The sequence below is a fragment of the Allorhizobium sp. NPDC080224 genome, from assembly GCF_050281005.1.
Taxonomy (GTDB): Bacteria; Pseudomonadota; Alphaproteobacteria; order Rhizobiales; family Rhizobiaceae; genus Allorhizobium.
In genome coordinates this window covers 113,967-156,728 of record NZ_JBNNWJ010000004.1, presented here as the reverse complement: position 1 = coordinate 156,728, position 42,762 = coordinate 113,967, and the positions used below count along the sequence as shown (strand labels likewise).

Here is a 42,762-nt window from a genome sequence, read left to right as displayed (position 1 = left end):
GGATCTTGTCTGAACCAGTCCGGCGGGCCCTGCGGCGCCGCCCTCTCGTTCGGTGAAGCGGCTTATACGGCCACTCCCGCAAACCGTCAACAGCCATTTGTCAAAAAACTGTCGTTTTTTTCAAGTGGCTGATTTTGCATCGAAAAAATCTGGGGCGTTCTACAAGCCTCCGAAATCCCCGCAATTGCGCGCTGCACTCGGCGGCGTTCGTTGCGCCTCTTATAGGGGAACTCTAGCCCGCGGTTAGAAGGCCCGCTTTTCGCTTTACCCTTTGGTGATCAGCAGCAGCACCACGAACATGGTCGGCACGGCGGCAAGCGCTGGCAGGATGATCGCTGGATAACCGAATGCAATGATGGCGAGCAGCCAGAGCAAGAGCAGATTGACCACGAACAGGACCTTGGCGCTCGTCGGTCCGTAGATCGCTTCCCTCAGCATCCAGTCAAACAGCGGCACGCGGTAAATCATCTCAGCCATGTCGAAACCTCCTGACGTTTGTGCTCTGGAGCCCAGATAGGTCCCGCCAACCAGCCCTCACAATGTGGCAAATTGGCTTTTGCCAAACTGTCGCAGTTCGCTGGCCTCTGACGTCGCAAACTGCTGGACATCGCTTCATGACAGGACCTAATCTCTGGTTCGTGATGGTTCCGCCCCGACAAGACGGGAAGGGCGGACGAAGAGGGAATACGGTGAGGATTACCCATCAGGGGCCGAAACCGTGGCTGCCCCCGCAACTGTGAACGGCGAGCGACGTCCGAAAAGCCATTGGCCTTCAGCTGATAAGGCGGACCGAAGCCCTGACCCGTGAGCCAGGAGACCTGCCATCGCTTGGCGCCGTGAACGCGGCATTCACTCTCCCGCGCGGTGGGCGCGGACGAAAGGACATAGTTATGCATATTGAACCCGGCGTCGTGGACGGCGCCAAACTCGCTTTCAGCTACGCAACAGCAGCACTCTCCTTCGGCCTTGTCGGCAAGATGGTCGTCGACGACTTCAAGGCGAAAGCGACCCCGACCGGTCTTGCGGCAAGAACTCTCATCACGACAGCGCTCGTCTTCTCCTTCTTCGAGGTCCTGCCGCATCATCCGGTCGGCGTCTCCGAGGTGCATCTGATCCTCGGCTCCACACTCTTCCTGATCTTCGGTGCCGGCGCAGCCTCGATCGGCCTGGCTCTCGGCCTCCTGCTACAGGGTCTGTTGTTTGCGCCGTTCGATTTGCCGCAATACGGGATGAACGTCACGACACTGATCGTGCCGCTCTTTGTCATCAGCAAGCTCGCGGCGCGGCTCATTCCGGAAAAGAAGGCTTATGTGGATGTCGGCTATAAGGATGCCCTTGCGCTATCCACGGCCTATCAGGGCGGGATCGTCGCGTGGGTCGCCTTCTGGGCGCTCTACGGTCACGGCTTCTCGGCTGAGAGCCTCTCAAGCATCGCAACCTTCGGTGCCGCCTATATGACGGTGATCCTGGTCGAGCCTCTCGTTGACCTCGCCGTTCTTGCCGCCGCCAAGTCGCTTCGGCAAGTGACGGACAACGGCCTCTTCAACGATCGTCTGCATCGCGCAGCCGTCTGACCAGCTAATATGGATAGAAAGCGCATGGGCTGGCCTCATGCGCTTTTTCTTTGAAACCGCCGCCTCTTTCGGGTACCGCGGGACAACCGGCACACCGTCAAACTTGCCACAGCCGACCAGACATCGAGGACATCCATGCGCATCCTTTCCGAAGCCCATTATCCGGAACTGCCGAACTACTATCGCGGCAAGGTGCGCGAGAACTACGATCTCCCCGATGGCAACCGCATCATCATTTCGACTGATCGCTTGAGCGCCTTTGACAGGATCCTCACCTGCATCCCCTATAAGGGTCAGGTTCTGACCCAGACCGCCCGCTACTGGTTCGAAAAAACCAGCGACATCTGCCCGAACCACGTCATCTCCTATCCAGACCCGAACGTGGTGGTCGGAAAGCGCCTGGAAATCCTGCCGGTCGAAATCGTGGTCCGTGGCTATCTCGCCGGAACCACGGGCACCTCGATCCTTACCCTCTATAAGAAGGGCGAGCGGGAAATGTACGGGATCACCCTGCCGGACGGCATGCGTGACAACGAAAAGCTCCCCACCCCGATCATCACGCCAACGAGCAAGGAATTCGACGGTGGCCACGACGAGCCTCTGACGCCGGCCGAGATCGTTGAAAAGAAGCTTTTGACCGCCGAGCAATGGGAAACCCTGTCGCGCTATGCACTGGCACTGTTTGCCCGCGGCCAGGAGCTTGCCGCCGAGCGCGGTCTGATCCTCGTCGACACGAAATATGAATTCGGCACGGACGAAAACGGCACGATCATTCTCGCCGATGAAATCCACACCCCTGACAGCAGCCGCTACTGGATTGCCGACAGCTACCAGGCGAGCTTTGAGAAGGGAGAGCGCCCGCAGAGTTTTGACAAGGATTTCGTCCGCGCCTGGGTTGCCGAACGTTGCGATCCCTATGTCGATCCGATCCCGGAAATTCCGGCGTCACTGGTCGAGGAGACGTCGAAGGTCTATATTAGAGCGTACGAAGCGATCACAGGGCTGCCGTTCGAGCCTGATGACAGTGGCGAAAGCCCCTTCGCCCGTGTCCGCCAGAATCTGGCACCCTACTTCCCCTGAGAAAGGTTGCCCCATGGATCAGGACCCTCGCGCACGATCTGGCGCATGCTGCCCCCAAACGGGTGCCGGCGCTCCCGTGCGTCGTCCGCGCAGGCCCGCTGAGGAGACGCGCGAAGAGATCCTGAACACCGCCGAGAAGCTTTTCCGGACCCATGGCTATGCCAGCGTCACGATCGCGGACATTGCTGCCGAACTGTCCATGTCGCCGGCCAATGTCTTCAAGCATTTTCGCACCAAGACGAGCCTTGTCGACGCGATCGCCACCCGTGCGATCGAACAGACGCTGCATGCGTTGAAGGCGCTGGCCAGCGACAAGCCCGCCCCCGAACGGCTTGCCGCCCTCGCCCATCATTTGATGCAGGAGCATCTCGCCGAGCAAAAGGATGCACCCTTCGTTTTCGAGATGATCCTGGTAACGATCAACGAAGAGCTCGATTGTGGCGATCGGTTCCGCGAAATCGTCGTCGGCATGATCGCGGAGATCATCCATGCCGGCATTCGCGAAGGCGTCTACCATGCAAACGACGTGCCGCGATTGGCAAACGCATCCTTCGATGCACTGGCCTGTGTCATCCACCCTGTCATGACGGGGATGGAGAAGGCTGGCATAATGGCAACACGTTGTCGGGAAGTCGTCGGCCTGATCGATGCTGCACTGCGGTCGCCACTTGCAAAGTGACGATTGTTTATTTACGTCACTTCGACTGATGAGAACCGTATCCCTCGGATGCGCCCCCTCTCGCCGGCTTGCCAGCCCCTGAATCCAGTGGCGCTGGTCCCTGACTCGTAATGTTCCGTGACCTTTCTCAGTGGGATCCCTTGATGCGCCCAAGCTTCAGACTTGCCTCCGCCATTCTTGTTTGCACCGCGGCCCTGGCGGGTTGCTCCGATCAGGGAACGGCTGACGGCGGCGCCGCGGCGTCTGGCGGCGAACGCCCGCCTGCAGCAGTGAGCGTTCTGGTGATGAAGAAGGCGCCGCAGCCGTTGACCAGCACGCTGCCCGGACGCGCAACCGCCTTCCAGACGGCCGAAATTCGCCCCCGTGTCAGCGGCGTCATCAAGGAGATTGCCTTTAAGGAAGGCAATGAGGTTCAGGCGGGCGATCTGCTTTACAAGATCGAAGACGACACGTACCGCGCCGCCCAGGCTCAGGCTCAGGCTAGCCTGCAAAAGGCTGAAGCCGGCGTCCCCACCGCCCAATCCAATCTTGCCCGTCAGGAACGGCTCGTCGGCAGCGGCGCGACCCAGGTGGAACTCGAAAATGCCCGCGTGACGCTTCTGCAGGCAGAGGCCGATGTCGCCCAGGCAAAGGCAGCCCTGCGCTCCGCCGAGATCGAGCTTGCTCTCACCGAAATTCGCGCGCCCTTCGAAGGCGTGACCACGGCATCGCGCTATTCGGTCGGCAACGTCGTCACGGCGAACCAGACCGACAGCCTTATGACCTTGCGCCGTCTCGATCCGATCTACATCGACCTGACGGAATCGAGCGTCAATCTTCTTCGTCTGCGCGAGGCCATCAACTCCGGCCGCATCAACCGCAACGAAAACGGCGCGGCCGATATCCGGCTGACGCTCGAAGACGGCCACGAATACCCTGTTGTCGGCAAGCTCGACATGTCGGAAATGGCGGTCAGCCAGACGACCGGCACCTATTCGATCCGTGCCGTGTTCGACAATCCCGATGGCCTTGTCCTGCCAGGCATGTATGTCCGCGCCACGGTGACCGTCGGCACGGAAGACGGCTTCCTGATCCCCCAGCGGGCTGCGACGCGCAGCGCCAATGGCGAGCTTTCGGCAAAGTTCGTCACGGCGGACAACACGGTCGAGACACGGATCTTCGACGAAGCACAGGTTTCCGGCAACAACTGGCTCGTGGCCAGCGGCATCAATGATGGCGACAAGCTCATCGTCGACGGCTTCCAGTGGATCGGTGACGGCGCCCCCGTCCAGCCGGTCGAAGCTCAGATCGATGAGAACGGGATCGTCCAGGAAACTGCGGCGCCGGCTGCCGCCCCTGCTGCACAACCCTGATTGTGCGACAGACCAGGCAACCGAGGCGTAGAGGATAACCCATGGCCCAGTATTTCATTCGACGCCCGATCTTTGCATGGGTGATCGCGATCATCATCATGCTCGGCGGCGTGCTCGCAATCTCGACACTGTCGATTTCGCAGTACCCGGAAATCGCACCGACAACCGTACAGATCTCCGCAAGCTACAACGGCGCAAGCGCAGAGACGGTTGAGAAATCCGTCACATCGATCATCGAAGACGGCATGACCGGCCTCGATGACCTGACATATATGACGTCATCGTCGAGCACCGGCTCCGCCTCCGTTTCGCTGACCTTCGGCAACTCGATCGATCCGGAAATCGCCCAGGTCCAGGTGCAAAACAAGTTGCAACTCGTCCAGTCGCAGCTGCCGGATATCGTCCAGTCGGCCGGCATCTCGGTCACGCGCTCGACCTCGAGCATCCTGCTCGTCGGCGCACTGGTCTCGACCGACGGTGCACGCAGCAACGTCGAACTTGGCGATATCTTCTCCTCTCAGATCGAGGATCAGATCAAGCGTCTGGAAGGCGTGGGCAGCCTGGAAGTATTCGGCACCGGCTACGCCATGCGCGTCTGGCTCGACCCGTTCAAACTCAACAAGTTCCAGCTGACACCAACGGACGTGACCTCCGCCATCCAGGCGCAGAACACGCAGGTTTCCGTTGGCGCCCTCGGAAGCCAGCCGGCACCGGCTGGTCAGCAGCTGACGGTAACGGTGACCGCTCAAAGTCAGCTGCAGTCGGTGTCCGACTTCGAGTCCATCATCCTGAAGACCGAGACAGACGGCGCCACCGTGCGACTGAGCGATGTTGCACGCATCGAGATCGGCCAGGAAAGCTACGCCACCAAGACCCGCTCCAACCGCAATCCGGCCACCGGTTTCGCTGTCAACCTGGCAACCGGTGCCAATGCCTTGGACACGGCAGAGCGCGTGAAGTCGCAGCTTGCGACGATTGCCCCTTCGCTGCCGGAAAACGTGGTCATCACCTATCCCTACGACACCACGCCCTTCGTGCAGCTGTCGATCGAAAAGGTCGTTCACACCCTGCTTGAAGCCATCGTGCTGGTCTTCGTGGTCCTGCTCGTTTTCCTGCAGAACCTGCGTGCCACCATCATTCCGATGATTGCGGTGCCCGTCGTTCTACTCGGCACCTTCGGCATTCTGGCGCTGACAGGCTACTCGATCAACACGCTCACCATGTTCGCCATGGTTTTGGCAATCGGCCTGCTAGTCGACGATGCGATCGTCGTCGTCGAAAACGTCGAACGCATCATGTCCGAGGAAGGACTGTCGCCGCTTGAAGCCACCCAGAAGTCTATGGGCGAGATCACCGGCGCCATCGTCGGCATCGCGCTTGTCCTGACGGCCGTCTTCATTCCGATGGCCTTCTTCGGCGGCTCCACCGGTATCATCTACCGCCAGTTCTCGGTGACCATTGTCTCGGCGATGCTGCTTTCGGCTGTCGTCGCCCTCGTTCTGACGCCGGCCCTTTGCGCAACGATGTTGAAGCCGGTCGACCACCACAAGCCCAAGGGCGGCCTCGGTGGCTGGTTCAACCGCAATTTCGATCGTGCGACCGGCGGTTATGTCTCGTCGATCGGCTATCTTCTCAACCGCCCTCTTCGGGTCATGCTGATGTTTGCAATTGTGATCGCTGGCATGAGCTGGTTCTTCATGCGCCTGCCCTCTTCCTTCCTTCCGGAAGAGGACCAGGGCGTGCTGATGACCATCGTCCAGCTGCCGAACGGAGCCACGGTCACGCGTACCGAAGAGATCATCAAGAAGATCGAGGACTACTATCTCGATCAGGAAAAGGACGCGATCCAGGACGTCTTCTCCGTCTCCGGCTTCTCGTTTGTCGGCGCTGGCCAGAACTACGCGCTGGTTTTCGCTAAACTGAAGGACTTCGAACTGCGCACAGACGCTCAGCTCGCAGCGCCTGCCGTCGTCCAGCGCGCCATGGGCTATTTCTTCACGCTTCGTGATGCGATGGTCTTCCCCCTGGCGCCGCCTGCGATCCCGGGTCTCGGCACCTCGAGCGGCTTCTCCATGTATCTGGTCGACAGCGGCAAGAGAGGCAACGAGGCGCTAACGGCCGCATCGCAGCAACTGATGCAAGCGGGCAGCGCCAATGCGAACGTAAGCTCGCTGCGCTCGAACAACCCGCCGGCGGAAACCCAGCTGAAGCTTCTGCTCGATCAGGAAAAGATGGGCGCCATGGGTCTCGACATTGCGACCGTCAACAGCATGCTGTCGACCATCTTTGCGGGTCGTGACGTCAACGATTTCACCCTCAACGGCGAGCTGAAACCCGTCTACGTCCAAGGCGACGCGCCTTACCGCATGCAGGAAACCGCGATCAACGACTGGCATGCCCGCAATGCCAACGGCGAGATGGTTCCCTTCTCATCCTTCATCGAGACGCAGTGGATCAGCGGCGCTCCGACGCTCAGCAGGTTCAACGGCGTCGGTGCGATCTCAATGGAAGGCGCCGCCGGCGCCGGAGTGAGCTCGGGTGCAGCCATGGATACGATGGAGCAGCTGACGGCCGATCTGGGTGGTGGCTATACCGTCGCGTGGCAGGGCATCTCCTATCAGGAGCGCCTGTCCGGTTCGCAGGCCCCCATGCTCTACGCGCTCTCGGTTCTGATCGTCTTCCTCTGCCTTGCGGCGCTCTATGAAAGCTGGTCGATCCCGTTCTCGGTCATTATGGCGGTGCCGGTCGGTGTTCTAGGGGCGGTGGCTGCGGCCTATGTCTTCGGCCAATCGAACGACGTCTATTTCAAGGTCGGTTTGCTCACGACGATTGGTCTCGCGGCAAAGAATGCGATTCTCATCGTGGAGTTCGCGAGAGATCGCCAAGGCCCCGGAATTAGTGTCATTGATGCAACACTCGAAGCTGCAAAGCTCCGTTTGCGTCCGATCATCATGACCTCGCTCGCCTTTGGTCTCGGCGTGGTGCCGCTGGCAATTGCCAAGGGTGCGGGCTCGGCAGCGCAGAACTCGATCGGTATAGGCGTGCTGGGCGGTGTCTTTACGGCAACAGCGCTCGGGATTTTCTTCGTACCGTCATTCTTCGTGATTATTCGCAAGATTTTCGGTGGTGCAAAACCGAAGGAAGTGCTGTCGTCGTGAAGATTGACAAACTATGTTAACCAACTAATGCGTAGGCTGCTGCGGTAGCCTACGTGTGTAAGTCGGTCGTTGGCTCGGGGTCAGGAAAAACCTCGTCGTGGCAAGACCGGGGGACTTTTACAGGAACACGTGATGCTCAAGATTCGTGCCGCCGCACCACTCGCAATGCTCCTCCTTTCCGGCTGTGTCGTCGGCCCGAATCATGAGGCGCCGCAGACGGCTCTCCCCGTCAAGTTTTCCGAAGGCAGCGCACGCGCGTCGGCCGACGTGACATTGGCTCCGTGGTGGACCGCCTTCAACGACCGCCGTCTGAACGGCCTGGTCGAAACCGGCCTCGGCCAGAACCTCGATGTGCTGCAAGCGATTGAGCGCATCACCTCTGCGGAAGCCAATTTTGAAGCCGCCGACTCTGCTGCGTTTCCGCAGCTGAACGTCTCGGCCGACCATCAGGTCTCGAGGACCAATGGCACTGGCGCGCTGGTTAGCCGTGACAGCGACACCACCAACACGACGAGCGGCACGCTCGGCGTGTCCTGGCTGATCGATCTCTTCGGCCAGTATCGTCGCTCCAAGGAAAGCGCGAAAGCGACGCTCGATGCAGCCTATGCAGGCGCCGATGTGGCGCGTCTGACGTTCCTCTCCAGCGTCGTGACGGCCTATGTCGATGCACGTTATTACCAGGAACGCATCGCGATCGCCCGCAAGAACCTGTCCTCGCGTAGGGAAACTCTGGAACTGACCCGCCTGCAGCTGGAGGCCGGCGCAGCTTCGCGTCTCGACGTTGTCCAGTCCGAAGGTCTGGTGAATTCGACCCTTGCTGAAATTCCGGCGCTTGAGATCTCCTTCCGCCAGTCGGTGCATCGCATCTCGCTGCTGCTCGGCCTGCCGGCAACCAGCCTGCTTGCCGACCTTCAGAAGGGTGCATCCCAGCCTTACGCCCGTCGCGGCGTGAATGCCGGCGTTCCGGCCGACCTCATCCGCAACCGCCCGGACATTCGCGCAGCCGAGCGCAATCTCGCTGCGGCTACCGCCGAAATCGGCGTTGCGGAAGCAGCACTTTATCCGTCGATCACCCTCAGCGGCTCGATCTCGCCGACACTGGTCGCAACGTCTGCGGCAAGCGGCAGCGCGACCTCCTGGGGCTTCGGCCCGAGCCTGAACCTGCCGATCTTCGATGCTGGCGCACGCCGCGCCAACATCAAGGCACGTGAAGCGGCAGCCCGCGAAGCGTATCTCGCCTGGAAGCAAACGGTTCTGAGCGCCGTTTCCGAAGTCGAGAACGCACTGGTCGCAGTAAGCCGCACCCGCCAGACGGTCTCTGCCCTGACGTCTACCGTACGCTCCTACGAGGAAGCACTCTCGCTCGCCACAGCGAGCTACCGTGACGGCGCCTCCTCGCTGCTCGACGTCCTCGATGCCCAGCGCAACGTTGCCAGCGCCCAGGCCAATCTGGCCCAGGCAGTTCAGCAGTTGGCAAATGGCTATGTCGCCCTCAATGTCGCGATCGGCGGCGGCTATGCATGGGATGGCTCGAAGGCGGTCGTCGCCAGCAGGTAAGAGCCTCCGGCAAACACACGAAGCCCGGCACCGTAAACGGTCGCCGGGTTTTTCTTTGCCCGGCCTCAGAAGGTCGCAGGCGTGTTGATCCAGATGAGGACTGTCTCGCCACTCGAGATGTTGCGCCAGGAATGCGGCCTGCGGCTTTCGAAATAAAAGCTGTCGCCGGCATGCAGTTCGAAGAACTGGTCGCCGTCGAGGATGATCTCGAGGCTTCCGGAGAGCATGTGAATGAACTCCTCGCCCTCGTGCTGATAGGCACCCTCGCTCGACGCGCCCGGGGCAAGCTGGAAGCGGTTGCATTCCATCAGGTTGCGACCCTCCGCCAGAACCTGGACGGCAACACCGGACGAGGTGGTCGGCCATGACGACCACTTGCCATCACGGATCAGGCTTTCGCCGCCCCTGCCCTCTTCCTGACCACTGAGCGACGCGAGTGTCGTGCCGAGATGCCGGGCGACTTCATGCAGAGCGGTGAAGGACAGCCCTTGCGAGGTCCGCTCGAAGGTCGAAAGCTGTGACACCGAAACGCCGGTTGCCTGGGCGACGGTTTCGAGCGTCTTGCCCGCTTCCCGTCTGAGGCGCCGCATTCGCGTGCCCGCTCTAATGTCGGAAGCGTCATCCTCGGTTTCGACGCCCTCTTCGTCGACATCAGGAGAAAACTCCCGCAGCGTCTCTCGGATTGCTGCCGGATTGAGTCCCTTCTCCGTGCGCAGCCAGGCGATCCGTTTCAGCCGATCTACCAGCGCCCGATCATAGACGCGCTGGCCCGTCGGTGTCCGGATCGGCTGGATCAGGTCCTGGCTTTCCCAGAGGCGAAGTGTCGATGGCGACACCCCCGCCATGCGCGCTGCCTCCGCAATCTTGAACCGGATATCGTCCACGCTGCCCTCAATCAAATGTCGCAGTCCTGCGTGATAATGCCGATAAGGCATATTGCAAGTCTACAGAAAAAATGTAGGAAATATGCCACCGCGCGATTGCAGACCTCTGCAACGCCGCTGGCAACCCTTCGCACAGGACGAAAACGATGAAGAACGCCGAAATCTCAGCTCGCAAAAATGACGCCATCTCCCGCGGCGTCGGCATGACCACGCAGATCTATGCCGACAAGGCTGAGAATTCGGAGATCTGGGATGTCGAGGGCCGACGCTACATCGATTTTGCCGGCGGCATCGCTGTCCTCAACACCGGCCATCGCCATCCGAAGGTCGTCGAAGCCGTGAAGGCCCAGCTCGACCGCTTCACCCACACCTGCCACCAGGTCGTGCCCTATGAGAACTACGTCGCGCTCGCCGAACGTCTGAACAAGATGGTGCCCGGCAATTTCGAGAAGAAGACGATCTTCGCGACCACAGGCGCCGAAGCGGTCGAGAACGCCGTCAAGATCGCCCGTTGCGCCACAGGCCGCTCGGCCGTCATCGCGTTTACCGGCGGCTTCCATGGGCGCACCTTCCTCGGCATGGCGCTGACCGGCAAGGTCGTGCCCTACAAGGTCGGCTTCGGCCCGATGATGGGCGACGTCTTCCACGTGCCCTTCCCGCTCGAAATGCATGGCATCGACGTTGAGACCTCGCTCGACGTGCTGGACAAGCTGTTCAAGGCCGATGTCGATCCGAAGCGCGTTGCAGCGATCATCGTCGAACCGGTCCAGGGCGAAGGCGGCTTCTATGACGTCCCGCGTCCGCTGATGAAGGCGCTCCGCGAGATCTGCGATGAACACGGTATCCTGCTCGTTGCCGATGAAGTCCAGACCGGTTTTGCCCGTACCGGCAAGATGTTTGCCATGCAGCACTACGATGTGGCTCCGGACCTGACGACGATGGCCAAGAGCCTGGCCGGTGGCTTCCCGCTTTCCGCCGTCACCGGCCGCGCCGAACTGATGGATGCGCCCGGCCCCGGTGGTCTCGGCGGCACCTATGCCGGCAATCCGCTTGCAATCGCCGCCGCTCATGCGGTGCTCGACGTGATCGACGAAGAACAGCTCTGCGACCGCGCCAACCAGCTCGGCAACCGCCTGAAACAGCGCCTCGAAGCCCTGCGGACAGACATTCCGCACATCATGGATATCCGCGGCCTGGGCTTCATGAACGCCGTTGAATTCAAGGTGCCGGGAACAGACAAGCCGAATGCGGATTTCACCAATGCGGTGCGTCTGAAGGCGCTGGACAAGGGCCTTATCCTTCTGACCTGCGGCGTCTACAGCAACGTCATCCGCTTCCTCGCCCCGATCACCATTCAGGACGAGGTCTTCAACGAGGCACTCGATCTGATCGAAGCCTCGATCCGCGAAGTTGCAGCAGGAGCCTGACGCATGACCATCTCAAACATTCTGACGGATAAACTCAAGGACCCGACGCTGGCGACCGACAAGTCCCTGGTCGGCAATGAGTGGCTGGCCGCCAGCCAGTCGGGCAAGACATTCGAAGTGACCAATCCGGCCACAGGCGAGGTCATCGCTGTTCTCCCCGATGTGAGCAAGGCGGAAGTCACCAAGGCCATTGATGCCGCCCATTCGGCGCAGAAGGCCTGGGCGAAAAAGACTGGCAAGGAACGTGCGGCCATTCTGCGCAAGCTAAACGATCTGATGGTTGCCAATGCCGACGACTTGGCCACGATCCTGACGATGGAAATGGGCAAGCCCTGGCCAGAGGCCCGCGGCGAGATCCTCTACGGCGCATCTTACGTCGAGTGGTTCGCCGAGGAAGCCAAGCGCGTCTACGGCGACACGATCCCCGGCCATCAGGCAGACAAGCGGATCATGGTCATCAAGCAGCCCATCGGGGTCGTCGGCGCCATCACGCCGTGGAATTTCCCCAACGCCATGCTCGCCCGCAAGGTCGCCCCGGCGCTTGCCGTCGGCTGCGCGATGGTCTCGAAGCCTGCCGCCCAGACACCACTCTCGGCCTTGGCACTTGCCATCCTCGCCGAGCGCGCCGGTCTGCCCGCCGGTCTCTTTTCGGTGCTGACCTCCACCGATGCGGCCATGGTCGGCGAGGAGATGTGCGCCAACGACAAGGTCCGCAAGCTGACCTTCACCGGATCGACCAATGTCGGACGCATCCTGATGCGTCAGGGGGCGGATCAGATCATGAAGCTTGGCCTGGAACTCGGCGGCAATGCGCCCTTCATCGTCTTCGACGATGCGGATCTTGATGCAGCCGTCGAAGGCGCCATGATCTCCAAGTATCGCAATGCCGGTCAGACCTGTGTCTGCGCCAACCGCCTTTATGTCCAGTCGGGTATCTATGACGCCTTTGCTGAAAAGCTGGCAGAGAAAGTTAAACAGTTGAAGGTCGGCGATGGTTTCGCTGATGGCGTTACCACGGGCCCGCTGATCGACGCCAAGGCCGTCGAGAAGGTCAAGGAGCATGTGGCGGATGCCGTCTCCAAGGGTGCCAAGGTTGCGCTTGGCGGTGAGCCTTCTTCCGCCGGCGACCTCTTCTTCGAACCGACGATCCTGACCGGCGTCACCACCGCCATGAAGGTCGCGACTGAAGAGACCTTCGGCCCGGTTGCACCGCTCTTCAAGTTCGAGACCGAAGAAGAGGTGATCGAGCTCGCCAACTCCACCGAATTCGGCCTCGCTTCCTACTTCTACTCGAAGGACATCGCCAAGATCTTCCGGGTCGCGGAAGCGCTCGAATACGGCATGGTCGGCGTCAACACGGGCCTCATCTCGACTGAAGTGGCACCCTTTGGCGGCATCAAGCAGTCGGGCCTCGGCCGCGAGGGCTCAAAATACGGCATCGATGACTATACCGAGATCAAGTATATCTGCCTCGGCGGCATCGCCTGAACCATCTGAAATCCCCGGCACTGCCGGGGATTTTCATTTGACGTCTGCGGACTGGAATATCCGTTCAGCCACAGTTCGCCCGAGACCAGCAAGAGCCTCGAAATGGTTCCCGCGCGCCGATGACCGACGCCAGAAGAAGCCGATATCGCGAATCCCCTGCCAGTCTTGGATGGTCAGAAGTTTGACCCCATCCTCCTTGCCAAACTCGGAGCGGACATAGAGTTCGGGAAACAGGGACAGTCCCATTTCGATGGAAACCATCTGACGGATAGCGTCGAGACTCGATCCTTCATACTCTTCGGCGAGAACGGCACCGGACATGTCCGCTAAGCGCCGTACCTCGTCCATCAGTCGGTGCCCCGCTCCGAGCGTCAGCAGCTTCTCGCCCTTCAGTTCCTGTGAGGTAATGGTCTCGAATGCGGCCAGCCGATGGGCCTTGGGCACACCAAGCAGGATGCGCTCCCGGCATATCTGGAACGCCACCAGGCCTTCTTCGTTGGAAGGAAGCGGTCCAAGCCCACACTCCGTCTCGCCCTCCAAAACGGCCCGCTCCAACTGGCGGGGTCTGTCTTCCCGGATATAGACCTTCAGCTCCGGATAAGTCTGGTGGAGCGGCGGAAGAAGATAGGGCATGAAATAGGGCCCGAAGGACGGTGCGACACCCAACCGGATCGCCCCTCCCAGATTGGACTTTGATCCCATCGCAAGCGCCCTGATCTCATCGAGCCCATTGAGAATGACCTTCGCCGCCGCAATGATCTCGGCGCCGACAGGCGTCGGCATCACCTGACCGGGCATCCGGTCGATGAGCATCACGCCGAGCTGTTTCTCGAGCAGCGACACCTGCACGGACAGTGTTGGCTGGGAGACGTTGCACCTCTTGGCCGCCTCGCCGAAATGCCCGGTCTCACCAAGCATGACAAGATATTCCAACTGCCGATGACTGGGACGAAATGGCATGTCGACCTCGATAGATAGGAACTATCGAAATCATACAATCAATGAATTGGAATAATCAATGCGGGAAGTGCATCTTGTTTGCGTACGGAAGGAGACACCCATGAAGCAACTGCTGAAAGCCTTGAGAGCCCGCCACTCGATCGTCGCCGCAAAGATCGATGAGGAGCAGCGTCGTCCGCAACCGGACGGCATCCGGGTCCGCGCCTTGAAGAAAATCAAGCTGCGCTTGAAGGAACAGATCATGTTGCTGGAACGGGGCGAGACCATGAAGGTCGCAGCCGTCCGATCAAAGGCGTCGAATTTCGGCACCCCTCTTCTCGCCGGACGCTGAGCACACCTGCGCGCCGTGATGGCGCAGGCGTGACCGGGGAGAACGGCCGGCGGGGCACCCTGCGCCCCGCCGGCATTCGGGGAACCAAGACCTCAAACGAAAAGACCCGGCGTGATCCACGCCGGGTTTCGCATGTCAGCCGTTCGGCCCGCTCAGTTCTTGGCGCGCTCGACGTAAGAATTGTCTTCGGTCGCGATCACGACGCGGATGCCGGCGTCAACATGCGGCGGAACCATAGTCCGGATACCATTCGACAGGATCGCCGGCTTGTAAGACGACGAGGCTGTCTGGCCCTTGACGACCGGCTCGGTCTCGACGATCTCGAGCGTCACGTGGCGCGGCAACTGAATGGCGAGTGCGACGCCTTCGTGCATGGACAGAATGCAGACCATGCCTTCCTGCAGATAGGCCTTCTGGTCACCCATGGTTTCGGCATCAACGACAACCTGGTCGTAGTTTTCAGGGTTCATGAAGTGGAAGCCTTCGCCGTCCTCGTAGAGGAACTGGTGGTTCACGTCTTCAACGAACGCGCGCTCGACCTGCTCGGTTGTGCGCCAGCGTTCCGAAACCTTCACGCCATCAACGATGCGGCGCATGTTGACCTGCGTTACTGGCGTGCCCTTGCCGGGGTGGAAGTTTTCGGCAGTGAGCACGACATAAAGCTTGCCGTCGACATCGATAACATTGCCCTTGCGGACGGAAGAGGCGATAACCTTGACCATTGGAATTCCTTGTATCTGCGTGAGACCCGTCGTAAAGGACGGCCGTCCCTGCTGACGTCTTCGAATTTCTCGGGCGGGACTAACCCAAATCCGGCAAAATAGCCAGCCCGTGTTGAGAGAAGGATCGAGAATCCGGAATGTCTGACCGCAGCCGTTCAGCCTCTGCGTGGTGGACATCGTCGGCACATGCTGATCGACGCCCATTCCTGATTGGGCGCAACCAGATCCAGTCGGCATTTCGCGCTTGCTTCGCCGAACAGGACTTCGTCGAGGTCGACACAGCGACCCTGCAGGTATCCCCCGGCAACGAGGCCCATCTGCATGCCTTTCAGACCGAAGCGATCGGTCATGATGGCTCTGCTGTGCCGCTCTACCTGCACACCTCGCCGGAATTCGCCTGCAAGAAACTGCTCGCCGCCGGCGAGACCCGTATCGTCTGCTTCGCGCATGCCTATCGAAACCGTGAGCGAGGACCGCTGCACCACCCGGAATTCACCATGCTGGAATGGTATCGGGTCGGCGAAAGCTATGAACAACTGATGCAAGACTGCGCCGAACTGATTGCCTTGGCCGCACGCACCGCCGGAACACGGCAATTCGCATTCGCCGGCAAGACCGTCGACCCCTTCGCCGAACCCGAACGCATCTCCGTTGCGGACGCCTTCGCACACCACGCCGGAATCGATCTATTGGCCACGATCGCAACGGATGGCACGACGGATCGCAATGCATTGGCCGGACAACTTGCGGACGCCGGCATCAGAACGGCAGATGACGACACCTGGGCCGATCTGTTCAGCCGTGTCATCGTCGAAAAGGTGGAACCCAACCTCGGCAACGGCCGCGTCACCATTCTCGATCGCTACCCGGTGGCAGAAGCAGCGCTCGCCCGCCCATGCCCCGACGATCCTCGCGTTGCGGAGCGCTTCGAGGTCTATGCCTGTGGCGTCGAACTCGCCAATGCCTTCGGCGAGCTGACGGATCCTGCCGAACAGCGCCGGCGCTTCGAAGCCGAAATGGTCGAGAAGAACCGCGTCTATGGAGAGACCTATCCCCTCGATGAGGACTTCCTCGAAGCCCTCGCAGACATGCCGGACGCATCGGGCATCGCGCTCGGCTTTGACCGTCTCGTGATGCTGGCGACAGGCGCGCTGAGGATTGACCAGGTGATCTGGGCGCCGGTGGCGGAGACGCATTTTGGCTGAGACGACCCTACGCTCCATCGCCGACCTCGTGGTACAAGGCCTCGTTAGCGAGGAGGAAACCACAAGGCTCGACGCCGTGGCCGAACGCTACGCGATCGCACTCACTCCCACGGTGCGCGCCCTCATCGACCCGACAGATCCGCACGATCCCATCGCCGCCCAGTATATTCCCTCATCTGCCGAGCTAATCGATCATCCGGCAGAGCGCCTCGATCCGATCGGCGACCATCCGCATTCCCCTGTCGAGGGTATCGTTCACCGTTATCCTGACCGGGTTCTCCTGAAGCTCGTGCATGTCTGTCCGGTCTATTGCCGCTTCTGCTTCCGCCGCGAAATGGTCGGTCCGCAGGGCGACGGCAATCTTGCGGGTGAGCGCCTGAAAAGCGCGCTCGACTATATCGCAGCAAATACGGGCATCTGGGAGGTCATCCTGACGGGCGGCGATCCACTGATCCTGTCTCCACGACGCCTGCGGGACGTGTCCGAGCGTCTGTCTGCCATGGATCATGTCAAGGTCCTGCGGATCCACACCCGCGTGCCCGCCGTCGATCCCGAGCGCATTACGGCCGAGATGGTCGAGGCGCTGACGCTGAGCGGCAAAAGCGTGATCCTTGCGCTGCACGCCAACCATCCCCGTGAACTGACGCCGGATGTGCGCGCAGCTTGTCGGCGGCTGATCGCCGGCGGCGTCCTGTTGGTCAGCCAGAGCGTGCTCCTCAAGGGCGTGAATGATGACGCCGACACGTTGACGGCGCTGATGCGCGGCTTTGTCGAGACAGGCGTGAAGCCTTACTATCTGCATCACCCCGACATGGCGCCGGGCACCGGCCACTTCCGCCTCTCGATCGCCGACGGTCAGGCCCTGATGCGGGAACTCCGCACGCGGATATCCGGCATCTGCATCCCGCACTATATCCTCGATCTGCCTGGCGGCCACGGCAAGGTGGCGCTTGGCGAAGACGCTGTCCGCGATCTCGGTGATGGACGGTACGCGATACGAGACCGCAAGGGCGAGGAACACGTCTACCCTTGAAGACCCGCGCCAGCCGGCCGACCATGCACGATCACTGGCACTGTTTCCGGCCTGTTAAACTTTCATGCACACCATGGCCCGATTTGTGGCAGAGCATTGACAGACGGGACAACAGCGGTGGTGGACATTTCGGCTTCGAGGGCGCGTGATCGAAAAACGCTGCCTCATTTTCTTTCGTCGCCAATCACTTGGCTCTGGCTAACGGTCGCCGCGGTTCTCGCCCTGCTGACACTCCCGCTCGCCGTGCCGATCGGCCCGATGTACTGGGACACCTATATCTATCTGGATGCAGCACAGCGCATCCGAATGGGCCAGATCCCGAGCCTCGACTTTTCCACGCCCGTGGGCGCTTTGGGCTACTACCTCTTCGCCTGGGGCCTGGATCTCCTCCCGCGAGCGCAACCGCTTCTTCTCGTGCAATGGTCACAGCTTGCGGTCACTGCACCGCTGATGACGCTGGTGCTCATCGACGCCGAAAAGAAAAGCCGCGCTGTGGCGTTCTTCCTGCTGATCCCCTTTCTCGTCTTTGCCGCCTTCCCGGCCAATGCCCAATTCTTCCATTCCTATCCGGGCCTTGACGGCTTTGGCATCTACAACCGGCAAACCTCGCTTCTCCTCTATGTCCTGACATCAGGCCTCGTTTTCATGCGCGGCGGCCCGCGCTTTGCGCTCTTCTGCGCCCTGGCCATGCTGGCCCTGTTTCTCACCAAGATCACAGGCTTCCTCGTCGGCGGCCTGATCGGCCTCGGCGCCGTGCTCGCCGGCCGCATTTCACTTGCCAATCTCGCACTCGCGGCAATCGCCTTTTTGCTTCCACTCGCGGTTATCGAACTCGGCACAGGGATGATCTCGGCCTACATCCGGGACATCCTCGACCTGATCGCGATGAATCAGGATGCCTTGCTTCCGCGTTTCCTGACCGTCGCCTCGGGCAAGCTCGACGTGCTGATGCCGGCAGGTCTGCTTCTGCTGGTGATGATCTGGGCGGATCTCAACTATGCATCCGAGCCAAGACGGTTCTTCGACCGCTCCTTCTGGTGGTTCGGGATTTCCCTGCTCGGCGGAACGATCCTCGAGACGCAGAACACGGGCAGCCAGGAATTCATCTTCATCTGGCCGGTTCTGCTGATGGCCTATGACCGACTGCCGCAAGTGGTCGACCGGACGAAGATAGCCTTTCTCGTGCTGGCCGCCTTCTGCACCGTCCCGACACTCAGCAAGGTCGCACACAAGACCCTGCGATCGGTCGCGGTCGCTCCAACCTATGTAACGCCGGATGTTCCTCTGCTGCGGAATATGCAGCAGGTCTCGACCCGCAAGGACGTGATGGAGCGAGCCGTGTTGCTGGAGAACCATTACGCCACCCAGGGCGCGGCATATATTGACCTCGCAAACCAGGGACAACTGCCGAGCTGGCAACTCTACAGCGAGCTCGACTATCAAACCTACTGGATCATTTCCGCCGACATCCTGGTCAAAGCGCTGCTGCAGTTCGAGACCGATAACCAGATCCGCCTGCAAAGTCTGATGACCCTTGATTTCGTCAATCCATTTCCCTGGATCCTCGACCGCGACGCGACCCGCAAGATCCAGATCGGGGCAGACCCTTTCCGAACCGTAAGACAGGTATCATCCGAAGCACTGAAAGCGGTTCAAGCGACCGACGGCGTACTTCGCCCGAAATGCCCTGTCACGACCGGGCGGCGGATGCTTGAGGAACGTTATGCGCAAGCGCTCGCCGGACGCCAGGTGGTCGCACTCGACCCTTGCTGGGATCTCCTGCTGCGTCCGGGCATCTTAAAGGCCCAATAAAAAGGCCGGGCAAGAGGCCCGGCCGGCAGGCGTTCATGGTCGAGGCTTTCATTTCACCTGAGCGGTGACGAAATCCTTCACGATCCGGATAATCCCGCGCGACATTACCTCGTCCAGCGCCGCGATGAACTGGTCGACATGTTCCTGCTCGCAGATCAGCGGTGGCTCGAGGCGGATGACGTTGCGGTTATACTCGGTGAACGCCACCAGCACGCCGTGATCACGCAGCAGATGGCTGCCGATGAAGCCGGGCAACGAGCCCTTGAGCTTGTCGTCGAGCATCGCGATGACCGGACGGAGCACCAGCGGCATGGTCTGCGAGAAGTCGTGGAATTCGAGACCGACCATCATGCCCTGACCACGAACTTCTTTGATCAGGCTCGGATAGCGAGTCTGCAGGGTCCGGAGCTGGTCGAGCAGGTAGTCGCCGACCTCTGCCGTGCGGTCGATCAGACCCTCGTCATAGAGGACATTGAGGGCCTCGATCGAAGTAATGCAGGCCTCGCCGATGCCGCCGAAGGTGGCCATGGCGTGGATCATCGCCGTCTTCGGCGTGCCATAGGCCTTCATGTAAACCTCGCGTCGCGCGATCATCGCCGCCATCGCCGTCTTGCCGCCGCCAAGCGACTTGGCAAGGGCCGTGACATCAGGCACGACGCCATAGTGTTCGAACGCATAGAACTTGCCGGTACGGCCGAGACCGCACTGGACTTCGTCGGCAACCCAGAGCACGCCATACTGGTCGCAGAGCTGGCGTAGCTTCTGCCAGAAAGCCGCATCCGCCTGGATGATGCCGCCGCCGCCCTGGACGGTTTCGAGCACGATGACACCGATCTCCGGATCGCTGCGGAAGGCGTTCTCGATGGCTTCGATATCGCCGAACGGCACGCGAACGGTGTTGTCGACGAGCTTGAACTGACCACGATAGAGCGAGCCGTCGGTGATCGAGAGCACGCCCTTTGTCTTGCCGTGGAAAGAGTTCTCGGCATAGACGACCTTCGGCTTCTGCGGGCCAGCGGCACGTTCAGCCACCTTGATTGCAGCCTCCATGGCTTCCGATCCGGACGAGCCGAGAAAGACCATGTCGAGATCACCCGGCGAGCAGGCTGCCAGATTATGGGCGAGCGCCGTCGCATATTGCGAGATGAAGGCGATCGCGATCTCGTGGCGCTTCTCGTCCTGGAAGGTCTTGCGCGCCTCAATGATGCGCGGGTGGTTATGGCCGAAGGCCAAGGAGCCGAAGCCGCCGAAGAAGTCGAGGATCTTCCGGCCGTTCTGATCGTAGTAATACATGCCCTCGGCACGCTCGACCTTGATCTTGTGGAAGCCGAGCAACTTCATGAAATGCAGCTGGCCGGGATTGAGGTGCTGCGTGAAGAGGTCGGTCATCTGCGGAAGGTCAAGCGCCTTGGCCTGGTCGACCGACAGAAGCTTCGGCTTTTCGGTCTTGACGCGCGGCGCCTTTGCCGCATCGAGGGTCGGCTGTTCGTTCAGTCTGACTGCAGTATTCATCACTGTCTCCTCACGCAGCCTTCGATGCTGCGGCCTGGGGTTCAAGACGGCCTTCGACCGATTTCCGGTATTCGCTATAGGCTGCGATCAGCATGTCCTCGTCGCGATACTGCGGCACCCAGCCGAGTTCGCGTTCGCCCTTGGACACGTCGAGAATGCACATCTCGTCGGCGATCAGATATTGCTCCGGGTCCATCAGCGGCATGTTGAGAAGGTCGAGGAAATCGAGCGTGCGCTTGACCGCCCAGGCGGGCGTCGGCACCAGGATCGACTTCGAGCCGGCATGTTTGACCAGATCGCCAAGCAGCTTCTTTACCGGTGGCGGATTGAGAGAGCCGAGATTGTAGACCTCGTTCGGCACGCCAGCCTTGTAGGCGGCGTGCGCCGCCGATGCGCAATCGAACACCGAGATGAACTGATAGGGGTTCTTGCCCGAACCGATCATCGGCACCGGCAGATTGTTGTCGATCAACTTGAAGAGCTTGGCGAGAATGCCGAGACGCCCCGGACCGATGATCAGACGCGGGCGAAACAGGCTGATATTCATGCCGCGCTTGCGCCAGTCAGTCGCCAGTTCCTCGGTCTTCAGCTTGGAAAGGCCGTATTCACCGAGTGGCTTGCAGGGATGATCCTCAGTCTGGGGCCAAGTATAGGTGTGGCCATAGACCATATCGGTAGTGAAATGGACGAGAGACTTAGCGCCAGCCGCATCCATCGCCTTGATGATGTTCTCGGTGCCGTAATAGTTCACCGGGAAGAAGAAGTCGTGCCGCTTGGCCCGCACCTGGATCGGCGACAGCATCTTGGCGGACAGGTTGTAGACCATGTCATCGGCCTTGATGCCGAGCTTGCGGATCGAATCCGGATCCGTGACATCCGTCGGGACGAAGCGTGCATCGCGATAATGCGGCAGATCGCTCTTCACGATGTCGGCGACGACGACCTCGTGACCGTCGGCAAGCAGTCTGGGTGCCAGGTAGCGTCCGACGAAGCCGTCTCCACCGAAGATGATGTGTTTCATGTTCTAAACCCCGTTTTCTTCTTGGTTTTTTGTCGTGTCAGATTGGTTTGAAGCTCAGGTCTCGACCGCCTTCGCGATCGAGCTGTCTTCCGCAGTTTTCGTGCTGCTGCTGCCGCTTTGGGCAATCAGGACGGTGCCGATGCAGATGAAGGCGATGCCGGCAATCTTCAGTGTGCCGATCTCCTCCTTGAAGAGCAGCCAGGCGCAGAGCGCGACAGCGACATAGGCAAGGCTGAGGAAGGGATAGGCGAAGGAAAGATCGACCTTCGAGAGCACGTAGAGATGCGAGGCCATCGACACCACGAACATGGCAAGACCGAAGAAGACCCAGGGATTGAACAGGATCTGGAAGATCCGTTGGATCATAGTATCGGCCGAGAAGCTGATCGGTCCAAGCGTGATCATGCCGTATTTCAGCATCAGCTGGGCGGCTGCATTGGTCATCACCGTGAACAGGATGAAGGGGATGTATTTCATGATGTCCTCTCGTCGGATGGTCTGGCCGGTCTCGTCATGAGCGCGGTGAATTCAGTGCGGCGCGTTGCCAGAAGTTTGATGAGAACCCCGGATCGCGCCACGTCTCGAGTTCGGACCAGTTGGGAAAGCCGGCCTTGAAGGTGGCCGGGCTCATCCGCTGGTCCTTGTAGGGATTGACCCGCCCTCCGGCATTGATCGTGAGGCGGTCGAGTGTCTCAAGAAGCGCAAGCGTCCGCGCTCCGCGGTTGGGAAAGTCCATGGTCAGCGTGTAGCCCGGTCGCGGGAAAGACAGGAGACCGAGAGAACTGATATCGCCGAAACGCTTCAACACTGTCAGGAAGGAGGCGTGACCAGCATCCCGGCTCGCCTGGAGCAACAGCGGGATCGTCTGCCGTGCGGCTTCGAACGGAATGACGCTCTGATGCTGGAAAAGGCCACGCGGACCATAGAGCCTGTTCCAGTGACCGATACCGTCGAGGGGATAGAAGAAGCTGCCGTAGCTCGCCCGGTGCATGCCGTGCTTCCGGCTCTTCGCGGCGAAATAGGCTGCGTTGAAAGCCGAAAGGCTGAGGCGGTTGAGGGCCGAGAATGGAAGATCGAAGGGGACGGACAAACGGCTGGCCCGCGTCGCGACCTTCCGATTGCCATTGTCGGAATGATTGCCGGTGATCAGCACGCCGCGCCCGGCGGAACGACCAGCAGCCAACTGGTCGACCCAGGCCACCGCATATTCGTTGATCCGGTCGGCCTCTTCGGCCCGATCGAAGTAGTCGTCAAGATTGGCAAAGGCGACGACCTCTTCGTCAACATCCAGCGAAGACACACGCATCAGCTTGAGCCGTACGCGGGTGATGATCCCGGTCAGTCCCATGCCGCCGATCGTCGCGGCAAACAGACGTGGATTGCTCATTGCCGAACAATGATGGCTTTCGCCGTCGGAACGGAGAAGCTCGAAACTCTCCACATGGCAGCCAAACGTGCCGCGCAGATGGTGGTTCTTGCCGTGGACATCGTTGGCGATGGCCCCGCCGAGCGTCACATGGCGCGTCCCCGGCGTCACCGGCAGGAAGAAGCCATGCGCTGCGATCAGGGCGATGACATCCTCGAGCGTGACGCCAGATGCAGCGTCTAGGTGACCGCTTTCTGGGTCAAGCGACATATCTGCCAAGGGCGCACGCATCGGCACCAGCGCGCCGCCGTCATTGTGACAGCTGTCCCCATAGGACCGACCATTGCCGAACGGGAGAAGCGTCAAACCAGCGCCATCCGCTGAGCCCCGCAATCTTGCGAGGGCGTCGGCCACCGGCAACGCCATGCGCTGGCGCCGATCGACTCTTCCGAAGCTATCAAAAGCCCCCAGCATCACACCATCCCGGCTGCGATGAGGAGCACCGCGCCAATTGCGATGAAAATCTGGCTACGCCAGTCCAAGGCAATGAACACGACGGGATCGTCGTTCATTTCCCGGCGATGGGCGAGCACCCAGACGCGCATGTTGATGTAGAGCACGATCGGCACCAGCGGCCAGATCAGCCACGGCTCGGAATAGAGGTTACCGACGACGTCGCTGTTGATGTAGAGCGCGAGAACAAGCGCGGCCGTGAAGCCGGACGAGACGCCGCTCTGGCCCACAATGCCGATGTCTTCCGGCCTGTAACCGCGGCCAGCGATCCGTGACTGCTCCGGGGCTCCAGAATTCTGCAGTTCGACATAGCGCTTCAGGAACGCGAGCGAGAGGAAGAAGAACAACGCAAAGGCCATCAGCCAGAAGGACATTGGGATGTTCGCCGCCAGCTTGCCGCCGAGGAGTCGCAGCGCATAGAGCCCTGCGAGGCAGATGACGTCGAGCAAAAGCATCCGCTTGATGGCCAGCGAGTAGGCCGTAGTGCTAACGATATAAACAGCGATAATCGCGGCGAACATCGGCGGCAGGAAGAAGCAGATCGCCGCAGCAATCGCCAGGAGTGCAGCAGAGCACGAAAGGCCGAAGGGGATCGACAGGGCACCACTGGCAAAGGGTCGATGCCGTTTGCGCGGGTGCACGCGATCGAGCGGCAGATCGATGATATCGTTGATGATGTAGATCGCCGAGGCCGACGCCGAAAAGGCGAAAAAGGCCAGCGTCGCCGAAAACATCGTTTCGGCAATCAGGAAATCATGGGCCAGCACCGCCGGAGCGAACACCAGAAGGTTCTTCAGCCACTGATGCACCCGCAACATCTTGAGATATGTCTTGAAACTGGTGCGGGGCGCGTCGAAATGCATGGTGTCATGCGCCTGCTGGAAGCGCGAGGCCGCCCGGTCGGGCGCAACGACGACGGCGTTGCGGGCACGGTCGAAGATCGCAAGGTCAGCGCGATCATTGCCCGCATAGTCGAACCCGTATTCCCCGTATTCGTTGACCAGCGCCGAGGCTTTCGCCGCGCTGGCGAGATTGATCCCGTCGCGGGTGGCAAACACCTTCGAGAATATCCTGAGATGCGCGGCAACAGCCTGCGCCAGCGGCTCTGCAGCAGCAGTCGCCAGGACGATCGTGCGGCCTGAAGCACGTTCCGCCCTGAGATAGTCGAGGAAGTCCTGACGATAGGGCAGCCGCGATACGTCGAGCGTTACGCGTCGGGCAAGTTCGAGTTTGAGGCGCGCCTTGCCGGCCAGCGCCCAGATCGGAAGCAGAAAGACGATGAGCGGGTTGGTCTTGAGGGCGAGAAAGATCGTCTCCCACAGAAGATCCGTCGCAACTAGCGTCCCGTCCAGATCGACCGCAAGCGGCAGATCCCGGCTTTCTTGTAATCTGGCGTCCATTCTCGCTGCACTCCCAGAACGCAATACCAATCAAAGGTGCATCGCAGCAGGCCCAATCCGGCATGCAAACAACTGAAACAAGGGAAGCACTGCGCCGTGCTTCTGATCACTTGATGCGCCCTCACCTTCGCAAGGCTGGTGTCGCCCATGACATTGAACATCTTACACGGCGGAGAGTGACGCCTGCCTTCAACAGGCATAGCCACCTCACGAACCTGTGAAACGCTAGGTGTCCAGGCATGAATTCGGAGTTAATGGGGTACTGAAGTGGGCGGGTTTAAAGGAATGTTCACGCCCCTAACTGAGAATAAGGTTTAAGAATTGCATCTCGAAAAAGTATCGTGTCTCGCATAGGTGGCGATTTGTCCTTGCATCTGGTCTTCGTCACGTCGCTCGTTGCACAATCCAATCCTTCAACAGGTTATGAACTTGCCAATGCAGCCCTGCTGGAAGGCTTGGCACGGGCAGGCGTGCGCACCACGGTCATCGGCTGCGCCTGGCCAGGACAGGCCGTCGCTCCGGATGCGGAGCCCGCTCTGGGCGAGGTGGAAGTGCGAACCGAAAAGGCTGGCCCCTGGCTTAAGATCAAATGGCTACTCATGTCCCTTGCGACGGGACTGCCGATGTCGAGCGCCAAGCTGCGTGTGATACGAAAAGAGGCTGTGCGAAGCGCAATCACGGCCGCTGGCCCGTTCGACGGCTATGTCTTGAACGGCGTCGCCCTCGCGGGAGCCTTTCCGGATCTCTTCACCGGCAAGCCATCGATCTTCGTCGCTCACAATGTCGAGCATCGCTCGTCGGCCGAGAACGCCCGCAACGCAGGTTCGTTGATGAAGCGCATTCTGTTCGCCCGTGATGCGCGATTGCTGAAGACACTCGAGCACAGGCTCAGGGACCGGTCGACCGGCGTCGTGACCTTTGCAGCCGAAGACGCGGTCGATCTCGGCGTTCCGCCGGACCGCTCCGTATTCCTCCCCTTGAGCACTGCGAGACCGACGCAGCTCCCGGAGACAAGAAATCTGGCGCACGATCTTGCCCTCTTGGGTACCTGGACATGGCATCCCAATCGGATCGGGCTGGAATGGTTCTTGAACGATGTAAAGCCGAAGCTGCTCGATGATGTGCGCATCCGTGTCGCTGGCAGCACGCCCGCCGATCTTGCCTCTGCCTGGCCCGATGTCGATTTCGTCGGAAGGGTGGATCGCGCGACGGACTTCGTCGCAGCAAGCGCCGTGATCCCGCTGATCAGTCGGGCCGGCACGGGCGTCCAGTTGAAGACGATTGAAACCTTCTCGCTCGGCCTGCCAAGCGTGGCGACGACAAGCTCGGTTCGCGGTATTGCAGCGATCCCGGACAATTGCACCATCGCAGATGATCCGGAAAGTTTCGCATCAGCACTCAACGACAAGATCCGTCGTGCTCGCGCAGGCGACCTTCAGCGGCTCGATGGCCGGGTCTTTGCCGAAGCACAGGCACAGCTGATGGATGCCGGCATCAGACAGATGCTGAACATGCTGACCGGGGCGACATCAGGCGCAAAGGAAGCTCTGTCATGAGGACAGCCATTGTTACCGCGAGCTATCACGCGGATTTCGAACGTTTCCGTTTGCTCTGCGAGACGCTGGACACGCATGTCACGGGATATACCAAGCACTATGTCCTCGTCGAAGACCGCGATGTTTCGCTGTTCCGACAACTGCAATCGCCGCGCAGGGTAATCATCGGAGAAAAGGACCTCTTGCCGTCATGGCTGAAGGCTTTTCCCGATCCGCTGACCCTGGGCCGACGCCGCATCTGGCTATCGTTCAAGACCAAGCCGCTTCGCGGTTGGCATGTGCAGCAGTTTCGCCGCATAGCGATCGCCGACCTCGTTGAGGACGATGCGTTTCTCTATCTGGATTCCGATGTCGCTTTCCTTCGGCCCTATGATTGCAGCCAGCTCTGGCGCGACGATGCGCTGCGCCTGCTGGTCAGGCCTGGTGCCTTGACGGCAGACTCCATGAGCGAACATCGCCGCTGGTCCGCGAATGCCGGCGCTTTATTGGGTCTGCCCGAAACGCAGCACTCCACGGACGACTATGTCGGCACGATGATCGCCTGGAAACGAAGCAGCATCAGAGAGATGTGTGCGCGGATCGAGAGCGTCACGGGCGAGCACTGGATCGCGGCGATGGGCAAGCAACGCTGTTTCTCGGAATGCATGATGTATGGCCGCTTCGTGGATGATGTCGAGCACGGCGCGGGGCACTTCCACGACCAGACAGAGCTTTGCAAGGTCTTCTGGCTGGCTCCGCCGCCCACGGAAGACGAATTCCGTGCCTTCGTGGCGGACATGGCATCTGAACAGGTGGCGCTCGGCATGCAGTCTTTCCTGGGTCTTGAACCCGCAGAAATCCGACGTATCCTCGGCCTATGACTACGATTGGTCAGGTTCGCCGCGAGAACCGTCAAACCCGCTTGGCCGGCAGCCTCAGGCTCGAGTAGGTGAAGATCGCCGAGATCACATAGAGACCGGCAAAGACACCATTCAAAGCGATGATCCAGTCCTGCCCCTCATGTGCGAAACTGTTGAGCAGCAGCGCGATCAGCCCTGCCTTGCTCAGTGTCAAAAGGGCAAGGCATAGCGTACGCAGCCAGCTTTGCCCACGCGCATACATCAGCTCCCCCTGGTACTCCGCGAGATTGCGAAACCCGGGTACAAGCAGAACGAGCGGCAGCAGTTCGGCGACCGGCGCCACGTTGCGGCCGAGTGCATTCGGATAGAGATGCAGGAGGAAGGCAAGCGTCGCGAGCCCGGCAACGGAGACGATCATCAATCCCGCTTCGATGAGCACCCTGATTTTCAGCGACCTCAACATGTCAGGGCTCTGCATCAGCTTCTGCACCAGGATCGTGTTGAAGGAGCGGATCGGCAGCGCAGTCAGGTCAACGACCCGCATGATGATCGCATAGAGACCGGCAACGGCCGGCCCACCGATCCCGAGTACCATCAGCTTGTCGAGCTCCGACTGCAGGTAGAACAGCAGTTCCGCACCCGCGACGGCGAGCGAATCCTGTACGCGCCGAAGATAGAGCCGCATATCGAAACGCGGGCGAACGCGGGGGTAGAAGTAGAGGGCAACGACCAGCGATGCGGCATTCGCACCCATGTACCACCATGCCCAATGGTCGAGGTCCTGGACTGAGGCCTGGCTCCAGAAGAGGCCGGCCGCGGCCGCGCGTGTTGCAGTTCCAAGGATCACAAGGACGGCAGCGAGCCCGAAACGCTTGAGCCCATTGTTGACGATGATGACGATCTCGGCCGACCGCCAGAGCAAAATCTCGGCGATCATCACCAGGGAAAAGGTGAGCAGACCGACATCGTCGGAAAAGAACAGAAAATAGATCAGCAGCGCCGCGATGATGACGAGCGGCAGCGAGAGAAGAGAAGCGAGCAGATAGCCAACTGTGTAGACGCCGAGAAGTCGCGGCTTGACGACAGCAATGCGATAGAGTGGTGAACTGAAACCGAGCGCCAGAAGCCGGGAGAGGACGAGCCCGGCGCCAGACGCCGTGGCGAAGATCCCGTAGTCCGCAAGGGGCAGTGTATTGGCCAGCACGACGAAGTAGGCGAGAGACACGACCAGGCGCCCCGCAGATCCCGATATCACCGAGAAATAGGAGTTTAAGAGCTGTCTGTTTGCAGAAAGGTGCCGAAGGATCGCGTTCACGTGGTGTCCAGAGTTGCTGAAGGCGCAGGTCACATTTCGGACGGCGGCGACACCTGCAGAAGCTACGTCCCAACGGTTAATTTTCCGATCTTTTAACCATTTGTTTTTGATAAAAAATTAAATTTGCGCCACGCGAACCATTTCCCGAAGCAAGGGCTGACATGTATCTGCGCGATGATCGCACCAGTCACGGAGGCAAAGAGCCCGGCGCCGCAGGTGCGGAGCGCCTATCCGGACACTCCGCAGACACCCGTGTCGGGCGACCTTCCCTGCGGGACATGCTGGAACGCCACGACGACTACCTCGATTTTCTGGGCGCCCGCGTCTCCATGCTCGAGGGCCAGGTCAACAGCATGGAGGTCGGGGAATCCAGACCTTCCGCTCCGTCTGCTGTCCCGAAACAGCAGCCCTCGCCCGAAATCTCCACGGACAATCGTCAGGATGAAAACCGCGACGGCACCGCCGTTCCGCGGGATCGGACGGAATGGAAGCCTCTGATCGATCCCTTCATCGTCGTCGACATTCTCAAGCGGTCCAATCGCATCCTGATTGCCTCGACGGTGATCGGTGGCCTCTTTGGGTCCGCCTATGCACTGACCCTACCGAAAATGTGGGTGGCAAGCAGTGACATCCTCGTAGATCCCCGACAGATCCGAACCGTCGGCGACCAGTTGACCACCGACCAACTGCCGACAGATGCGTCGCTCGCCGTGGTCGAAAGCCAGGCGCGCATCGTCAAGTCGAACAGTGTCTTGCTGAAAGTCATCGAGCAGGCCGACCTCAAGCAGGACCCGGAATTCAACGGGACCCTGAAGCCCTCCGGCCTGAGCACCTTCTGGTCGAGTGGATCCCAGAGTGACGCTCAGAACATCGAGTCACGCGTTCTGAACCACCTTCACGAAGTCATCGACGTGAGCCGGGATCAGAAGACCTTCATCTTCTCGATCTCCGCAGAAACCCGGGATCCAGAGAAGTCCGCGCGTCTGGCCAATATCGTCAGCGACGTCTTTCAGCGCGAACTGGCCTTGATGCAATCCGAAGCCGTTCGCCGCACATCGGACGAACTGTCGAGCCGCCTTACCGACCTGCGGATGAAGCTCGAAGAGGCGGAAAAGGCCGCCGAGAGCTTCCGCAACTCGAATGACCTCGTAAATGTCGACGGCAAACTGATCGTCGACAACGATTTGAAACTGCTGAATGAAAGACTGAGTTCGCTGCGCGTCGAAACTGCGGGCCTCCGCGCCAAGATCACCAGCATAGCAAAGATGGCGGCCTCCAGCGGCGGTGAACTGGCGCTCCCCGAAGACGTGAGTTCCGACACGATCGCGGTCCTGCGCACGCGCTACGCCGATCTGCGCAAGGAACTCGAATCGATCGCGGCTCGCTATGGACCGCAACACCCGAGATATGTGGAAGCACAATCGCAGGCCAGCGGGATGCTCAACCAGATCCGCGAAGAACTCGGCCGCATCCGCAGTGCCCTGCAGGTAGAGCTGGACCGCTCTGTCCAGCAGGAGGTGGCACTTACCAGCCGACTGCGGGAACTCAAGGACACTCAGGCATCGAACAATGACAGCCTCGTCACCTTGCGCGAACTCGAGCGCGAGGCGGCGGCACGCCGCTCCGTCTACGAATCCTTCCTGCTCAGAACCCGCGAAACCGGAGAACAGGAAGCCATCACGCTTGCCAACGTTCAGGTCCTGTCCGAGGCACGCCCACCGCTGGATCCGGCCGGTCCTTCACGCAAGGTCATCGCACTTGGCGGCCTGATCGCTGGATTTGGCATCGGCGTTCTGCTCGCCCTCGGCCTCAATTTGACGAAGTTGAGGAAACGCCGGGAAGACGTTCAGGCCTGAACGAAAGGCTGCTCAGGGAAGCCTTCGTGGGATGGACACCCTAGCCACAAGCCTGAGGCCGATCACCCCGAAGAAGCAGAGCATCCAGACCGGGTCCATGCGACGGAAGAAGAAGCTCTCCATCATCGCATTCAGCGTCGTGAAGAACACGATCATCATGAAGAAGTCCGCGAGCAACCTGTTTTCCCGGGCCGGTCCGCAGCGCATGTAGTCGATCAGCGGAAGCACGACCAGGACCGCCAGCGCGGCGATGAGGGCCGGCATCCCCATGGAAATCGCGATGTCGAGATAGCCGTTATGGGCGTGCACGATGCCGCGCACATCCCAGTCGAGATAATAGGGATTGGCGGCATAGCGGACCAGATCCGTACTCCAGAAACTCTCATAGCCGAAGCCCGTGAGCGGGCGATCGGCCAGCGCATCGAGCCCGAACTTCCAAATCGAGACACGGCCGGTAAAGGTGGGGTCGATGCCGAGCCACAGGACGAATTGGTGAATCGGCTCGATGAGAACGGAACCGAAGGTCAGGAGAGCAAAGGCAAATTGGCAGCAAAAGACCGCGATCGGTGTCAGCACGCGAAGCCCGATCGCACTCGGAAGAAGAACCAAGAGCGCCGCAACGGGCACCAATCCGAGGGTGGTCTTCGAGCCGGTCTGACTGACGAAAATGAGTGCCGACAGACCGATCAAGAGGCCGGCCCAGCGGTCACCACGTCGCCAGAGATAGATGGCAGCAAAGGCGAATGCCGCCATGACCGGCCCGGCGATATTTTTGTGCGTGAAGACCCCGCGCCAGAGATAGGAATTCTGAGGCTCCAGCGCGTCGAAGCCATGGGTTGCCAGAGAGGGGGCCAAGGGTAGCCCGGCATAGCAGATGAAGATCAGCATGCCTGCGACCACGCTCAACATGCGGGCATAGCCATCTCCATCCTGCGGCAGAGCCAGGACGGTCACGATCGTCATCATCACGATCAGGGTCAAAATGATACCGCGCAAGGTCGCACTCGGATCTGGAGCGGTGAACCCCGAGAACACAAGAAAACCGATCATCAGCAACCAGGCCGGACCGATCAGGGACGGCAGCCTGCGCAGATCGGCCAGCGTCAGCAGTGAGCAGAGCGCGATGAGACCAAGCAGGCCAAAGCCCAGCTGGTTGACCAGGTTGCCGCCCTCTTCCACGCCTTCATGAACCGGCGAGAAAGGCTGGAACGAGATCAGCATGATCGTAAACAGCAGCATGCTCACGACGACCGCTGCCCGGCGCAGCATTTGCGCGGGATCGGCAGGCCTGACCCCCGCTCTATCGCGGTCAGCGCCCGTCCGTATGTCGATACTGTTCATCGGCATATCCGAAATGTGCGAGCGTACGGCCAAGCCCAACATGGACGTAATACAGACTGTTCTGCAGCGATCCGAGGCGGCGGGCGGCCATGATCGCCTTCAACGGCGAGAGAGTCAGCAGGGCGATGCTCTTCAAGAACACCCGGACAGTCCCCAAGGGCTCGCTGGCGCGCCGTCCTTTTTCGACCAGGCTGGAGATGACACCATCGCGAATACCGCGCGCGCGTAGCCAGGATCGCTCCAGACGGTTTGCAGGAACGGTCTCGAGGACCGGTGCCTCGTGACACCAGGCGGTTTTGAAACCTTTGCGCACAGACTGATCGATGAAGTTCGCATCACCGCCACCGGTGAAGTTGAACCTCGGATCGAGAAACGGATAGGTATTTGCCTCAAGCAGGACGCGGGAGACCAGGAGATTGCCGGAGGAATAGAGGAGCGGAACAGGCCCAGTCTTCTGATAAGGTGGCGTGAACACCGGATGCCGGGGCACATCTCCGGTTTCAGTCGTCGGAAAGACCGGCACCTGCGGGCCACCGACCAGATCGGCACCAAACATTTCCTTGGTTCGGCTCAAGGCCTCGATCCAGTCCGGATCGGCAATCTCGTCATCATCAATAACAAGCAGATGGCTCATGTTGGGGAAGTGCTGAAGCGCCGTCAGCCAGGCAGCATTGTAAGCGTTACAGTTCCCCCTGAGCGTCTCGACAATCAGTATACCGTTGATCTGCCCCGTTTCGAACAGGGGACGGGCTGCCACCACACCCTCGCGGTGATCGCCGTCATTGTCGACCAGCACGACGGCATAGCGACGGTTGGTCCTTTGGGCCGCCAGGCTTTCGAGCGTCTTGAGAAGGTGTACTGGTCGCCGAAAGGTCGGCACGGTCACGACGACCGTCACGGTGTCATGCGCCAGATCAGGCGTCTGCGTGACCAGCTCGATATGATCCGGTAAGGCCAATCGGGAGCTCTTTCGAATGTGCGGAACTTCGCTGAGCAAATACCAAAACTGTTGACACCAGCTTAACCTCTTCGCTCTTTCGGGCGCCTAGCGGCATCAGGGGCGCTTGAGACCCGGACAGCCTTCCGCCGCGCCGACGAAATCGTTGAGCACGGGTGCGAGACCACGAAGCTGCGGCCGGTCCCCGTTCTTGGTCGGCTGGATGTTGAGCTCTTCGGTTTCGGGCCACCAGTCACCAGCCGCCCAATAGGTCCAGCCGATCCACGATGTCTTGTCCTCATCAAGCAGCTTCACCACCTCCGTCAGCACTGCGGTGCATTCAGGTGTACCCGGAACACCAAACTCACCGAGTAAGCCTCGCTGACCGGTTTCCTTCAACCAGTCTCCAACCTCGCGGATGGCATCCACCGCATCGGCAGCACGGCTGCAATTGTTCAAGGTCCCGGAAAAGTCGTCATCGAAATACTGGTGGATCTCGAAGGCGTAATTGTTCGCCGGGTCCTTGATGCCCAAAAGCACCTCTGCATTCGCCCCGCCATACCAGTCGCCGAACCAGCTATGCGCCCCCGTCCAGGACGTACCCGGAACCAGAATGAGATTGTCTGCGCCGACGTCGCGAATGCCCGCGATCGCTTCGTTGGCGACATCACGCCAATCCGTCGACGAGATGTCGAAGGGCTCGTTCATCAGGCCGAAGACCACATGACGGTCTTCCTCAAACTCCTTGGCCAGCCGCTCCCAGAAATCGACAAAGGCCGAAACCGGAACCTCCTCGGTTCCGATAAGCTTCTCGAAATAGCGTGCATAGTTGTGGGGATCGAGGATCACCGTCTGATTGAAGGATCCGATCGTTGCGACGGTCTCCTTGAGACGGCTGAGCTCCGCGGGATCGAAGTCGCTGTTTAGCTTCGGCTGCAGGCGTTCCCAAAGAAACGGAAGCCGCACGGTATTGAAACCCTTACCCGCAAAATAGGTAATCGTTTCCAGCGAAGGATAGATATAGCCTTCGCCGAACACCCCCTGCAGATTGCCGAATTCTGCACCGGCGAGATTTATTCCGCGAAAGCAGGCACTGCTTGTGTCAGCGAAAGAGTTAATGGGCATGGCCATTGCCAGCGCTGTTGAAATCAGGCCAAGCGTCATTTTCCGTTTCATTGTCCTCAAACCCATCTTGGCCCTGCATCGCCGCTCGTTTTACCGAGAGGCTAGCCCAATGTCATTCTCCTTCATCCAAGACCATTAATGCTTGTGGTCTTAGGCTATGCTCAAATCACACTTCGAGGAGCGAAGCTGGGAGGCACTCCCGATCCTCCATGCCCAATTCACGGCCAACGGCATCGGCAGCCCTGATAATTTCTCCCGCATCCGGAGCCGAACGGCGAAGATGCGCCCTGGAAAGACGCAATGGGAACGGGGTTTTGCATTTCCTGCCCTAATCTCTGGCCATCACAAAGGAGCGGAAACCGCCGGCGGGCGGGCCCCCTACCCTAGAAAGACGATGAGGATCCGCAACACGGCACGCTTCCGATCGTGTCGGACATGCGATAGAGACACGGCGCCCGTGCCATGCCGAGGAGATGAGAGAACCGATGACGAGCTATGTTTTGACCGTATCCTGCCAGTCGACCCGCGGCATCGTGGCGGCGATTTCCGGCTATCTCGCCGAGCAGGGCTGCAACATCGTCGACAGCTCCCAGTTCGACGATCTGCATACCGGCCAGTTCTTCATGCGCATTTCCTTTATCTCGGAGGAAGGCATCACCGAGGCCAAGCTTGAGAAGGGCTTCGTACCCGTCGCCGAGAAATTCGTTATGAACTGGAACCTCTATGACGCCGCCAAGCGCAAGAAGGTGCTGCTGATGGTGTCGCGCTTCGGCCACTGCCTGAACGACCTGCTCTATCGCTGGAAGATCGGCGCGCTGCCGATCGAGATTGTCGGCGTCGTTTCCAACCATTTCGACTACCAGAAGGTCGTGGTGAACCACGACATCCCCTTCCACCACATCAAGGTGACCAAGGAAAACAAGCCGGAAGCCGAAGCCCGGATCATGGATTTGGTCGAGCAGACCGGCACCGAACTGATCGTGCTTGCCCGTTACATGCAGGTCCTCTCCGACGACATGTGCAAGAAGATGTCCGGCAAGATCATCAACATCCACCACTCCTTCCTCCCGTCCTTCAAGGGCGCAAACCCCTATAAGCAGGCCTTCGAACGCGGCGTGAAGCTGATCGGTGCTACGGCCCATTACGTCACCGCCGATCTCGACGAAGGTCCGATCATTGAGCAGGACGTGGCCCGCATCACCCACGCGCAGTCGGCGGAAGACTACGTCTCGATCGGCCGCGACGTCGAAAGCCAGGTCCTGGCACGCGCGATCCACGCGCACATCCACCACCGCACCTTCATCAACGGCAACCGCACCGTCGTCTTCCCGGCAAGCCCGGGCTCCTATGCCTCCGAGCGCATGGGGTGAACATGAATAAGGGCGTCGGAAACGGCGCCCTTCGTCTATCCCGCAATGGTTCTGCGGGATAGACGCGACACAAGGCTCTGCTAATCTCCCGAAATGATTCCCGTGGGAGGAAACGTATGGCCGACTCGGCTCTACTCCAGCGCACCGAACTGCCGCGCCCAAACGTCACGCTGGCCGATGCCAAGGTCATCTTCAACGAATTCTACGGCTTCAGCGGGACGATCCGGGAACTCGGCAGCCAGCAGGACCGCAATTTCCTGATCGACACCGGCGAAGAGCGGCTCGTTCTCAAGGTCACACGGGCGGAATATCCCCAGCCGGAACTGGATGCGCAGAACAGGGCCATGGAGCACCTGCGCAATCTGGACCTCGGATTGCGCATACCCGAGCCGATCCCCGCCCTGACGGGCGAATACATCCCCCAGATCGAAGTGGGAGGGCAGTATTACTGGGTCAGGCTCCTGTCCTATCTGGATGGCGAGCCCCTGACGCGCCAGAAGTACCTCGCTCCCGAGGTCGTGGCGTCTTTCGGTGACGTAGTCGCCAAAATTGCAGGCGGGCTCAAGGACTTCCGTCACAGCGGACTGGAACGAGAACTGCAATGGGATCTGCGCCGCGCAGGCCCGGTCGCCTTGCACCTCCTGAAATCGGTCGCGGACCAGAAACAGCGGGACCGCATCGCCAAGGCGATGATCATGGCGGTGAAGCGCCTGCAGCCACTGGCCTCGGAACTGCGCATTCAATGCATTCATCACGACATCACCGACGACAATGTCGTGGCCACACCGAACGCAACCGGCCGTCTGATGCCCGATGGCGTCATCGATTTTGGTGACGTGCTATACGGCTGGCTGGTGGCAGACCTCGCGGTGACCTGCGCCGCACTCCTGCACCACGCCGATGGAGACCCTTGCTTCATCCTGCCCGCCGTCAAGGCCTTCCACGCACGCTATCCACTCAACGAGGCGGAGTTGAAGGCACTCTGGCCGCTGATCGTCGCGCGCGCCGGGGTGCTTGTTGCCAGCAGCGAACAGCAGCTGTCGATCGACCCCGACAACGACTATGTGCTGGGCAATATCGAGCACGAGCGGACGATTTTCGAGGTGGCGACCTCTGTGCCCTATCCGCTGATGGAAGCGGCCATCCTCGATGCCGCCGGCATGCTTCCGGACGAGCCGGAGCTCACGATGTCCCATCCGCTTCTTCCCTCGCTCGCACCCGCAGACTTCCGCCTGACAGACCTGTCGGTGACGAGCCAGGACCTGCCGCGCGAAACCTGGAGCGACCAGGAGATCGACTGGAAGCTTCTGGCCCGAGCGGCCATGGAGACGGGAGTTTCCTCGACCCGCTATGGCGAATTCCGACTGTCCTACACCAAGCCTTTGTCCCCTACCCCGCCAGCGACCTTCGCCCTGCATATCGATGTTTGCTTGCCAGGCGCCACGGAAGCCTTCGCGCCCTTCGACGGGACCATTCTGCTCGACGGCCATCACCTGATCCTGTCATCGCCCGATCTTTCGCTTCATCTGGATGGCATCGACTGCAGCCTGGAAGATGGCACCATCGTCAAGGCGGGCGACGCGATCGGCGCGGTTGCCGGCGCAGCAGGCGGCGTCGGCGGCCTGCGCATCCAGCTTTGCCGCGATCCGGATCTCGTCCCACCACTCTTTGCCAAGCCGCAGCAAAGCGCAGTCTGGCGTCGCATATGCCCCTCACCTTCCCAGCTCCTCGGCGTCGGCGTCGATGCACAGGCACCGGAAAGCCATGCGCTTCTGGAACGCCGCAAGAAGAGCTTCGCCAAGCCGCAGAAGAACTACTATGCCGACCCACCACAGTTCGAACGGGGCTGGCGAGAGCATCTCTTCGACGTGAACGGCCGCGCCTATCTCGACATGGTCAACAATGTCACGATCCTCGGCCACGGCAATCCACGCTTGGCGGAGGCGGTCGGCAGACAATGGGCCATGCTCAACACGAACTCGCGCTTTCACTATGCCGCAGTCGCCGAATTCTCGGATCGCCTCGCGTCGCTCGCGCCAGAGGGGCTAGACACGGTCTTCCTCGTGAATTCGGGCTCCGAAGCCGTGGATCTTGCCTTGCGACTTGCCTGGGCCCATAGCGGCCACCGCAACATCCTGAGCCTCCTCGAAGCCTATCACGGCTGGACAGTCGCCAGCGATGCGGTTTCGACCTCACTGGCCGACAATCCCCGCGCCTTGGAAACGCGGCCGGACTGGGTGCACCCGGTGCTCTCGCCCAACACCTATCGCGGCAAACACCGTGGCGAAGACGCGACCGATGGCTATGTTCAGGCCGTGATCGACAAGATCGCCGAGATCGAAAATGCGGGCGGACAGCTTGGCGGTTTCATCGCAGAGAGTGTTTATGGCAATGCCGGCGGCATTCCCTTACCGCCGGGTTATCTCCAGGAGGTCTATAAACTCGTCCGCGAGCGCGGCGGTCTCTGCATCGCTGATGAAGTTCAAGTCGGATACGGCCGCCTCGGTCATCATTTCTGGGGCTTCGAACAGCAGGGCGTCGTCCCCGACATCATCACGGTCGCCAAGGGCATGGGCAACGGCCACCCGCTCGGCGCCGTGATCACGAGGCGCGAGATCGCCGACAGCCTCGAAAAAGAGGGCTATTTCTTCTCATCCTCCGGCGGCAGCCCTGTGAGCTGTGTCGTCGGCATGACCGTTCTCGACATCATGCGGGACGAAAAACTGCAGCTAAATGCCCGAGACACCGGTGACCATCTGAAAGCACGACTTGAAGCTTTGGGTCAGCGTTTCCCGATCGTTGGGGCCGTGCACGGAATGGGCCTCTATCTCGGACTGGAATTCGTGCGTGATCGCGAGACGCTGGAACCTGCGACGGAAGAAACGTCAGCGATCTGCGACCGCCTGCTTGATCTCGGCGTCATCATGCAACCAACGGGCGATCATCTTAACGTTTTGAAAATAAAGCCGCCGCTCTGCCTTGGCAAAGAGAGCGCCGATTTCTTCGCGGACATGCTGGAAAAGGTGCTTTCCGACGGATGGTGATGACGGACGCAATCACTACTATCCCCCTAATTCCGTGCTCCGAAACACGATAGCTGCGTAAAGGAAACGCAAAGCCCAAATCTGGGTACACTAAATGGCAGCTTCACAGCGTTTTGGAGAGTGGTCTATCTTCGGACAGAACATACAGCCGAAGGAATATTCATGCCCACCATCCCGGAGCAAATCGCCAGTGATCTTTTGATCTGGGCCGTCGCTCTGTTCGTCATCAAGCATCTCTTGGCCGATTTTCTGCTTCAGACCGGTTGGATGGCAACAGGCAAGGAGCGGCTTAAAGGGTGGATAGCCCCTTTGTTCGCGCATGTTGTCGTCCATGCCTTGGGAACGCTGTTGATCTGCCTCACGATGGCACCGCAATTCGCCTGGCTTGCGCTTGTCGATCTTGTCGTTCACGGACTGATCGATCGAAGCAAGGCACTGATCCAGCAGCGTTACCACTTCAAGGTAGACCAGGCCGCCTATTGGTGGCTTTTCGGCACCGACCAGACCCTGCACCACTTGACCCATCTCGCTTTCGCCGTCTGGATTGCGGCTGCAGCAAGTTCCCTGTGACCAGAAGCTGCTAGCGCTGGGCAAGCTCCTTGACGATCCAATCCCGGAAGGCAACCAGCGGCGGATAGGCCGCCCTCTCCCGCGGAAAGACGAGATAGTATCGTTGCGCGCTCTGCATCGGGCGATCGACAGCAGCCGTCAGCTCGCCGCGCGCGAGTTCCTCCTGGATGAGGAAGGTCGGAAGCAGCGCCACGCCGAGGCCGCCGATCGCCGCCTGCGACGCGGTGGCGAACTGGTCGAAGAGCATGCCATGCACGGTTTCGAAGGCGACACCGGTTTCCGTGAACCAGCGTTCCCAGGCATCCGGTCGGGTCGTGAGATGCAGCAGAGGCACGCGCAGAAGATCGGATGGCGCTTCGATCCCATGCGCTTGCTTGAAGTCCCGGCTGCATGCAGGGATCGTCTCCTCCCGCATCAAGAGTGTCAGTTCCGCGCCCGGCCAAACCGCATCGCCGAAATGGATCGCCGCATCGATCGAATCCAGTCGGAAGTCGAATGGCGACAGTCGCGTCACCAGATTGATCGTGATCCCGGGATTGGCGGCCAGAAACTGACCGAGGCGCGGGGCGAGCCAACGGGCACCGAATGTCGGTAGGATTGCAAGATTGAGCGTACCGCCATGCGGATTGGCGCGCAGGTTCAAGGACGCGCTGGAGATGCGACGAAGCGCTTCCCGGATCTCGCGGGCATAGCTGTCCCCGGCGACTGTCAGCCGGATCGTCTGACGCTCGCGCAGAAACAGTTCGACACCGAGCTGGCTCTCCAATGCCTTGATCTGTCGGCTGACCGCACTCTGCGTCAGATCGAGCTCCCGTGCCGCCGCCGTGATGCTTCCCGTCCGGGCCGCAGCCTCGAATGCCGTGAGCAGCGAAAGCGATGGAAGGAAGCGGCGGGCAGGCAGCATGGTCATGCCTTTTTGGAATGATCTCTTGAGAATTTATCGTTGGAATGGCGTAGAATGCTCTTCTAGAAATCACAAGACTGTACGGGGCGGAATGACATGGGACACGCAGTGATCTCGTGCGGCCAGCCCCGGCACATTGCAGATCTCGGGGCCACACCATGCTGAACGATCCTCGCTCCCACGGACTTTGGGAAAAGACGGCCCCTGCCGCGCCCCAGACGGCGCCCCTCTACGGCGGCGCAACTGCGGATGTGGTGATCGTCGGCGGCGGCTATACCGGCCTTTCCGCAGCCCTGCACCTCGCCGAAGCCGGCACCAGCGTGATCCTCCTCGAAGCGAAGGAGATCGGCTTCGGCGGTGCAGGCCGCAATGTCGGACTGATTAATGCCGGCATGTGGGTCATGCCCGACGACCTGCCCGGTGAACTCGGCCCAGTCTATGGCGAACGGCTACTGGATCTTCTCGGCAATGGACCTCGCACCGTGATGGAGCTGATCGATCGCCACGGGATCGAATGCGAGCTGGAGCGCTCGGGCACACTTCACTGCGCCGTGGGCAAAGCCGGCCAGAAGGAGATCGAGGCGCGCGCCGAGCAATGGCAGCGCCGCGGCGCACCCGTCGACTTGCTGGACAAGGTCGAAACGGAATCCAAGATCAGCACCCGCGCCTACCAGGGGTCCCTGCTCGATCGCCGCGCCGGCACCTTGCAACCGCTCGCTTACGCCCGGGGCCTCGCCCATGCGGCGATAAAAGCTGGAGCCATCCTGCATACCGCAAGCCCCGTGACATCCTACGAGAAGGCCGCATCGGGATGGCGCGTCTCAACGCCGGAAGGCACAGTCGATGCCCAATGGATCGTCGTCGCAACCGATGCCTACAGCCACGGCCCCTTCGCTGCCGTTCGCGAAGAACAGGTCCACCTGCCCTATTTCAACTTCGCCACCGTCCCCTTGAGCGATAATCTGCGTAAGTCGATACTGACAGAGCGCCAGGGCTGCTGGGACACAAAGGAAGTGCTTTCCTCCTTCCGCATGGACAAGGCCGGCCGTATGGTCTTCGGCAGCGTCGGCGCCCTGCGCGGCACGGGCCTTTCGATCCATCGCGCCTGGGCACGCCGTGCACTGAAGGCGATCTTCCCACAGATCGGCGATATCGCCTTCGAAAGCGAATGGTATGGCCAGATCGGCATGACCACGAACGCCCTGCCCCGCTTCCACAAGTTTGCGCCCGGCGTCATCGGCTTCTCCGGCTACAACGGCCGCGGCATTTCTCCCGGCACCGTTTTCGGCAAGACGATCGCAAGCCACATTCTCGGTCATATCACCGAGGACGAACTGCCCCTGCCACTCACCGATCCACAAGCACCGGCCTTCCGCACCCTGAAGGAAGCATGGTACGAGGCGGGCGCCCAGGTGGCGCATCTGGCCGGCGCACGATTTTGAACGAACAAGAACCAGGTAGACCTGACGGAAGGACCATCATGACCCTCGCCACTCTCAAGTTTTCCGCCGAAACGGCATCGCTGATGGCAAGCTTCGGCGTCGACGCCAAGGCCCTGACCGGCGGCACGCTCTCCGTTCGCTCGCCGATCAACGGCGAGACCATCGCAGCCGTCGCCGAGATCTCCGCCGACGACACCCGCAAGGCTATCGACGCCGCCCACAAGGCCTTCCTCGAATGGCGCCTCGTACCGGCCCCGCAGCGCGGCGAACTGATCCGCCTGCTCGGCGAGGAACTGCGCGCCGCCAAGACCGAACTGGGTCGCCTCGTCTCCATCGAAGTCGGCAAGATCACCTCCGAAGGCCTGGGCGAAGTTCAGGAAATGATCGACATCTGCGATTTCGCCGTTGGCCTCTCCCGCCAGCTTTACGGCCTGACGATCGCGACCGAACGCGCCGAACACCGCATGATGGAAACCTGGCATCCGCTCGGCGTCACCGGCATCATCTCGGCATTCAACTTCCCCGTCGCCGTCTGGTCCTGGAATGCAGCGCTTGCGCTCGTCTGCGGCAACTCGACGATCTGGAAACCCTCGGAAAAGACCCCGCTCACCGCCATCGCCACCCAGGCGATCTTCGAAAAGGCCGTCAAGCGTTACAACGCGCAAGGCGGCAAGGCCCCGGCCAATCTCTCGACACTTCTGATCGGTGGCCGTGACATCGGCGAAATCCTCGTCGACAACCCCAAGGTCCCGCTGATCTCGGCAACCGGCTCGACCGCCATGGGCCGCGCCGTCGGCCCGCGTGTCGCCGCCCGCTTCGGTCGCTCGATCCTCGAGCTCGGCGGCAACAATGCCGCCATCGTCGGCCCGACCGCTGATCTCGACCTGACGCTGCGCGGCGTCGCCTTCTCGGCCATGGGGACCGCCGGCCAGCGCTGCACCACGCTCCGTCGTCTCTTCGTCCACGAAAGCGTCTACGACACGCTCGTCCCGCGCCTGATCAAGGCCTATGGCTCCGTCACTATCGGCAACCCGCTGGAAGCCGGCAATCTGATCGGACCGCTGATCGACAAGGGCTCCTACGAGCGCATGCAGCACGCCCTGGAAGCTGCCAAGGCCAATGGCGGCAAAGTGCATGGCGGTGACCGCGTCCGCTCTGACGAAGCAGCAGATGCCTTCTACGTCCGCCCGGCCCTCGTCGAGATGCTGGAGCAGTGCGGCCCGGTCGTCGAGGAAACCTTCGCGCCGATCCTCTACGTCATCAAGTACTCGAACTTTGACGATGCTCTCGCACTGAACAACGACGTACCGCAGGGCCTCTCCTCGTCGATCTTCACCAATGACATCCGCGAAGCCGAAGCCTTCGTCTCCGACCGTGGTTCGGACTGCG

The 42,762-nt window shown here is 60.6% G+C and carries 34 protein-coding genes and 1 riboswitch (1 of these 35 cut by a window edge); of the genes, 20 read left to right on the top strand and 14 right to left on the bottom strand.

The features are described 5' to 3' along the window. Positions 1-264 precede the first annotated feature (264 nt). Positions 265-477 (bottom strand): hypothetical protein, encoded by a 213-nt coding sequence (locus tag ACQKP1_RS22165; protein WP_427277051.1) that lies wholly within the window; start codon positions 475-477, stop codon positions 265-267. A gap of 148 nt (positions 478-625) precedes the next feature. Continuing rightward, positions 626-840, top strand: a riboswitch (cobalamin riboswitch). A gap of 50 nt (positions 841-890) precedes the next feature. Between ACQKP1_RS22165 and ACQKP1_RS22160 the strand changes: the two genes are divergently transcribed. From ACQKP1_RS22160 to ACQKP1_RS22135, 6 genes are all read left to right on the top strand, one after another. Then, positions 891-1,574 (top strand): energy-coupling factor ABC transporter permease, encoded by a 684-nt coding sequence (locus tag ACQKP1_RS22160; protein WP_427277050.1) that lies wholly within the window; start codon positions 891-893, stop codon positions 1,572-1,574. A gap of 135 nt (positions 1,575-1,709) precedes the next feature. After that, complete coding sequence (locus ACQKP1_RS22155) at positions 1,710-2,654, top strand: phosphoribosylaminoimidazolesuccinocarboxamide synthase (protein WP_427277049.1); 945 nt, start codon at positions 1,710-1,712, stop codon at positions 2,652-2,654. Positions 2,655-2,667: 13 nt separating this feature from the next. Then, positions 2,668-3,333 (top strand): TetR family transcriptional regulator, encoded by a 666-nt coding sequence (locus tag ACQKP1_RS22150; protein WP_427277048.1) that lies wholly within the window; start codon positions 2,668-2,670, stop codon positions 3,331-3,333. 143 nt (positions 3,334-3,476) lie between these two features. Continuing rightward, positions 3,477-4,685, top strand: coding sequence for an efflux RND transporter periplasmic adaptor subunit (locus tag ACQKP1_RS22145; protein ID WP_427277047.1), 1,209 nt, complete (start codon positions 3,477-3,479; stop codon positions 4,683-4,685). A gap of 41 nt (positions 4,686-4,726) precedes the next feature. Then, the gene (locus ACQKP1_RS22140) at positions 4,727-7,843 is read left to right on the top strand and encodes an efflux RND transporter permease subunit (protein WP_203018100.1); all 3,117 of its coding nucleotides are present in this window, start codon (positions 4,727-4,729) and stop codon (positions 7,841-7,843) included. A gap of 132 nt (positions 7,844-7,975) precedes the next feature. Next, the gene (locus ACQKP1_RS22135) at positions 7,976-9,400 is read left to right on the top strand and encodes an efflux transporter outer membrane subunit (protein WP_203018101.1); all 1,425 of its coding nucleotides are present in this window, start codon (positions 7,976-7,978) and stop codon (positions 9,398-9,400) included. Positions 9,401-9,465: 65 nt separating this feature from the next. Here the strand turns inward: ACQKP1_RS22135 and ACQKP1_RS22130 are convergent, their stop codons facing one another. Continuing rightward, positions 9,466-10,335 (bottom strand): MerR family transcriptional regulator, encoded by an 870-nt coding sequence (locus ACQKP1_RS22130; protein ID WP_427277046.1) that lies wholly within the window; start codon positions 10,333-10,335, stop codon positions 9,466-9,468. Positions 10,336-10,430: 95 nt separating this feature from the next. On the opposite strand from ACQKP1_RS22130, the gene ACQKP1_RS22125 reads away from it, so the two are divergent. Both ACQKP1_RS22125 and ACQKP1_RS22120 read left to right on the top strand, forming a co-directional pair. After that, a complete protein-coding gene (locus ACQKP1_RS22125) occupies positions 10,431-11,711 on the top strand; it encodes a 4-aminobutyrate--2-oxoglutarate transaminase (RefSeq protein ID WP_427277045.1) in 1,281 nt (426 codons plus the stop codon). A gap of 3 nt (positions 11,712-11,714) precedes the next feature. Further along, the gene (locus tag ACQKP1_RS22120; protein ID WP_427277044.1) at positions 11,715-13,199 is read left to right on the top strand and encodes an NAD-dependent succinate-semialdehyde dehydrogenase; all 1,485 of its coding nucleotides are present in this window, start codon (positions 11,715-11,717) and stop codon (positions 13,197-13,199) included. Positions 13,200-13,232: 33 nt separating this feature from the next. Here the strand turns inward: ACQKP1_RS22120 and ACQKP1_RS22115 are convergent, their stop codons facing one another. Then, positions 13,233-14,159 (bottom strand): hydrogen peroxide-inducible genes activator, encoded by a 927-nt coding sequence (locus tag ACQKP1_RS22115; protein ID WP_427277043.1) that lies wholly within the window; start codon positions 14,157-14,159, stop codon positions 13,233-13,235. 100 nt (positions 14,160-14,259) lie between these two features. Between ACQKP1_RS22115 and ACQKP1_RS22110 the strand changes: the two genes are divergently transcribed. After that, positions 14,260-14,490, top strand: coding sequence for a YdcH family protein (locus ACQKP1_RS22110; protein WP_427277042.1), 231 nt, complete (start codon positions 14,260-14,262; stop codon positions 14,488-14,490). A 152-nt stretch (positions 14,491-14,642) separates the two neighbouring features. Here the strand turns inward: ACQKP1_RS22110 and efp are convergent, their stop codons facing one another. Continuing rightward, positions 14,643-15,212, bottom strand: a complete 570-nt coding sequence (gene efp / locus ACQKP1_RS22105; protein ID WP_427277041.1) for an elongation factor P — start codon at positions 15,210-15,212, stop codon at positions 14,643-14,645. 137 nt (positions 15,213-15,349) lie between these two features. Here efp and epmA point away from each other — a divergent pair, with 137 nt between their 5' ends. From epmA to ACQKP1_RS22090, 3 genes are all read left to right on the top strand, one after another. Then, positions 15,350-16,417 carry an EF-P lysine aminoacylase EpmA gene (gene epmA, locus ACQKP1_RS22100; RefSeq protein ID WP_427277040.1) on the top strand — a complete coding sequence of 356 codons (1,068 nt, stop codon included), beginning with the start codon at positions 15,350-15,352 and terminating at the stop codon, positions 16,415-16,417. After that, the gene (locus ACQKP1_RS22095; protein ID WP_427277054.1) at positions 16,407-17,450 is read left to right on the top strand and encodes a lysine-2,3-aminomutase-like protein; all 1,044 of its coding nucleotides are present in this window, start codon (positions 16,407-16,409) and stop codon (positions 17,448-17,450) included. Before epmA ends, ACQKP1_RS22095 begins: the two co-directional genes overlap by 11 nt. A gap of 117 nt (positions 17,451-17,567) precedes the next feature. After that, positions 17,568-19,262, top strand: a complete 1,695-nt coding sequence (locus tag ACQKP1_RS22090; protein WP_427277039.1) for a hypothetical protein — start codon at positions 17,568-17,570, stop codon at positions 19,260-19,262. Between the two features lie 48 nt (positions 19,263-19,310). Here ACQKP1_RS22090 and ACQKP1_RS22085 read toward each other — a convergent pair whose 3' ends face one another. Genes ACQKP1_RS22085 through ACQKP1_RS22065 form a run of 5 tightly spaced genes read right to left on the bottom strand, consistent with a single transcriptional unit; the run spans position 19,311 to position 25,074 of the window. After that, on the bottom strand, positions 19,311-20,774 hold the full coding sequence (locus tag ACQKP1_RS22085; RefSeq protein ID WP_427277038.1) for an aspartate aminotransferase family protein: 1,464 nt from the start codon (positions 20,772-20,774) through the stop codon (positions 19,311-19,313). A gap of 10 nt (positions 20,775-20,784) precedes the next feature. Further along, the gene (locus ACQKP1_RS22080; RefSeq protein ID WP_427277037.1) at positions 20,785-21,795 is read right to left on the bottom strand and encodes an NAD-dependent epimerase/dehydratase family protein; all 1,011 of its coding nucleotides are present in this window, start codon (positions 21,793-21,795) and stop codon (positions 20,785-20,787) included. Between the two features lie 54 nt (positions 21,796-21,849). Further along, complete coding sequence (locus tag ACQKP1_RS22075) at positions 21,850-22,272, bottom strand: EamA family transporter (RefSeq protein WP_203018117.1); 423 nt, start codon at positions 22,270-22,272, stop codon at positions 21,850-21,852. Between the two features lie 34 nt (positions 22,273-22,306). Beyond that, positions 22,307-23,635, bottom strand: a complete 1,329-nt coding sequence (locus tag ACQKP1_RS22070; protein ID WP_427277036.1) for an FAD-binding protein — start codon at positions 23,633-23,635, stop codon at positions 22,307-22,309. Then, positions 23,635-25,074: a UbiA family prenyltransferase gene (locus tag ACQKP1_RS22065; RefSeq protein WP_427277035.1), complete on the bottom strand. Its 1,440-nt coding sequence runs from the start codon at positions 25,072-25,074 to the stop codon at positions 23,635-23,637. The genes ACQKP1_RS22070 and ACQKP1_RS22065 overlap by 1 nt, the downstream gene beginning before the upstream one ends. 362 nt (positions 25,075-25,436) lie before the next feature. Between ACQKP1_RS22065 and ACQKP1_RS22060 the strand changes: the two genes are divergently transcribed. Further along, entirely contained in the window at positions 25,437-26,630 is a 1,194-nt protein-coding gene (locus ACQKP1_RS22060) for a glycosyltransferase (protein ID WP_427277034.1), read from the top strand. Further along, positions 26,627-27,490 (top strand): DUF6492 family protein, encoded by an 864-nt coding sequence (locus ACQKP1_RS22055; protein ID WP_427277033.1) that lies wholly within the window; start codon positions 26,627-26,629, stop codon positions 27,488-27,490. Before ACQKP1_RS22060 ends, ACQKP1_RS22055 begins: the two co-directional genes overlap by 4 nt. A 31-nt stretch (positions 27,491-27,521) precedes the next feature. Here ACQKP1_RS22055 and ACQKP1_RS22050 read toward each other — a convergent pair whose 3' ends face one another. Continuing rightward, entirely contained in the window at positions 27,522-28,784 is a 1,263-nt protein-coding gene (locus ACQKP1_RS22050) for a lipopolysaccharide biosynthesis protein (RefSeq protein ID WP_427277032.1), read from the bottom strand. A 161-nt stretch (positions 28,785-28,945) separates the two neighbouring features. Between ACQKP1_RS22050 and ACQKP1_RS22045 the strand changes: the two genes are divergently transcribed. Continuing rightward, the gene (locus ACQKP1_RS22045) at positions 28,946-30,640 is read left to right on the top strand and encodes a GumC family protein (RefSeq protein ID WP_427277031.1); all 1,695 of its coding nucleotides are present in this window, start codon (positions 28,946-28,948) and stop codon (positions 30,638-30,640) included. A 12-nt stretch (positions 30,641-30,652) separates the two neighbouring features. Here the strand turns inward: ACQKP1_RS22045 and ACQKP1_RS22040 are convergent, their stop codons facing one another. The 3 genes from ACQKP1_RS22040 to ACQKP1_RS22030 all read right to left on the bottom strand — a co-directional run bounded on the left by ACQKP1_RS22040 (position 30,653) and on the right by ACQKP1_RS22030 (position 34,094). Further along, entirely contained in the window at positions 30,653-31,981 is a 1,329-nt protein-coding gene (locus tag ACQKP1_RS22040) for an O-antigen ligase family protein (protein ID WP_427277030.1), read from the bottom strand. Beyond that, a complete protein-coding gene (locus ACQKP1_RS22035) occupies positions 31,950-32,939 on the bottom strand; it encodes a glycosyltransferase family 2 protein (RefSeq protein WP_427277029.1) in 990 nt (329 codons plus the stop codon). Before ACQKP1_RS22035 ends, ACQKP1_RS22040 begins: the two co-directional genes overlap by 32 nt. A 96-nt stretch (positions 32,940-33,035) precedes the next feature. Then, complete coding sequence (locus ACQKP1_RS22030) at positions 33,036-34,094, bottom strand: glycoside hydrolase family 5 protein (protein WP_427277028.1); 1,059 nt, start codon at positions 34,092-34,094, stop codon at positions 33,036-33,038. A 434-nt stretch (positions 34,095-34,528) separates the two neighbouring features. On the opposite strand from ACQKP1_RS22030, the gene purU reads away from it, so the two are divergent. From purU to ACQKP1_RS22015, 3 genes are all read left to right on the top strand, one after another. Further along, complete coding sequence (gene purU, locus ACQKP1_RS22025) at positions 34,529-35,413, top strand: formyltetrahydrofolate deformylase (RefSeq protein WP_427277027.1); 885 nt, start codon at positions 34,529-34,531, stop codon at positions 35,411-35,413. 116 nt (positions 35,414-35,529) lie between these two features. Further along, on the top strand, positions 35,530-38,457 hold the full coding sequence (locus ACQKP1_RS22020; protein WP_427277026.1) for an aminotransferase: 2,928 nt from the start codon (positions 35,530-35,532) through the stop codon (positions 38,455-38,457). Positions 38,458-38,619: 162 nt separating this feature from the next. After that, entirely contained in the window at positions 38,620-39,027 is a 408-nt protein-coding gene (locus tag ACQKP1_RS22015) for a DUF3307 domain-containing protein (RefSeq protein WP_203018135.1), read from the top strand. A gap of 10 nt (positions 39,028-39,037) precedes the next feature. On the opposite strand, the gene ACQKP1_RS22010 is transcribed toward ACQKP1_RS22015, so the two are convergent. After that, positions 39,038-39,937 carry a LysR family transcriptional regulator gene (locus ACQKP1_RS22010; RefSeq protein WP_427277025.1) on the bottom strand — a complete coding sequence of 300 codons (900 nt, stop codon included), beginning with the start codon at positions 39,935-39,937 and terminating at the stop codon, positions 39,038-39,040. Positions 39,938-40,089: 152 nt separating this feature from the next. On the opposite strand from ACQKP1_RS22010, the gene ACQKP1_RS22005 reads away from it, so the two are divergent. Beyond that, positions 40,090-41,373, top strand: coding sequence for an NAD(P)/FAD-dependent oxidoreductase (locus ACQKP1_RS22005; RefSeq protein ID WP_427277024.1), 1,284 nt, complete (start codon positions 40,090-40,092; stop codon positions 41,371-41,373). A 38-nt stretch (positions 41,374-41,411) separates the two neighbouring features. Continuing rightward, positions 41,412-42,762 carry the 5' portion of an L-piperidine-6-carboxylate dehydrogenase gene (gene amaB, locus ACQKP1_RS22000; protein WP_427277023.1) on the top strand. 191 nt of this gene lie beyond the right edge of the window, so 1,351 of the gene's 1,542 nt are visible here — the first part of the coding sequence; its start codon is at positions 41,412-41,414; its stop codon lies off the right edge, out of view.

Bases quoted from the DNA above. Each gene is read 5' to 3' on its own strand.
- ACQKP1_RS22045 (WP_427277031.1), top strand. From the start codon at position 28,946: ATGTATCTGCGCGATGATCGCACCAGTCACGGAGGCAAAGAGCCCGGC.
- ACQKP1_RS22065 (WP_427277035.1), bottom strand. From the start codon at position 25,074: ATGGACGCCAGATTACAAGAAAGCCGGGATCTGCCGCTTGCGGTCGAT.
- ACQKP1_RS22125 (WP_427277045.1), top strand. From the start codon at position 10,431: ATGAAGAACGCCGAAATCTCAGCTCGCAAAAATGACGCCATCTCCCGC.
- ACQKP1_RS22015 (WP_203018135.1), top strand. From the start codon at position 38,620: ATGCCCACCATCCCGGAGCAAATCGCCAGTGATCTTTTGATCTGGGCC.
- ACQKP1_RS22135 (WP_203018101.1), top strand. From the start codon at position 7,976: ATGCTCAAGATTCGTGCCGCCGCACCACTCGCAATGCTCCTCCTTTCC.
- ACQKP1_RS22040 (WP_427277030.1), bottom strand. From the start codon at position 31,981: ATGAACAGTATCGACATACGGACGGGCGCTGACCGCGATAGAGCGGGG.
- ACQKP1_RS22030 (WP_427277028.1), bottom strand. From the start codon at position 34,094: ATGAAACGGAAAATGACGCTTGGCCTGATTTCAACAGCGCTGGCAATG.
- ACQKP1_RS22160 (WP_427277050.1), top strand. From the start codon at position 891: ATGCATATTGAACCCGGCGTCGTGGACGGCGCCAAACTCGCTTTCAGC.
- ACQKP1_RS22055 (WP_427277033.1), top strand. From the start codon at position 26,627: ATGAGGACAGCCATTGTTACCGCGAGCTATCACGCGGATTTCGAACGT.
- epmA (WP_427277040.1), top strand. From the start codon at position 15,350: ATGTCTGACCGCAGCCGTTCAGCCTCTGCGTGGTGGACATCGTCGGCA.
- ACQKP1_RS22115 (WP_427277043.1), bottom strand. From the start codon at position 14,159: ATGCCATTTCGTCCCAGTCATCGGCAGTTGGAATATCTTGTCATGCTT.
- ACQKP1_RS22140 (WP_203018100.1), top strand. From the start codon at position 4,727: ATGGCCCAGTATTTCATTCGACGCCCGATCTTTGCATGGGTGATCGCG.
- purU (WP_427277027.1), top strand. From the start codon at position 34,529: ATGACGAGCTATGTTTTGACCGTATCCTGCCAGTCGACCCGCGGCATC.
- ACQKP1_RS22075 (WP_203018117.1), bottom strand. From the start codon at position 22,272: ATGAAATACATCCCCTTCATCCTGTTCACGGTGATGACCAATGCAGCC.
- ACQKP1_RS22145 (WP_427277047.1), top strand. From the start codon at position 3,477: ATGCGCCCAAGCTTCAGACTTGCCTCCGCCATTCTTGTTTGCACCGCG.
- ACQKP1_RS22150 (WP_427277048.1), top strand. From the start codon at position 2,668: ATGGATCAGGACCCTCGCGCACGATCTGGCGCATGCTGCCCCCAAACG.
- efp (WP_427277041.1), bottom strand. From the start codon at position 15,212: ATGGTCAAGGTTATCGCCTCTTCCGTCCGCAAGGGCAATGTTATCGAT.
- ACQKP1_RS22070 (WP_427277036.1), bottom strand. From the start codon at position 23,635: ATGCTGGGGGCTTTTGATAGCTTCGGAAGAGTCGATCGGCGCCAGCGC.
- ACQKP1_RS22005 (WP_427277024.1), top strand. From the start codon at position 40,090: ATGCTGAACGATCCTCGCTCCCACGGACTTTGGGAAAAGACGGCCCCT.
- ACQKP1_RS22120 (WP_427277044.1), top strand. From the start codon at position 11,715: ATGACCATCTCAAACATTCTGACGGATAAACTCAAGGACCCGACGCTG.
- ACQKP1_RS22080 (WP_427277037.1), bottom strand. From the start codon at position 21,795: ATGAAACACATCATCTTCGGTGGAGACGGCTTCGTCGGACGCTACCTG.
- ACQKP1_RS22165 (WP_427277051.1), bottom strand. From the start codon at position 477: ATGGCTGAGATGATTTACCGCGTGCCGCTGTTTGACTGGATGCTGAGG.
- ACQKP1_RS22155 (WP_427277049.1), top strand. From the start codon at position 1,710: ATGCGCATCCTTTCCGAAGCCCATTATCCGGAACTGCCGAACTACTAT.
- ACQKP1_RS22020 (WP_427277026.1), top strand. From the start codon at position 35,530: ATGGCCGACTCGGCTCTACTCCAGCGCACCGAACTGCCGCGCCCAAAC.
- ACQKP1_RS22110 (WP_427277042.1), top strand. From the start codon at position 14,260: ATGAAGCAACTGCTGAAAGCCTTGAGAGCCCGCCACTCGATCGTCGCC.
- ACQKP1_RS22010 (WP_427277025.1), bottom strand. From the start codon at position 39,937: ATGACCATGCTGCCTGCCCGCCGCTTCCTTCCATCGCTTTCGCTGCTC.
- ACQKP1_RS22130 (WP_427277046.1), bottom strand. From the start codon at position 10,335: ATGCCTTATCGGCATTATCACGCAGGACTGCGACATTTGATTGAGGGC.
- ACQKP1_RS22085 (WP_427277038.1), bottom strand. From the start codon at position 20,774: ATGAATACTGCAGTCAGACTGAACGAACAGCCGACCCTCGATGCGGCA.